Annotated in this window: 50 protein-coding genes and 5 tRNA genes (1 of these 55 only partly in view); 26 read left to right on the forward strand and 29 right to left on the reverse strand. The window is 72.3% G+C overall.

Going from position 1 to position 56438, the window contains the following annotated elements; translation table 11 throughout:
• The first annotated feature begins 177 nt into the window (after positions 1-177).
• A complete protein-coding gene (locus EDF33_RS14330) occupies positions 178-1539 on the forward strand; it encodes an MFS transporter (RefSeq protein ID WP_111084056.1) in 1362 nt (453 codons plus the stop codon).
• Between the two features lie 411 nt (positions 1540-1950).
• On the opposite strand, the gene EDF33_RS14335 is transcribed toward EDF33_RS14330, so the two are convergent.
• Both EDF33_RS14335 and EDF33_RS14340 read right to left on the reverse strand, forming a co-directional pair.
• On the reverse strand, positions 1951-4035 hold the full coding sequence (locus EDF33_RS14335) for a carboxypeptidase regulatory-like domain-containing protein (RefSeq protein WP_132100367.1): 2085 nt from the start codon (positions 4033-4035) through the stop codon (positions 1951-1953).
• 95 nt (positions 4036-4130) lie between these two features.
• Positions 4131-4598, reverse strand: coding sequence for an NUDIX domain-containing protein (locus EDF33_RS14340; RefSeq protein ID WP_347812767.1), 468 nt, complete (start codon positions 4596-4598; stop codon positions 4131-4133).
• A 191-nt stretch (positions 4599-4789) separates the two neighbouring features.
• On the opposite strand from EDF33_RS14340, the gene EDF33_RS14345 reads away from it, so the two are divergent.
• Entirely contained in the window at positions 4790-5686 is an 897-nt protein-coding gene (locus EDF33_RS14345; protein ID WP_132100368.1) for a universal stress protein, read from the forward strand.
• On the opposite strand, the gene EDF33_RS14350 is transcribed toward EDF33_RS14345, so the two are convergent.
• The 3 genes from EDF33_RS14350 to EDF33_RS14360 all read right to left on the reverse strand — a co-directional run bounded on the left by EDF33_RS14350 (position 5634) and on the right by EDF33_RS14360 (position 8112).
• Positions 5634-6560 (reverse strand): SGNH/GDSL hydrolase family protein, encoded by a 927-nt coding sequence (locus tag EDF33_RS14350; protein WP_165918824.1) that lies wholly within the window; start codon positions 6558-6560, stop codon positions 5634-5636. The two genes, EDF33_RS14345 and EDF33_RS14350, sit on opposite strands and share 53 nt — an antisense overlap.
• 152 nt (positions 6561-6712) lie before the next feature.
• A complete protein-coding gene (locus EDF33_RS14355; protein ID WP_111084060.1) occupies positions 6713-7069 on the reverse strand; it encodes a PRC-barrel domain-containing protein in 357 nt (118 codons plus the stop codon).
• 50 nt (positions 7070-7119) lie between these two features.
• Positions 7120-8112 carry a glycosyltransferase family 9 protein gene (locus EDF33_RS14360; RefSeq protein ID WP_132100370.1) on the reverse strand — a complete coding sequence of 331 codons (993 nt, stop codon included), beginning with the start codon at positions 8110-8112 and terminating at the stop codon, positions 7120-7122.
• A gap of 100 nt (positions 8113-8212) precedes the next feature.
• Between EDF33_RS14360 and EDF33_RS14365 the strand changes: the two genes are divergently transcribed.
• The 7 genes from EDF33_RS14365 to EDF33_RS14400 are packed head-to-tail and all read left to right on the forward strand — an operon-like array spanning position 8213 to position 15136.
• A complete protein-coding gene (locus EDF33_RS14365; RefSeq protein ID WP_132100371.1) occupies positions 8213-8779 on the forward strand; it encodes an HAD family hydrolase in 567 nt (188 codons plus the stop codon).
• A complete protein-coding gene (locus EDF33_RS14370) occupies positions 8776-9852 on the forward strand; it encodes a glycosyltransferase family 9 protein (protein ID WP_243692455.1) in 1077 nt (358 codons plus the stop codon). Before EDF33_RS14365 ends, EDF33_RS14370 begins: the two co-directional genes overlap by 4 nt.
• A gap of 53 nt (positions 9853-9905) precedes the next feature.
• On the forward strand, positions 9906-10967 hold the full coding sequence (locus EDF33_RS14375) for a glycosyltransferase (RefSeq protein WP_243692456.1): 1062 nt from the start codon (positions 9906-9908) through the stop codon (positions 10965-10967).
• Positions 10964-12322 carry a glycosyltransferase gene (locus EDF33_RS14385; protein WP_132100372.1) on the forward strand — a complete coding sequence of 453 codons (1359 nt, stop codon included), beginning with the start codon at positions 10964-10966 and terminating at the stop codon, positions 12320-12322. The genes EDF33_RS14375 and EDF33_RS14385 overlap by 4 nt, the downstream gene beginning before the upstream one ends.
• Positions 12319-12939 carry an SIS domain-containing protein gene (locus tag EDF33_RS14390; RefSeq protein WP_123339609.1) on the forward strand — a complete coding sequence of 207 codons (621 nt, stop codon included), beginning with the start codon at positions 12319-12321 and terminating at the stop codon, positions 12937-12939. Before EDF33_RS14385 ends, EDF33_RS14390 begins: the two co-directional genes overlap by 4 nt.
• A gap of 59 nt (positions 12940-12998) precedes the next feature.
• Positions 12999-14396, forward strand: a complete 1398-nt coding sequence (locus EDF33_RS14395; protein WP_132100447.1) for a PfkB family carbohydrate kinase — start codon at positions 12999-13001, stop codon at positions 14394-14396.
• Positions 14397-14431: 35 nt separating this feature from the next.
• Positions 14432-15136: an SDR family oxidoreductase gene (locus EDF33_RS14400; RefSeq protein ID WP_132100373.1), complete on the forward strand. Its 705-nt coding sequence runs from the start codon at positions 14432-14434 to the stop codon at positions 15134-15136.
• Between the two features lie 281 nt (positions 15137-15417).
• On the opposite strand, the gene EDF33_RS14405 is transcribed toward EDF33_RS14400, so the two are convergent.
• Positions 15418-16515 (reverse strand): glycosyltransferase family 9 protein, encoded by a 1098-nt coding sequence (locus tag EDF33_RS14405; protein WP_132100374.1) that lies wholly within the window; start codon positions 16513-16515, stop codon positions 15418-15420.
• Between the two features lie 145 nt (positions 16516-16660).
• Here EDF33_RS14405 and EDF33_RS14410 point away from each other — a divergent pair, with 145 nt between their 5' ends.
• The 5 genes from EDF33_RS14410 (at position 16661) to EDF33_RS14430 (ending at position 22381) form a co-directional block, all read left to right on the forward strand.
• Entirely contained in the window at positions 16661-18076 is a 1416-nt protein-coding gene (locus tag EDF33_RS14410; RefSeq protein ID WP_132100375.1) for an aldehyde dehydrogenase family protein, read from the forward strand.
• A complete protein-coding gene (rfaE2, locus tag EDF33_RS14415; protein WP_279388064.1) occupies positions 18073-19656 on the forward strand; it encodes a D-glycero-beta-D-manno-heptose 1-phosphate adenylyltransferase in 1584 nt (527 codons plus the stop codon). The genes EDF33_RS14410 and rfaE2 overlap by 4 nt, the downstream gene beginning before the upstream one ends.
• A gap of 93 nt (positions 19657-19749) precedes the next feature.
• A complete protein-coding gene (locus tag EDF33_RS14420; protein WP_132100376.1) occupies positions 19750-20508 on the forward strand; it encodes a VTT domain-containing protein in 759 nt (252 codons plus the stop codon).
• Positions 20505-21722 (forward strand): histidine kinase, encoded by a 1218-nt coding sequence (locus EDF33_RS14425; RefSeq protein ID WP_132100377.1) that lies wholly within the window; start codon positions 20505-20507, stop codon positions 21720-21722. The genes EDF33_RS14420 and EDF33_RS14425 overlap by 4 nt, the downstream gene beginning before the upstream one ends.
• Positions 21719-22381 carry a response regulator transcription factor gene (locus EDF33_RS14430; protein WP_123292794.1) on the forward strand — a complete coding sequence of 221 codons (663 nt, stop codon included), beginning with the start codon at positions 21719-21721 and terminating at the stop codon, positions 22379-22381. Before EDF33_RS14425 ends, EDF33_RS14430 begins: the two co-directional genes overlap by 4 nt.
• A gap of 409 nt (positions 22382-22790) precedes the next feature.
• On the opposite strand, the gene EDF33_RS14435 is transcribed toward EDF33_RS14430, so the two are convergent.
• The 8 genes from EDF33_RS14435 to EDF33_RS14470 form a co-directional block, all read right to left on the reverse strand.
• Positions 22791-23285 carry a DNA starvation/stationary phase protection protein gene (locus tag EDF33_RS14435; RefSeq protein ID WP_132100378.1) on the reverse strand — a complete coding sequence of 165 codons (495 nt, stop codon included), beginning with the start codon at positions 23283-23285 and terminating at the stop codon, positions 22791-22793.
• A gap of 156 nt (positions 23286-23441) precedes the next feature.
• Positions 23442-23855 carry an SIP domain-containing protein gene (locus EDF33_RS14440; protein WP_123292793.1) on the reverse strand — a complete coding sequence of 138 codons (414 nt, stop codon included), beginning with the start codon at positions 23853-23855 and terminating at the stop codon, positions 23442-23444.
• Between the two features lie 29 nt (positions 23856-23884).
• A complete protein-coding gene (locus tag EDF33_RS14445) occupies positions 23885-24604 on the reverse strand; it encodes a TetR/AcrR family transcriptional regulator (RefSeq protein ID WP_243692457.1) in 720 nt (239 codons plus the stop codon).
• On the reverse strand, positions 24601-26670 hold the full coding sequence (locus EDF33_RS14450) for a CocE/NonD family hydrolase (protein WP_123292792.1): 2070 nt from the start codon (positions 26668-26670) through the stop codon (positions 24601-24603). Before EDF33_RS14450 ends, EDF33_RS14445 begins: the two co-directional genes overlap by 4 nt.
• Complete coding sequence (locus EDF33_RS14455) at positions 26667-28448, reverse strand: ABC transporter ATP-binding protein (protein ID WP_132100379.1); 1782 nt, start codon at positions 28446-28448, stop codon at positions 26667-26669. Before EDF33_RS14455 ends, EDF33_RS14450 begins: the two co-directional genes overlap by 4 nt.
• Positions 28445-29329: an ABC transporter permease gene (locus EDF33_RS14460; protein WP_111084076.1), complete on the reverse strand. Its 885-nt coding sequence runs from the start codon at positions 29327-29329 to the stop codon at positions 28445-28447. Before EDF33_RS14460 ends, EDF33_RS14455 begins: the two co-directional genes overlap by 4 nt.
• Positions 29326-30354: an ABC transporter permease gene (locus tag EDF33_RS14465; RefSeq protein WP_132100380.1), complete on the reverse strand. Its 1029-nt coding sequence runs from the start codon at positions 30352-30354 to the stop codon at positions 29326-29328. Before EDF33_RS14465 ends, EDF33_RS14460 begins: the two co-directional genes overlap by 4 nt.
• A complete protein-coding gene (locus tag EDF33_RS14470; protein WP_132100381.1) occupies positions 30351-31952 on the reverse strand; it encodes an ABC transporter substrate-binding protein in 1602 nt (533 codons plus the stop codon). Before EDF33_RS14470 ends, EDF33_RS14465 begins: the two co-directional genes overlap by 4 nt.
• Positions 31953-32107: 155 nt before the next feature.
• Here EDF33_RS14470 and EDF33_RS14475 point away from each other — a divergent pair, with 155 nt between their 5' ends.
• The 3 genes from EDF33_RS14475 to EDF33_RS14485 are packed head-to-tail and all read left to right on the forward strand — an operon-like array spanning position 32108 to position 33806.
• Positions 32108-32701, forward strand: a complete 594-nt coding sequence (locus EDF33_RS14475; RefSeq protein WP_123938053.1) for a molybdopterin-dependent oxidoreductase — start codon at positions 32108-32110, stop codon at positions 32699-32701.
• Positions 32698-33537, forward strand: coding sequence for a ferredoxin reductase (locus EDF33_RS14480; RefSeq protein WP_243692458.1), 840 nt, complete (start codon positions 32698-32700; stop codon positions 33535-33537). The genes EDF33_RS14475 and EDF33_RS14480 overlap by 4 nt, the downstream gene beginning before the upstream one ends.
• Positions 33537-33806 carry a DUF6510 family protein gene (locus EDF33_RS14485; protein ID WP_132100382.1) on the forward strand — a complete coding sequence of 90 codons (270 nt, stop codon included), beginning with the start codon at positions 33537-33539 and terminating at the stop codon, positions 33804-33806. Before EDF33_RS14480 ends, EDF33_RS14485 begins: the two co-directional genes overlap by 1 nt.
• Positions 33807-34080: 274 nt before the next feature.
• Here EDF33_RS14485 and EDF33_RS14490 read toward each other — a convergent pair.
• A tRNA-Gly gene (locus EDF33_RS14490) sits at positions 34081-34152 on the reverse strand.
• 209 nt (positions 34153-34361) lie between these two features.
• Between EDF33_RS14490 and EDF33_RS14495 the strand changes: the two genes are divergently transcribed.
• The gene (locus EDF33_RS14495) at positions 34362-34568 is read left to right on the forward strand and encodes a hypothetical protein (RefSeq protein ID WP_132100383.1); all 207 of its coding nucleotides are present in this window, start codon (positions 34362-34364) and stop codon (positions 34566-34568) included.
• Positions 34569-34578: 10 nt separating this feature from the next.
• On the opposite strand, the gene EDF33_RS14500 is transcribed toward EDF33_RS14495, so the two are convergent.
• From EDF33_RS14500 to EDF33_RS14515, 4 genes are all read right to left on the reverse strand, one after another.
• Positions 34579-36309: an AAA family ATPase gene (locus EDF33_RS14500; RefSeq protein ID WP_132100384.1), complete on the reverse strand. Its 1731-nt coding sequence runs from the start codon at positions 36307-36309 to the stop codon at positions 34579-34581.
• A gap of 132 nt (positions 36310-36441) precedes the next feature.
• The gene (locus tag EDF33_RS14505) at positions 36442-37821 is read right to left on the reverse strand and encodes a hypothetical protein (protein ID WP_132100385.1); all 1380 of its coding nucleotides are present in this window, start codon (positions 37819-37821) and stop codon (positions 36442-36444) included.
• 36 nt (positions 37822-37857) lie between these two features.
• Entirely contained in the window at positions 37858-39942 is a 2085-nt protein-coding gene (locus tag EDF33_RS14510; RefSeq protein WP_132100386.1) for a GMC oxidoreductase, read from the reverse strand.
• Positions 39943-40017: 75 nt separating this feature from the next.
• On the reverse strand, positions 40018-40890 hold the full coding sequence (locus EDF33_RS14515; RefSeq protein WP_132100387.1) for an oxidoreductase: 873 nt from the start codon (positions 40888-40890) through the stop codon (positions 40018-40020).
• A gap of 264 nt (positions 40891-41154) precedes the next feature.
• Between EDF33_RS14515 and EDF33_RS14520 the strand changes: the two genes are divergently transcribed.
• Entirely contained in the window at positions 41155-42606 is a 1452-nt protein-coding gene (locus tag EDF33_RS14520; protein ID WP_279388065.1) for an MFS transporter, read from the forward strand.
• On the opposite strand, the gene EDF33_RS14525 is transcribed toward EDF33_RS14520, so the two are convergent.
• From EDF33_RS14525 to EDF33_RS14535, 3 genes are all read right to left on the reverse strand, one after another.
• On the reverse strand, positions 42591-43352 hold the full coding sequence (locus EDF33_RS14525; RefSeq protein WP_132100388.1) for a glucose 1-dehydrogenase: 762 nt from the start codon (positions 43350-43352) through the stop codon (positions 42591-42593). The genes EDF33_RS14520 and EDF33_RS14525 overlap by 16 nt on opposite strands.
• A 169-nt stretch (positions 43353-43521) precedes the next feature.
• Entirely contained in the window at positions 43522-44502 is a 981-nt protein-coding gene (locus EDF33_RS14530) for a hypothetical protein (protein WP_132100389.1), read from the reverse strand.
• Complete coding sequence (locus EDF33_RS14535) at positions 44499-45377, reverse strand: SDR family NAD(P)-dependent oxidoreductase (protein WP_132100390.1); 879 nt, start codon at positions 45375-45377, stop codon at positions 44499-44501. The genes EDF33_RS14530 and EDF33_RS14535 overlap by 4 nt, the downstream gene beginning before the upstream one ends.
• Positions 45378-45428: 51 nt before the next feature.
• Here EDF33_RS14535 and EDF33_RS14540 point away from each other — a divergent pair, with 51 nt between their 5' ends.
• Positions 45429-46055 (forward strand): TetR/AcrR family transcriptional regulator, encoded by a 627-nt coding sequence (locus EDF33_RS14540; protein ID WP_132100391.1) that lies wholly within the window; start codon positions 45429-45431, stop codon positions 46053-46055.
• A 63-nt stretch (positions 46056-46118) separates the two neighbouring features.
• Here the strand turns inward: EDF33_RS14540 and EDF33_RS14545 are convergent, their stop codons facing one another.
• From EDF33_RS14545 to EDF33_RS14555, 3 genes are read right to left on the reverse strand one after another with little or no spacing between them, the layout of a single operon-like run.
• On the reverse strand, positions 46119-46325 hold the full coding sequence (locus tag EDF33_RS14545; RefSeq protein ID WP_066656327.1) for a 4-oxalocrotonate tautomerase family protein: 207 nt from the start codon (positions 46323-46325) through the stop codon (positions 46119-46121).
• Positions 46326-46363: 38 nt separating this feature from the next.
• Positions 46364-47266 carry an SDR family oxidoreductase gene (locus EDF33_RS14550; RefSeq protein ID WP_132100392.1) on the reverse strand — a complete coding sequence of 301 codons (903 nt, stop codon included), beginning with the start codon at positions 47264-47266 and terminating at the stop codon, positions 46364-46366.
• Positions 47266-48006, reverse strand: coding sequence for an SDR family oxidoreductase (locus EDF33_RS14555; RefSeq protein WP_173168542.1), 741 nt, complete (start codon positions 48004-48006; stop codon positions 47266-47268). Before EDF33_RS14555 ends, EDF33_RS14550 begins: the two co-directional genes overlap by 1 nt.
• Before the next feature lie 97 nt (positions 48007-48103).
• Here EDF33_RS14555 and EDF33_RS14560 point away from each other — a divergent pair, with 97 nt between their 5' ends.
• Positions 48104-48829, forward strand: coding sequence for a TetR/AcrR family transcriptional regulator (locus tag EDF33_RS14560; protein ID WP_132100394.1), 726 nt, complete (start codon positions 48104-48106; stop codon positions 48827-48829).
• The gene (locus tag EDF33_RS14565; protein WP_132100395.1) at positions 48826-49326 is read left to right on the forward strand and encodes a VanZ family protein; all 501 of its coding nucleotides are present in this window, start codon (positions 48826-48828) and stop codon (positions 49324-49326) included. Before EDF33_RS14560 ends, EDF33_RS14565 begins: the two co-directional genes overlap by 4 nt.
• A gap of 77 nt (positions 49327-49403) precedes the next feature.
• On the opposite strand, the gene EDF33_RS14570 is transcribed toward EDF33_RS14565, so the two are convergent.
• The 4 genes from EDF33_RS14570 to EDF33_RS14585 all read right to left on the reverse strand — a co-directional run bounded on the left by EDF33_RS14570 (position 49404) and on the right by EDF33_RS14585 (position 50379).
• On the reverse strand, positions 49404-49931 hold the full coding sequence (locus EDF33_RS14570; RefSeq protein ID WP_165918826.1) for a hypothetical protein: 528 nt from the start codon (positions 49929-49931) through the stop codon (positions 49404-49406).
• Positions 49932-50028: 97 nt separating this feature from the next.
• Positions 50029-50103, reverse strand: a tRNA-Val gene (locus EDF33_RS14575).
• A 48-nt stretch (positions 50104-50151) separates the two neighbouring features.
• Positions 50152-50225: transfer RNA gene (locus EDF33_RS14580), tRNA-Cys, on the reverse strand.
• An 82-nt stretch (positions 50226-50307) separates the two neighbouring features.
• A tRNA-Gly gene (locus tag EDF33_RS14585) sits at positions 50308-50379 on the reverse strand.
• A gap of 215 nt (positions 50380-50594) precedes the next feature.
• Here EDF33_RS14585 and EDF33_RS14590 point away from each other — a divergent pair.
• The 4 genes from EDF33_RS14590 to EDF33_RS14605 all read left to right on the forward strand — a co-directional run.
• Positions 50595-50667, forward strand: a tRNA-Val gene (locus EDF33_RS14590).
• A 101-nt stretch (positions 50668-50768) separates the two neighbouring features.
• On the forward strand, positions 50769-52298 hold the full coding sequence (locus tag EDF33_RS14595) for a DUF3375 family protein (RefSeq protein WP_132100397.1): 1530 nt from the start codon (positions 50769-50771) through the stop codon (positions 52296-52298).
• Positions 52295-53083 (forward strand): DUF4194 domain-containing protein, encoded by a 789-nt coding sequence (locus EDF33_RS14600; RefSeq protein WP_132100398.1) that lies wholly within the window; start codon positions 52295-52297, stop codon positions 53081-53083. Before EDF33_RS14595 ends, EDF33_RS14600 begins: the two co-directional genes overlap by 4 nt.
• On the forward strand, positions 53080-56438 hold the 5' portion of the coding sequence (locus tag EDF33_RS14605; protein WP_132100399.1) for an SbcC/MukB-like Walker B domain-containing protein. Its footprint extends 7 nt past the window's final position; only the first 3359 of its 3366 coding nucleotides appear in the window; its start codon is at positions 53080-53082; the stop codon falls past the right edge of the window. The genes EDF33_RS14600 and EDF33_RS14605 overlap by 4 nt, the downstream gene beginning before the upstream one ends.

The following is a 56438-nucleotide window of genomic DNA, read 5'->3' on the forward strand; positions in this document are numbered from 1 at the left end:
CTGACCCCCTCGCGGGCTGCGGTCCATCGTGCAACACTGGATGAGCGCACTCGCCGTGGAGTCGTACCCACATCACCCACATCCACAGCGAGCGCGCCCCGCAGACCTCCCGGTCATCGTCGTTCCCCCGAACGGCACCGTCGCGCGTTCGCCCGTGCCCCGGAGGAGGTCAGCAGCGTGTCCACCAACACCACCACCTCGGCCGTGTCGACGAACACGCGGCCGATCACCGTCACCACCCAGTCCATCGTCGGCATCGCCGTCCTCGGGCTGGCGACGTTCTTCGCCATCACCACCGAGCTCATGCCCGTCGGGCTGCTCGGCACGATGAGCGCCGACCTCGGTGTGTCCGAGGCCACCATGGGCATCGTCGTCACCGTGTACGCGGGGGCCGTGGCACTCCTGGCGCTCCCGCTCACGGCCTTCACCGCGAAGCTCCCCCGCAAGGCCGTGCTCGTGTCGACGCTCGTCGGCTACACGGTGTCGAACCTCATGATCGCGTTCGCACCGTCGTTCGCCGTCGTCTGCGCCGGCCGGGTCGTCGGTGGCATCGCGCACGCGCTGTTCTTCTCGGTGGCCTCGGCGTACGCCACCCGGATCGTGCCGCCGCGCCTGGCCGGTCGCGCCATCGCGTTCGTGTACTCGGGCAGCTCGCTCGGGTTCGTGCTCGGCGTGCCCGTCGCCACCTGGGTCGCGCAGCACATCGGCTGGCGCCCCGCCGTGTTCTCGATCGGTGTCGCCGCCGCCGTGCTCGCCGCCGTGGCGCTGCTGTTCCTGCCCGCCGTCAGCGGCGCCTCGTCGCCGCACATCGGGTCCCCGAAGGCCTGGGCGCGCACCGGGCTGCTGTCCGTCGTGATCGCCGACCTGCTCCTGTTCGCGGGGCACTACGTCGTCTACACCTACGTCGGGCCCTACGCGATCGACGCCGGACTCGACGCCTCGATGGTGAGCGGTGCACTGCTCGTCCTGGGCGGCACCGGGGTGATCGGCCTGTGGCTCGCGGGCATGTTCGTCGACCGGGCACCCCGCCAGACCCTCATCGCCGCCGTCGCCGTGATGGCCGTCGCGTTCGCCGCGATGCCGTTCGTGCACGGCTCCCTGGTCGGCACGATGGTCGTCGCCGGCGTGTGGATGGCCGCGAACGGCACGACGGGCACGCTCTTCATGGCGGCCGCGATCCGCTCCGGAGGCGTCTCCCCCGACATCGCCGGTGCGCTCATCAACGGTGCGTCGAACATCGGCATCGCCGGCGGCGCTGCCATCGGTGGGCAGGCGCTCGGGATCGTGGGACTGCAGTACCTGCCGTTCGCCGGTGGTGCCGTGCTGCTCGGGTCGCTCGGGGTCGTCGTGCTGGCGCGCCGGGGCTTCCCGGTGCACACGGTCGGGCAGGAGCACCTGTCGACGTCGTCGATCGAGGCGATCACGTCCTCGCTCGCGGTGGTCACCACGTCGGTGCCCGTCGTCGGTCGGGCGATCCAGACCTTGACGGGCTCGGTCGCGACGGTCACGGGCTCGCACCGCACGCACCGCACGCAGTAGCGCGGCGCGGGGCGGGGCGTCGGCCTCGCGCTGCGCCGAGGTTCCGAAATCTCGGCATCTCGGCGGTCCTGGCGGCGATCCGTGGAACCTCGGCGGTGCAGCGGCGGCATGTCGTGGAACCTCGGCGTCGAGGCCTGGCCGTGGCGTCGTCGCGGCGGCGTGTGGCGGCGCGTGGCGGCGCGTGGCGGCGTGTGGCGAGGGGCCGCGGCGACATGCCATGCGCGCGGCGTCGAGGTTCCACGAACTGCCGTTCGCGTTGCGCTGAGGTTCCACGAACTGCCGTTCGGGACGCCGAGATGGGCAGATTTCGGAACCTCGGGGGTGGGGCGGCGGCGTGTCGCGGGCGGCGGCGCAGACCAACGACGAAGGGCGGGCCGGCATCGCGCCGGGCCCGCCCCTCGTCGTGACCGATCAGTCCTGCAGGTGGCTCCGGCGACGGTTGCGCACCGCGCGGAAGGTCAGCAGCGCCGCACCGAGCAGCACGAGCACCCCGGCAGCGATGAGCCCGGGCTTCAGGTCCGCACCGGTGTAGGCCAGCGGCCCACCGTTGCCCACGTCGCCCGAACCAGCGGCCGGCGCGTTGCCCGAGCCTCCGGCAGCCGGCACGGTCGGGACCGCGGTCGGCGAGTTGCTCGGCGTCGGTGCACTGGGCGACGGCGACGGAACCGGGGTCACCGCGGCCTCGACCACGAAGGCGAGCGGGGTCGCTGCACCGTCCTCGGGCGTGACGACGGTCACCGGAGTGGCGCCGTCGACGTCGACCGTGATCGTGTACTCGGTCGTCGGCTGCAGGTCGACCAGGTCGAACGCGCCGTCGGAGTCGGTGGCCACGGTCACCGGCGGGCCGGCTTCCGGGTCGGTCGGCGTCGCGACGACGTCCACGCCGGCGACCGGGTCGCCGTTCGTGTCGACCACGGTGCCGGGCTGGTCGGTCGTGACGACCTCGGGCGCAGCGGGGGTCTCGAACGGCAGGTCCGACGTCACGCTGGTGCCGGCGATCGCGGCGATGCCGGTGTTCGCGGTGTCACCGGTCGCTCCCGCGGCGGGGACCACCGTGCGGACCGTGTAGGTACCGGCGGACGTGGCGAACGTGTAGCGGCCGTCGGCGTCGGTGGTGGCCGAACCGACAACGGCACCGGACTCGTCGAGGAGCTCGACGACCACGCCGGCGGGCACGGGCGTCCCGTCGAGGGAGACGACGCCGGTGATCGTCGCGATCACGGCGGGCGGGGCGACGATCGGCTCCGGCTCGACCGGTGCTGCATCGGCGTCACCGGTCGTGATCGACACGGGCGGCTCGTCGGCGACGGAGATGTCCAGCTCGGTGCCGGCGGGCAGGTCGGAACCGGTGTAGACGCCGTCGCTGTTCGTCGTGGTGTCGACCAGCGTGTCGCCGGTGTCGGGGTCGGTGATGACGACCGGGATGTTCGACACGGGGTTGCCGTCGTCGTCGGTCACCGTCCCGATGACGGACGTCGTGTCGTCCGGCGACGTGAACGCGAAGTCGGCAGTCTTGTCGACGCCGCCTGGTGTGCCGGCGACGGCGAGCGAGACACCCGTCGCCACGGCCTCACCGTCAGCACCCGCGGGCGGGGTGATCTCGACGCGGTAGTTCGCGATCACCGGCAACTGCGGGAACACGTAGTTGCCGTCGGCGTCGGTGGTCGTCGTGTAGACGGTGCCGCGGGGTGCGGTCACGGTGACGGTGGCTCCCGGGATCGGCGTGCCGTCGAGGGTCGCGGTGCCGCTGATCGCCGCGGTGCGGTTGGCGAACCAGGTCTGGTACACCGGGAACCCGCTGCGCTGCTGGTACGTGATGGTCAGGCTCGTCAGCGACGCGGTCGGCGTGAACCAGGCCGAGGCGCCCGCGGTGTCCGACGCGGCGGCGTTGCCGGTCAGCGTAAGCGTGGCGGCGTCCCAGGTCGGCTGGTCCTTGCCGGTGGTGCCGTCGGGGTCGGGGGTGCACGACCAGCCGCCGGCCGTCGGAGCAGCCGAGCACGAGTTGTAGGAGCCCTGGTACCCGAGCTGCTCGGCGGTCGCGGCACCACCGCCGGCCACCGTGGCGGAGATCGTCGCCTGGTCGGCGTCGATGTCCCCGAGGACGAACGACCAGCTCTGCGCGCCGGGCGTCGCGCCGTCGAACGTGTAGGTGGTGGTCGAGGCCGAGTCCCCGTTGGGACGATCAGCCTGGGGCCGCTGGTTCATGTACGTCTGCGCACGACTCGTGCCGTAGACCCCACCGACCGGCGTCCCCGCGGACTGCCACGTCGACGCCCCGCTGATCACGGTCGACTGCCGCGAGTTCGAGGTGAACGTCGTGGCGGGGAACCCGGGCAACGTCATCGTGCCCGTGTACGCCTTCGACGCCCCGCTCAGGGTGAACGTGCCCCAGTTGCCCGCGGGCTCCGCCGAGGCGCTCGTCGCGCCGCCGATCGCGAGTCCTGCTCCGAGTGCGAGGGCGGTGAGCCCCGCCGTGACCGCGCGCCAGCGCCGCATGTGTACTCCCCTGGTGATGACGTCGGCGTGCCCCGACGTCCGTGCAGGCTATCCAGACGGCGCGGACCCGGTTCACACCGACACCACATCGTGACTCAGGCGGGTCCATCGAGCAGCACGAGCAGCGCGTCCACCGCGGCGACCTGGCCCGCGACGAGCAGCTCCCGCGCCTCGGCGACCGGCACCCACCGGGCGTCGTCGACCTCCGGCACGTCGACGAACCGTCCTGAACCGCGTGGCAGCTCGAGCCGGACGGTGTTGCTCCGCACGACGGCGACCTCGAACGCCGGGGCCGGGGCGGCGAACACCCGGACGCGCTTGCCCGAGGCCTGCCGGAACTCGCCCAGGTCCCTGACGTCGTCGGCGGCCACGGGTGCGGGGACCCCGATCTCCTCACCGAACTCACGCATGGCAGTCTCGAGCGGGTCCTCGCCGGCTTCGACGAGTCCCTTCGGGATCGACCAGGCACGTGGCCGGTTCCGCCAGAAGGGCCCGCCCATGTGCGCGACGAAGACCTCCGGCCCGGCCGGACCGGTCCGGTGCAGCAACAGTCCGGCGCTCACCACCACGCCTGCGAGACTACGCGGCGTCGGCCAGGAGGCCCGGCCCACGTCCGCCGCCCGCGGTCACCGCTGCGCACGGCCGGTTCCACCGCCGCGCACGGCCGGTTCCACGGCCCCCGACCGGAGTACCGTGTGGCGCACGGAGCGCCAGGTGACGCCCCCGAAGCCTGCGACGGAGGAGGCCGATCGGGATGGACGAGCGATGGACGACGGTGACGTTGGCCGCCGATGCGGCGATGCCCCACGACGAGGCCCTGCGGTGGATCGTGGCCCGCGCCGGTGCCGGTGTCGAGCGGCTGCGGATCATCGGCGCCGACCACGCGCTGGAGGGCCGGACGCCGGTCGCCGACCAGCTCGCCGAGGCCGCGCGGACCGCTCTGCCCGGTGTGGCGGTCGAGGTGCACCGGCACGCGGGCCCGTTCGCCGCAGCCCTGGTCGAGGAGTCGGACGGCGGCGACCTGCTCGTGATCGGGAGCTTCCGCCACCGGCGCGGATCGACGGCCGGCGGTGACCCGGCGCGGGTCGCCGAGCGTGCTGCCGTCCCGACCGTGGTCGTGCCGGAGGGTCCGCACCCGATCGACGGTGACGTGGTGCTCGCGGTGGAGGACCCGATCGACGAACGCGCGGTGTCGATCGCCGTCGACGAGGCCGTCCGGCGGAACCGACGGCTGACGCTGCTGCGCGCGTGGGAGATGCCCGTGCTCACGCGGACGGGGCTGACCGACTTCGCCGAGGACCCGCTCCGGTGGCGGACGCGCAACGCCGAACTCCTGCAGCAGGTGACGTCCGTCCTGACCGCGCGCTACCCGTCGCTCCGCATCCGTCCGCTGCTGGTCGAGGGCCACCCAGGTCACGCGATCGCCTCGCACACCCGCCGGGCGTCGTTGGTGGTGCTCGGTCGCGGCCACGTGCGCGCGCTCTCGGGCTCGCTGCTCCACGACGTCGTGCGCGAGACCGCCGCCCCGGTCTGCGTGGTCCCGCCGGCGGCGCACTCGGACAGCCGAGCGGCCACGGCGACCGAGACCGCCGGTGGGATCAGCCGGCGAGGGCGCGGATCGTGGCGGCCATCCGCGCGGTCAGGTACGTGACGCCGCGCTCGTTCGGGTGCAGGGCGCCGGCCTTCAGGTCGATCTTCCGCAGGTCGCCGGAACCAGTGAGCGTAACACCGGCCACGTAGCGCTTCGACGCGGCGCACGGCGAGTGGTCCTGCGTGCTCGCGAAGACGTCGACGAACCGCACCCCGGCGGCGGCAGCAGCGGACCGGGAGACCTCGTTGAGCTCGTCCTGGACACCGTGCAGGTACTCGACGTCGGTGTCCGTGAACGGGTAGGTGTCCGACGGGAACGAGCCCGCCAGGGTGCCGAGGTCGAGTGCGGACCGGAAGCAGCCCTTCGCGGGGGTGTCCTCGGCGTCCGGGAAGATCGCCGGGTACCCGAGGAACACGACGACGGCGTTCGGGGCGGCTCGCTGCACGGCGCCCAGGGTGTCGGCGATGCCGAGGGCCACGCGCGACTGGATCTTCACGGCGAGCTGGTCGACGCCGTCCTGCACCAGGGTGCTCTCGCACGACGGGGCGTCGCGACCCGAGAACACCGGGCCGTTCGCGGAGATCGCCAGGCACGAGGCCGCCGTGCCGAACAGGTCCGCGTCGTTGCCGCCGATCGTCAGGGTCACCAGTCGGGTGCGGTCGGACAACGACTCGATCTGCGGCGGGACGCCCTTGAACTGGTGGCCCGTGGTGACGTCGTCGCTCGTGGCGCCGGCGCACGTGACGTCGGTCAGGGCGAGCCCGAACTGCGCCGCGAGCCGGTGCGGGTAGTCGCGCGCCGACTGCACGCAGGCGTTCGTGGGCAGCCCGGTGCGGTCCCCCAGGCCGTACCCGGCCGAGTAGGAGTCGCCGAGCGCCACGTACTCACTGCCCGGCGGGACCGCGTCAAGGGTCTCGGTGGGCTCGGCGGTCACGGGGTACGGCTCGGGCACCGGCCACATCGGCGCCGCGGAGGCCGGCGGCGCGCCGACGGACCCGCCGAGGCCCGCCGCCACGAGACAGACGGCGCCGACCACCGCCAGGGCAGTGCGCAGTGGTCGGCGGGCGATCCGGAGCAGTTCCGGCCTCAGCGGCGTCCGAGGCGACGCTCGCCGCCGCTGCCCGTGCGGTACTCGAGGCCGTAGTGCTGGAACAGCTCGGGCTCGGTCGCGGCGTCGAGCTCACCGTCGGTCGCGATGGAGGGTGCGTCCTTCACGAGCTTCTTCGGGAAGGTCACGCGCAGGTGCTTCGGTGCGACGGTCGCCCCGACGAGGGGGACGAACACGAGCTTCTGGAAGCCGACCATCCCGGTCGTGAGCGCACCGAACGCCGGCTCGGACGTGGCGGTGTCGTAGTAGATGCTCTCGAGCGTCCCGACCTTGTCCTCGGCCTCGTCGACGACCGGCAGGCCGATCCAGTCACGGATGTTGGCGGCTTCGAACACGAAGGACTCCTTCCGAGTGCCCGGTGGGTCCGGGTGGCTCTCGGTCGACGCTACCGGTCGGTCGCCTGTGCGGTCACCCCGAGCACGTCGAGCCGGTCCACCGCGGCGAGCACGTCGGCCGCGCCGACCGCCAGGATCGCCGGGTCGGGGTCCTCGGCGAAGACGTCGCCGCGCCGGACCGAGGCATCGGTGAGGACGATGTGCGGACCCGATGCGGGCGGTCCCCAGGCCTCCGGCGGCGCCGGGCCGAAGAGCACCACCGACGGCACGCCGTACGCGGTCGCGAGGTGCGCCGCACCGGTGTCGACGGTGACGACGAGCCGCGCCGCGGCGATGACGCCCGCGAACTCCTGCAGCTCCAGGGAGCCGGCCAGGACCGCCCCTGGCGCCAGGCCGGCCGCGTCCGCGACGGCACGTGCACGGACGACGTCGTCCGCGCCTCCCGTCAGCACCACGTCGGCACCGCGCTCCCGCAGTCCGCGCACCACGTCGGCGAAGCGGCCCGTGGGCCAGTGCCGCGCCCCGTGGAAGGCACCGACGTGGACGACCGCGGCGTCGGCGACGACGGGCGGTGCCGCCGGGCGGTCGACGGCCACGTCGTCGGCGTCGGCGGGGACGCCGTGCCAGGTGAGCAGGTCCGCCCAGCGGTCGCGCTCGTGCACGTCGGACGGCCACTCCGGACCGTCGTACCCGTGGGTCGGGTCGGCGTGCCCGATGACCCGTCGGGGCTGCAGGGCGGCGATCAGGTCGGACGACTCGGGGCCGGCGCCGTGCAGGTTCACCGCGACGTCGACCGTGCCGGCGGGGACGTTGATCGGGTGGTCGAGGCCGTGCTGCGCCAGGTGGACGTCCACGGCGGGGACGAGCTCGACCACGGGTGCCAGCCACGCCGTCGTCGCGAGGGTGATGCGGTGGTCGGGGAAGGCCCGTCGCAGGGCGCGGAGCGCGGGGACGGCGACCAGGAGGTCGCCGAGCTTGATGGCGCGGAGGACGACGAGTTCCGGGCGTCCGTCGGCGGCGGGCAAGGTCTCGAGTGCGGTCACGGGCGCGACGGTAGGCGGTGTCCGCTGGTGGCGTCGGCAGCGGGCGCGTTCCCCGGCTGTCCTGAGCCGGCACGCGGCCGCCGACCGGTACTCCGGTGCCATGCCCCTCGCACCGGACCGCGCGATCCGCGGCCTGCTCTTCGACCGCGACGACACCCTCGTCGTGGACGTCCCGTACAACGCCGACCCGCGCCTGGTGGTGCCCGTCCCCGGTGCCCGTCGTGCCGTGGAGCGGGCTCGTGCAGCCGGGCTGCTGCTCGGCGTGGTCACGAACCAGTCCGTGGTCGCGAAGGGCCTCGCGACGCGCGAGCAGGTCGACGCGACGAACGCCCGCGTGGACGCGCTCGTCGGGCCGTTCGACGTCTGGTGCGTCTGCCCGCACGACGCCGGCGACGACTGCGCCTGCCGGAAGCCGCGGCCGGGCATGGTCCTCGACGCCGCCGAGCGACTCGGGGTCCCGCCGGAGGCGCTCGTCGTGGTCGGCGACATCGGCGCCGACGTGCAGGCGGCGCGGGCCGCGGGAGCGCAGGGCGTGCTCGTGCCGACGCCGCGCACGCGGCCCGAGGAGGTCGACGACGCCGAGACCGTCGCGGCGACCCTCGCCGAGGCCGTCGACCTGGTGATCGCCGCGGCCGGACCGTCGACCGTCAGGACGGACCGCACGTGAGCCGTCCCCGCGTCCTCGTGGCGCGCCTCGACTCGTTCGGTGACGTCCTGGTCGCCGGCCCCGCCGTGCGCGCCGTCGCCGCCGGTGCCTCGCACGTCACGATGCTGTGCGGACCGCAGGGCGCCCCGGCCGCCGACCTGCTGCCCGGTGTGGACCGCGTCCGGGTGTGGGCAGCGCCCTGGGTCACCGAGACCGCGAAGCCGATCGACGACGCCGTGCTCGCCGAGTTCCGCGCGCTCGTCGCCGAGGAACGACCCGACGAAGCGGTCGTCCTCACCTCGTTCCACCAGTCGCCGCTGCCCCTGGCGCTGCTCCTCCGCCTCGCCGGTGTCCCCCGCGTCTCCGGGGCCTCGGTCGACCACCCGGGGTCGCTCCTCGACGTCCGCCTGCGACCCGGCGAGGACCTGCCCGAGGACGTCCCCGAGCCCGAGCGCGCGCTGCGGATCGCCGACGCGGCCGGGTTCCGGCTGCCGCCGGGGGACGACGGGAGGCTCGTGGTGCGTCACGACGCCGTCGCACCCCCGTCCGTGGCCGGGCTGGGACGGTACGTGGTCGTGCACCCCGGCGCCAGCGTCCCCGCCCGGTCGTGGCCGGCGTCGCACCACCGGGAGCTCGTCGCCGCGTACGCCGAGCGTGGCGTGCCCGTCGTCGTCACCGGCTCCCCCGGGGAACGCGACCTCACCGCGGCCGTCGCCGGCTCCACCGGCATCGACCTCGGCGGACGGACCACGCCCGCCAAGCTCGCTGCGGTCCTGGCCGGTGCCGAGGTCGTCGTCGTCGGCAACACCGGGCCGGCGCACCTCGCCGCGGCGGTCGGCGTACCGATCGTCAGCCTCTTCTCGCCGGTCGTCCCCGCCGTCCGGTGGGCGCCGTACGCACCGCTGGTCGAACTGCTCGGGGACCAGGCCGCGCCGTGCCGGCTCAGCCGTGCCCGCGAATGCCCCGTCCCCGGCCACCCGTGCCTGTCCACGGTGCGCATCGAGGACGTGCTCGCAGCCCACGAACGGCTGCTCGACCGCGCTTCGCGGATGGAACCGAGAAGTCTGCGGAGCGCGCCAGAAGGTGCTGCGTAGCGTCCGCCACTGCTCCCCCTTCTCCTCGTGCCCGACCGACCGAAAGGCCCCGCATGCGCATCCTCGTCTGGCACGTGCACGGCGGCTGGATGGACGCGTTCGTCCGCGGCCCGCACGAGTACCTGATCCCCACCACGCCGGCGCGCGACGCCTGGGGCCTCGGTCGTGGCGGGCGCGCCTGGCCGGCGTCCGCGATCGAGATCGACCCCGCCGACGTCGCCCACGCCGAGGTCGACGTGGTCGTCCTGCAACGCACCGAGGAACTCGACGCGGCGAAGCGCCTGCTCGCCGGTCGCGACGTGCCGATCGTCTTCGTCGAGCACAACGCGCCCCGCGTCGACGTGCCGAACAGCCCGCACCCGTTCCGCGACCGCGACGACCTGACCATCGCGCACGTCACGCACTGGAACGCACTCATGTGGGACTGCGGCACCACGCGCACCACGGTCGTCGAACACGGCGTCGTCGACCCCGGCCCGCGCTACACCGGCTCGCTCGACCGCCTCGGCGTCGTCATCAACGAGCCCGTCCGCCGGGACCGCGTCGTCGGCACCGACCTGCTCCCCCGCTTCGCGGCCGTGGCACCCGTCGACGTCTGGGGCATGGGCACCGAACGGCTGCCGGAGCTCGGCTTCGGCGACGCCGTGGTCGCCCGCGGTGACGTGCCCTCCGACCCGATGCACACGGCCCTCGCCGAACGCCGCGCGTACGTCCACCCGAACCGGTGGACCTCGCTCGGCCTGTCGCTCCTCGAGGCGATGCACCTGGCGATGCCGGTCCTGGTGCTCGCGACGACGGACGCGGCCCGCACGGTGCCGGGCGAGGCCGGCGCGATCGCGACGGACGTCGAGGAGCTGGTGCGGGCCTCCCGGATCCTCATCGAGGACCCCGACGAGGCGCGCCGACGGGGGGCCGTGGCGCGGGAGGCCGTACTCGCACGGCACGCGCTCGGCCGCTTCACCGCCGACTGGGACGACCTGCTCGACGACGCCGTGACCCGCGGTGCCCGGCGCGACCGGGCGGCCTCGGCCCCGACTTCGGCCCCGGCCTCGGCCACGACCTCGGCCCCGACTTCGGCCGCGACTTCGGCCGCGTTCGAGGGGAGCCTCCGATGAAGATCGCGATGGTGTCGGAGCACGCGAGCCCGCTCGCCGTGCTCGGCGGCGTCGACGCCGGTGGACAGAACGTCCACGTGGCCGAACTGTCCGGGGCGCTCGCGGACCGCGGGCACCAGGTGACCGTCTACACCCGGCGTGACGACGCATCCGCGCCGGTCCGGGTGCCGCTGCGTCCGGGGGTCGACGTCGTGCACGTCGACGCCGGTCCGGCGCGGCACGTGCCGAAGGACGAGCTGTTCCCCTTCATGGGGACGTTCGCGTCGGTGCTCGCCGCGGAGTGGTTCGTGGACCGGCCCGACGTCGTGCACGCCCACTTCTGGATGTCCGGTCACGCGGCACTCGACGCCGTCGCGCAGGTGCAGGCCCGGACCGGCGGCACCCGCATCGCCGTCGCGCAGACCTTCCACGCGCTCGGCGTCGTGAAGCGTCGGCACCAGGGCTCGGCGGACACGAGTCCCGCCGAGCGCGAGTGGCTCGAACCGGCCGTCGGACGGAGCGCCGACCAGGTCGTCGCGACGTGCTCAGACGAGGCCTTCGAGCTGAAGGCCCTCGGCGTCCCCCTGCAGCGCATCTCCGTCGTGCCGTGCGGTGTCGACGTCGAGCTGTTCCGCCCCGACGGGCCCGTCGAGGAGCGCGGCCGTCCGCAGCGGGTGCTCACCGTGTCGCGGCTGGTCCGGCGCAAGGGCGTCGGCACGACCATCGCCGCACTCGCCGCCCTGGTCGCCGAGGGGCGCGACGTCGAACTCGTGGTCGTCGGCGGTGCCGGTGTCGCCGGGGCCGACCTGGTGGACGACCCCGAGTACCAGCGGCTCGACGCCCTCGCCCGGTCGCTCGGGGTCCGTGACCACGTGACCTTCCGCGGACAGCTGGGACAGCACGAGATGCCCGCCGTGTACCGGAGCGCCGACGTCGTGGTCTGCGCACCCTGGTACGAGCCGTTCGGCATCGTCCCGCTCGAGGCGATGGCCTGCGGTCGACCCGTCGTCGCGTCGAGTGTCGGTGGGCTCATCGACACCGTCGTCGAGGACGGCACGGGCCTGCACGTCCCGCCGCGCAACGAGGCCGAGGTCGCCGCTGCCGTCGGCGCCCTGCTCGACGACCCGGACCGCCGCGGATCCCTCGGGCGGGCCGGCCGTGCACGTGCGGAGTCGCGGTACACGTGGCAGAAGGTGGCCGCCGACAGCGAGCGCGTGTACGAGCGGCTGCTGGCCGGTGCCGTCGCCGTGGCCGCACCGACCACCACGGCGGGCGCACCGCAGCGCACCACCACGGCGGGCGCACCGCAGCGCACCGCCACCCACGCCGGACGGGTCCCGCGTGCCGCACAGCCGACCGAGAGGACCGCCCGATGACCATCGACCAGCAGCCCGGCATCGACGAGCACACCACCGCGAGTGCACGCATCGTGCTCGACCACGTCGCCGCCTCGGTCCCGGTGATCGCCTCGCTCGTCGACCACCACGACCACATCGCCGCCTGGGCCGACGACATCGCGGCCCGACTCGTCGCGGGTCGCCGCCTGCTCGCCGCGGGGAACGGCGGGTCGGCCGCCGAGGCGCAGCACCTGACCTCGGAGCTCACCGGACGGTTCGACGGCGACCGCCCCGCCTACTCCGCGATCTCGCTGCACGCGGAGACCTCGGCCGTCACGGCGATCGGCAACGACTACGGCTTCGACCAGGTCTTCGCCCGACAGGTGTCGGCGCACGCACGGGCGGGTGACGTCGTCGTGCTCCTGTCGACCAGCGGCAGGAGCCCGAACCTGCTCCGCGCCGCCGAGGCCGCCCGCGCCGTCGGTGCCCGGACGATCGCGATGACCGGGCCGCGGCCGAACCCCCTGGCCGAGGCGGTGGACGACGCGATCTGCATCGCGGGGCCGTCCGCCAACGTGCAGGAGGCGCAGCTCGTGCTCGTGCACGCCCTGTGCCGGGCGATGGAGCCCGCACTGCGCCGCGGGGTCCGGCGATGACGCCCCAGCAGCCGTCCGCGCAGCGACCGGCCGGGCCGCACCGCGCGGCGGGTCGTCGCCTGCGGATCGTCGTCGTCGGCGACACGTTGCTCGACGTCGACGTGGCCGGCACCAGCGATCGGCTCAGCCCGGACGCACCCGTGCCCGTCGTCGACGTCACGACCGACGACCGCCGCGCCGGGGGTGCCGGTCTCGTCGCCACGATGCTGGTGCGCGACGGACACGACGTCACCCTGGTCACCGTCCTGGGCGACGACGCCCGTGCGCAGGAACTCCGCGACCTGCTCCCCGACGTCACCGTGGTCGCCGGGCCCTCCGGTGCGCCGACGCCGGTGAAGACCCGCGTGCGCGTCGTCGACCATGCGCTCGTCCGCATCGACGAGGGTTGTGCGACCCCGCCCGTGCCCGAGGCCACCGACGCCATGACGGCCGCCCTCGACGACGCCGACGCGATCGTGGTTGCCGACTACGGCCGCGGGGTCGCCGCCGCTCCGGCGCTGCGGGAGGCCCTCGCACGCGTCGCCGAGCACACCCCCGTGGTCTGGGACCCGCACCCGAGGGGCGCCGCACCCGTTCCCGGCATCACCGTGGCCACCCCGAACGCCGCCGAGGCCCGCCGGTTCACCGACGTCGACGGCCACGGCGCGCCCCTCGCGACCGTGCCCCTCGCGACCGTGCCCTTCGCGACCGTGGCCGCGGCGGCCCTCGTCGAGCAGTGGGGTGTCGGCGCCGTCGCGGTGACGCTCGGCGACCGCGGAGCACTCCTCGCCGACGACCGTTCGGACAGTCGCTTCGTGCCGGCACCCTCCGTCACCGCCGGCGACCCGTGCGGCGCCGGCGACCGGTTGGCGGCCGGTGTCGCCGTGGCGCTGGCCGGTGGAGCGGACGTCCCTGGAGCCGTCGCCGCCGGCGTGGTCGCGGCCTCCGAGTACCTGGCCGCCGGCGGCGTCACCGCGCTCTTCGCCGACGACGGCCCCGCGCCGCTCCGGGTACCGGGCGCCGACCGCGACGCGCTGCGCACCGTGCACGAGGTCCGGAGCGCCGGCGGCACCGTCGTCGCGACCGGCGGCTGCTTCGACCTGCTGCACGCCGGGCACGCCCGCACCCTGTCGGCCGCGCGGGCACTCGGCGACTGCCTGGTCGTGTGCCTCAACTCGGACAGCTCGGTCCGCGCGCTCAAGGGTCCGGACCGGCCGATCATGACCCAGGACGACCGCGTCGAACTCCTGCTCGCCCTGGACTGCGTCGACGCCGTCGTGGTGTTCGACGAGCACACCCCCGACGAGGCACTCCGCCGGTTCCGCCCGGACGTCTGGGCGAAGGGCGGCGACTACACCGCGAGCGAGCTGCCCGAGGCCGCGACCCTCGCCGAGTGGGGCGGACGAGTCGTCACCGTCCCGTTCCACCCCGGCCGCTCGACGACCCGCCTGGCGGCGGCCCTCGAACACGTCGGCTGAGCCCGACGGATCCACGCCCCTACGGAAGGAAGTCCATGCCCGTCCCCACCACCCCCATCGGTCGCGTCCTCGTCACCGGCGGCGCCTCCGGACTCGGCGCGGCGGTCGTCGCCGCGGTCGTCGAGGCCGGCGGCACCCCGATCGTCCTCGACCTGCGCGTCGACGCGGTGTCCGAGGGCATCGACGCCGTGGCCGTCGACGTGTCGGACACCGACGCGGTCGAGCAGGCGGTCCGCCAGGCGGCCGAGCGTCACGACGGACTCGACGCGGTCGTGACCGCCGCGGGGATCGACACCCCGGCACCGATCGACGCGATCTCCTCCGGCAACTGGGAGAAGATCGTCGCGGTCAACCTCATCGGCACCGCCTCGGTCGTCCGCGCCGCACTGCCCGCCCTCGAGGCGGCGCACGGACGTGTGGTCACGATCTCGTCCTCGCTCGCCCTGCGCGGCGTCGGCGACGGCACCGCCTACTCGGCCTCGAAGTTCGGCGTCCGCGGCTTCTCGCAGGCCCTGGCCGCCGAGACCGCCGGCCGCATCGGTGTCACCAACGTGATCCCGGCCGGCATGCGCACGAACTTCTTCGCCGACCGCACCGAGCAGTACAAGCCGGGTCCGGACGCGCAGCTCATCGAGCCGGAGTACGTCGCGAACGCGATCCTCTTCGCGCTGGCGCAGCCGGCTGGCTGCGAGATCCGGGAGCTGTCGATCATGCCCGCGACGGAGCCGAGCTGGCCGTAGGCGCTCGCTGCCTGGTGCGAGGTTGATCACTCCGTGCTGGGACGGAAACCCGCACGGAGTGGTCAACCTCGCACCGCGCGTTGGTCGTCGCCACGTGGCGGACGGGAGGCACGTGCCGGCTTGGCACCGTGCCTCCCGTCCGGCGGTGGACCGGACCACCCCGCCGAAGCGACAGATCTCCGCGGCGCCGGTCCGTCCCTGCCGCGAACGCGACAGTTCCGCGCGGAACGTTCGCGGGAGACTGTCTCTTTCCGGAACCGGGCGGGACCAGAGCGCCGCGGTCAGGTGGTGCGGAGCAGGTCGGCGACGTCGTCGAGGACCTGCTGCGGGTCGACCTCGTCGACGTAGGACGGGTCGTGCACGCAGCGCTCGGCCGTCCACCCCACCTGCGTGACGTCGACCCCGCAGACCGGGCAGCGCGTGACGTAGGACAGGTGCACGCGGTGCCGCCCGCGGTCGAACGGCCCGGCGTTGACGACGTTGCCGAACCAGAACACGCCGACCGTGGGGGTCCCGACGGCGACCGCCAGGTGCCGCGGGCCGGAGTCGTCGCCGACCATGACGTCGGCGGCGGCGAGCACGGCGGGGAGCTCGCGGAGCGGGACGGCGCCGGTCAGGTCGTGCACCCGTCCGCCGAGGTCGGCGGGCAGCGCGTCGACGATGGCGGTGGACGCCGGCACGTCGGACGCGTCGCCGACGAGCACCACGTCGTCCCCGGCGGCGAGCCGGACACGGGCGACCTCGGCGAAGCGCGAGGGGCTCCATCGGCGACGCGGATCCGTCGCTCCGGGGTGGATCGCCAGGAGCCGGGTGCCGTCCCCGGCGACGCCGAGCCGCTCGCGGATCGCCGCACGCTCGTCGTCGGACACGCGCACCCGCGGGTCGAGCGTGACGGGGGCGGCCCCCGCGAGCGACACGACCTCGAGGGCACGCAGGACCTCGTGCTGGTAGTAGACGTAGCGCACCCATCGCTCGAGGACCTCGGCGTCCTCGGTCGCGGAGCCGACGGTGTGCCGGGCGCCGAGGCGGAGCAGGAACGGGTTCGAGTTGCGACCCCCACCGTGCAGCTGCACCGCGAGGTCGAACCGGCCGGACAGCCGCGCGAAGAAGTCCTCGGCATCAGGAGCGTCGTCGCCGGCGTCGCGGACACCCGGTGCGAGCGGGAGTTCCTCGAAGGCGTGCACGGCGTCGGTCCGGCCGCCCAGGACCGCTGCCGCGGCGGGCGTGCCGAGGAGCGTGATGCGCGCGTCCGGGTAGGCCGCGGCGAGGGCTTCGAGGGCGGGTACGGCGAACATCAGGTCGCCGAGCCCCCCGCCGCGGAGCACCGCGATCTCGGTCACGCCGTCGAACCGTTCTCCGCCCACACCGATCTGCTGCACGTCTCTCGTCTACCGGTCGGGTGCCGGAGGGACGTCCAGCACCGGGCGGCGGACGGCCACCGATGGACACGAAGCGCGGAGTCGAGTCGGCACACAGCGGTGTCCGAGCACCGTCTGACCCCCGCCCGCCCTCCGGAAGGACACCATGACGATCGCACCCGCTGCTGCCGACGCCGCCACGGACCTGGTGGTGACCGACCCCGTCGACGGGACGGTCGCGTCGACCGTGCCCCGTGCCTCCGAAGCCGAGGTCCGTGATGCCGTCGCCCGTGCCCGGGCAGCTGCCGCCGCCTGGGCGCGCACCGCCCCGGCCGAGCGCGGCGCACTGTTGCACGCAGCGGCCGAGCACGTGCGCGCACACGCCCAGGAGCTCGCCGACCTGAACACCCGCGAGACTGGCAAGGTACCGGGTGACGCACTCGGCGGGGTCGAGGCCGGCGTCGGGACCCTCGTGCAGTACGCCGAGCTCGGACCGGTGCACCGCGGCGAGGCGCTGCGCGGGCAGTTCGGGGCCGCCGACTGGGCCGTCCCGCACCCCCGCGGCGTCGTCCTCGCGCTGACGCCGTGGAACGACCCGGTCGCCGTGGCCTGTGGGATCCTCGGTGCCGCGATCGTCACCGGCAACACCGTGGTGCACAAGGGCAGCGAGCGGTCCCCCGCCACCACCGCGCGCCTGAACGCCCTGCTCGCCGAGGTGCTGCCCGACGGCGTGCTCGTCGGCGTCGACGGGGACGGGTCGACCGGCGAACTGTTGCTCGCCCAGGACGGCATCGACGTGTACGCCCACGTCGGGTCCACCGCGACCGGTGACCGGCTGTCCGAGGTCGCCGTCGCGACCCGAGCCCACGTGGTCCGTGAGAACGGCGGGAACGACGCGGTCGTCGTCGACGCCGACGTCGACCCGGAGTGGGCCGCCGCCCAGGTGGCGCTCGGTGCGTTCGCGAACACCGGGCAGATCTGCACCAGCGTCGAACGCGTCTACGTGCACCGCGACGTCGCCGCGCCCTTCGTCGCCGCCCTCGTGGCCGAGGCGGAGCGCCGCACCGCCGCACCCGCGACGACCTACGGTCCGCTGGTCGACGACCGGCTGCGCAGCACCGTGCAGGCGCACGTCGACGACGCCCTGCAGCGCGGTGCCTCGGCACGGACCGGTGGGGTCACCCCGGACGGCGCCGGGTCGTTCTACCCGGCGACCGTGCTCACCGGGTGCACCGACGACATGCTCGTGATGACCGAGGAGACCTTCGGGCCGATCGCGCCGGTCCGGGTCGTGGCCGACTTCGACGAGGGGCTCCGGCTCGCGGCCGCCGACCGGTACGGCCTGGCCGCCACCGTCCTGACGAACGACACCGGTCACGCCCTGCGCGCCGCCGCGGAACTGCCGGTCGGCACCGTCAAGGTCAACGCGGTGTTCGGTGGTGCGCCGGGCGGCAGCGCCCAGCCGCGCGGTGCCTCGGGAGCGGGTTTCGGGTACGGCCCGCACCTGCTCGACGAGATGACCACCACCACGGTCGTGCACCTCGAGCCCGCCCCCGCACGCTCCGTCGGCGGCACACGATGAGCGTCGACGTCCGGCTCGTCCGCGACCTGGTCGCCACGATCGACGACCGCGAACCGCTCGTCGTCGTGATCGGCGACTGCATCCTCGACCGGTGGACCGTGGGCGAGGCCGAGCGGGTCTCGCGCGAGGCACCGGCACCCGTCGTCCGGGTCACCGAGACCATCGCGGTGCCCGGCGGGGCGGCGAACACCGCGGTGAACGCCCGCGCGCTCGGCGCCCGGGTCCGGCTCGTCGGACTCATCGGCGACGACGAGGCCGGTGACGTCCTGCGCGAACGGCTCGAGACCGCGGGCGTCGACACGACGTTCCTGGTCGAGATCACCGGTGCACGCACCACAACGAAGTCCCGCGTGGTCGGTGGCGACCGGGTCGTGGTGCGGGTCGACGACCTGGCCGGAACCCCGACCGCCGACCACAACGAACGGCTGGCACGTGCCGTCGCCCGAGCCGTCCGCTGCGCCGACGCCGCGGTCGTCTGCGACTACGGACTCGGCGTCCGTGCCGAGGACGTCGTCCCGGTGCTCGACCGCGACCGCCCCGGGTCCATCGTCGTCGACGCGCACGACCTGCCCCGCTGGGCGTCGTTGCGACCCGACCTCGTCACACCCAACGCCGGCGAGGCCGCAGCACTGCTCGGACGCGACCTCGGGACCGGCGCCGACCGGGTGGCCGCCGTCCTGGGTGCGCGCGCCGACGTCCTCGCCCGGACCGGTGCCCGCGCGGCCGTCGTCACGCTCGACCGCGACGGCACCGTGCTGCTCGAGCCCGACACGGACGAGGGGTTCCGCACCCGAGCGGTGCCGGCCTCCGAGCAGCAGGCGTCCGGCGCCGGGGACACGTTCTGCGCCGCCGCGACGGTGGCGCTCGCGGTCGACGCATCCGTCCGCGACGCCGTGTCCGTTGCGCAGGCCGCCGCCGACGTCGTCGTCCGCGAGGCCGGTACGTCGGTGTGCAGCGCCGCCGCCCTGCTCGACTCGGTGTCGGCACCGGCAGCCACCGTCGTCGACCACGACGACCTCGCGGCCGCCGTCGAACGGGCCCGTCAGGCCGGTCGGCGCGTGGTGTTCACGAACGGCTGCTTCGACGTCGTGCACCGCGGGCACACGACGTACCTGCGCCAGGCTCGGGACCTCGGCGACCTGCTCGTCGTCGCGTTGAACGACGACGACTCGGTGCGACGACTGAAGGGCCCGGAGCGCCCGATCAACCCGGCCGAGGACCGCGCCGGGGTGATCGCCGCCCTGGCCTGCGTCGACCTGGTGACGGTGTTCGCGACGGACACCCCGATCCCGCTCATCGAACGGCTGCGCCCCGAGGTCTACGTCAAGGGCGGCGACTACTCGCCCGAGATGCTCCGCGAGACGGCGGTCGTGCGCGGGTACGGCGGTGAGGTGGTCATGGTCGACTACGTCCCCGAGCACTCCACGACGGCCGTGGTCCGGCGCATCCGCGAAGCCGCGGCGGCGTCGGCCGGGTCCGCGGTGCCAGTCGCCGCGTCGGCCGGGTCCGTGGTGCCGGCCGCCGCGTCGGCCGCGCCCGACCCCGAGGGGACCACCGACGGAAAGGTCATACCGCAGTAGGGGGTCGTCGAGACCCCGGCGGGATGGCAGCGCTCCCGGCGCTCCGTAGCGTCGAACCCGTCGACGAGGTCCGTCGGCGGAGGGAGCGTCGCCGTGTTCGACCAGATCACCCCGTTCGTCGTCGAGTTGGCCGCGAGTCCGCTCGTCTACGTCGTGCTCGTCGCCCTGTGCTTCGTCGACGGCTTCTTCCCGCCGGTCCCGAGCGAGTCGGCCCTGGTCGCCATCGCCGCCATCGCCGCGACGTCCGGCCAGCCCGTCCTGGCCGGGGTCCTGGTGGCCGCCGCGGTGGGTGCGATCGCGGGTGACTCGGTGGCGTACTGGATCGGTCGCCGGATCGGACTCGCCCGCCTGGCGCAGTCCCGACGGCCGCGGATCGCTGCGGCCTTCGCGTTCGCCGAACGGCAGATGCAGCGCCGGTCCGCGAGCCTGATCTTGGTCGGCCGCTACATCCCCGTCGGCCGGGTCGCGGTGAACATGACCGCCGGCGCGACCCGGCTGCCCTACCGTCGCTTCCTCGCCATCAGCGCGATCGCCGGGACGGCGTGGTCCGCGACCTCGGTCGGGATCGCCCTGGCCGCGTCGCAGGTGCTGCACGAGCCGCTCGTCGCCGCCCTGGTGTCGATGGTGGTCGCGGGCGGCCTCGGCATCGCGGTCGACCGGGTGATCGGTAGCATCAGCCGCAGGCGCGACACCCGTGCCGCCCGAGCGGCCGCCGCGATCGTCCCCACGACCGGCGTGCCCACGACCGACGTGTCCGCGACCGACGTGCCGACCGCGAGCACAGCACCCGTCACGCACGCCCCGTCCGCCACACCCCGCATCGTCCCCACCGGAGAGATCGTCCGACCGTGACCACCGCCCTGCTCCGCCCGCGACCGACCTGGCTGCCGCTGGCGACCCGGATCGCTCTCGTGGTCGCGGTGGTGTCCCTGTTCAGCGTCGCCGCCCCGGTGACCTCGGTCTACTACGCCGTCGCGGTCCCGCTCTCCCTGCTCGTGTCGGCGGTGCTCGCGGTCAGCATCGGCATCGCCCCGTTCGTCCCCCGAACCGCAGCCGCCGCCCACCTCGTCGGACTCGTCGCGCTCGGCCTGCTCACCGCGCCGGTCGAGACGAGCCCGTGGCCGATCCCGGTCACCGGCATCATCGGCCTGAGCGTCCTGCTCGTCGTGCTCGGGGTCCGCTCGACCTGGCGGCTGACCGCGATCGTGTGGGCCGTCGCCGCCGTGCTCCCCCTGCTGCTCGTCGCGGTGACGCCGGGCCGCTGGGACCAGCCCGCCGTGTGGGCGACGAGCTTCGTCGTGTCCGCCGGCGACACGCTCCTGGTCGCCGCGGCCGCCGTCGTCATCGGGCAGCGCCGCAGCATCCGCCAGGAGCTCGTCGCCGCCCGCCGCGACGCCGAGCTCGAGCAGGCCAGGCGCCGCACGGTCGAGGAGCGCTCCCGGATCGCCCGCGAGCTGCACGACGTCGTCGCGCACAGCATGTCCGTCGTGCACATGCAGGCGGAGTCGGCCCCGTACCGGGTGGCCGACCTGCCGCAGGAGGCCCGCGCCGAGTTCGCCGCGATCGCCGAGACCTCCCGCACCGCGCTGCGCGAGATGCGCCAGCTGCTCGGTACCCTGCGCGGGGACACCGCCGCCGAGCGCGCGCCGCAGCCGGACCTCGCCGACCTGCCCGCGCTCGTGCAGGCCACGCGCGCCGCCGGCATCCCCGTCGACCTCGACGTCGACGTCGTCGACGTCGTCGACCGGCTCGCGCAGCTCACCGTCTACCGGGTCGTGCAGGAGGCGCTCGGCAACGTCGCCCGGCACGCGCCCGGCGCGTCCACCGTCGTGACGGTCAGGAGGCACGGCTCGCGTCTCCGGGTGGAGGTCGCCAACACCGCTCCACCCGCTGGCACCGTGCCGGCCGCACCACCCGACGACGGTGGCTTCGGCCTGGCCGGGATGCGCGAGCGGGTGACGGCGCTCGAGGGCACGATCGACCACGGCCCCGTGGCGGACGGCGGCTTCACTGTCGTGGTGACCCTGCCCGTCCGCGTACCGGCGGCCGACGGGGGAAGCCGATGACGCGGGTGATGGTGGTGGACGACCAGCAGATGTTCCGCATGGGACTGCGGGCGATCCTCCAGGCCCAGGACGACGTCGAGGTCGTGGGCGAGGCCGCGAACGGTGCCGAGGCGGTGGTCGCGGCGATCCGGCTGCAGCCGGACGTGATCCTGATGGACGTCCGGATGCCGGAACTCGACGGGATCGAGGCGACCCGACGGATCACGGCGGCGCCGACGGACAGACCCGTCCGCGTGGTCATGCTGACGACGTTCGACATCGACGACTACGTGTTCGACGCCCTGCGGGCCGGGGCGAGCGGCTTCCTGCTCAAGGACGCGAGCGCCGACGAGCTCGTCGCGGCGGTGCGCACGGTGGCCGCGGGCGAGGCACTGCTCGCGCCGCGCGTGACCCGGCACCTGGTCGAGGCGTTCGTCGCCGGACCGGTCACCGCCGCTCCGCGTACCGAGGTGCTCGACGTCCTGACCGACCGGGAGCGCGACGTGTTCCTGCTCATGGCGCGCGGGCGGTCGAACGGCGAGATCGCGGGCGATCTGTTCATCGCGGAGCAGACCGTCAAGACCCACGTGGGGCGGGTGCTGGCGAAGTTGCAGTTGCGCGACCGGGTGCACGCCGTGGTGCTGGCGTACGAGGCCGGTCTGGTCCGCCCGTCCGCCTGACGCGCCGCCGCCGTCCGCCGGGCCCCCGTCCGCCGCGCCGCTCACGTCCCCCGAGGTTCCGAAATCTGCACATCTCGCGCGCCGAAACGTCGGTCCGTGGAACCTCGGCGGCGCGTCAGCGGCGTGTCGCGCGATCTCGTCGGTGTCGCAGGGCCGGCACGGGTACAGGTAACGCGCGGGTACTTGCGCGCGCAACCAGCGACGTCGCCGATGTCGTACGACATCGAGTGCGTCGCAACTGCGCGCCCGCAACGGTTGCACACGCGGAGCGGCGACAGGGTCGTTGTCGAACGACATCGAGAGTGTCGCACCGGGTCGACGCAGGTCGCGGTGGGCAGACCCGACGACAGACGGACGGGAGGCCCGATGCCAGCTGGCACCGGGCCTCCCGTCAGGGGTTGGTCGCGACTCAGGCGGCGAGGTGCGCCTGCAGGAACCAGCGGTCCTTCGTCAGACCGCGCTCGATCTCGATGACGACGTCCTGGCTGTTGAGGTCGACCTCGTCGAGACCCTCGACGGCGCGACGGACCTGCAGCAGGGCCGCGTCGATCTGGGCGATGACCTCGGTGATGGTGACGTCGGAGTTCTGGAAGCCCTGCGACAGCGGCGGCAGCGTCGTGTTGGCGGCGACGGTCGCGATGCGCGAGTCGACCGGCAGGCCGAGGGCGACGATGCGCTCCGCGGCGGTGTCGGCGTAGGCCTGGGCGTGCTCGACGATGTCGTCGAGGAGCTCGTGCACACCGACGAAGTTGCGGCCGCGGACGTGCCAGTGCGCCTGCTTGCCGTTGACGACGAGTGCCTCGAGGTCGATCACGACGGGGGCGAGGAACTGTGCCACTCCGGCGGCGAGCTCCGGCGTCGTCGAGAACGGGGACGTGGTGGTCGTGGTGGTGGTCGTGGTCATGTCTGAACCTCCTGCGTCGTGGTTACACCGGATCGCTGGGCCTGTCCTGACCAGTTCGGTGCTGCCGATGGACACAACCATGCCCGCTTCTCTTGTATGCCGCAAGGAAGCGGAGGCTGCCCTTACCGGCGGGCAGCAGCCGCCAGCCGGCAGCGGTCAGCCGACGAGCGTGTCGAAGCCGGCGTCGCTCAGCTCGATCTGGACGGCGGAACGTGCGCGCTCGACCCAGGGGCTGTCAGTGCACCCGATCCAGACGCTCGTACGCGGCTCGCAGTCGGCGACGCACCACTCGGCTGCCCAGCCGGTCAGGGCGTGCGCGAGGGCCTCGCCGTGGTCGGCGAAGACGAGCGGCGACACCGCCGAGGTGCGGGCACTGCGGACCAGCCACGTCACGGTCACACGGGGCGGCGCGGGCAGGATGCGGATCTGCTCGTCGAGGGCGACCTCGACGAAGACCTGTCCGTACGCGTTCTCCGGCAGGTCTTCGAGCTGACGGCGGATCTCCGGCAGGTCCTCGACGCCGCCGGCGATGAGGATGCGTTCGCTGGGCTGTCGCCGGGTCCGTGCCATGCTGCAACGGTAAGGCAAGCCTTACCTCATCACAAGGGCTGCTGGCCGGTTCCGGCGATCTCCACAGCCGGCACACCGAGTTCGTGCGCCAGGAACGTCCACATCCACGATAGCGCGACGGTGTTCGTGAGCCCGGGGACGCACTGGGCGATCTGCGTCGCGACACCGTCGCTGTAGGCCGCGAGCTTGAGGGCCACGGTGTCCGGCTCGATCGGTCCGGCGCCGCCCGGGAACGTGCCGGCGTCGGCACCGCGGCGGATCACCCGGACCAGACAGGCCTCCCAGACGCGGATCCGTTCGGCGTACTCGGCGGCCACCTCGGGCCGGCGGGCGACCGCGGTCCAGTAGTCGGACCAGATCCGCCAGTGCTGCCGGACCTGTTCGGTGTCGTCGAACAGGGGCGCGACGAGCATCCGCAACGCCTCGACAGGGTCGGACTCGGCGTCGACGGCGATGACGATCGCCCCGTAGAAGCGCTCAGTCTCGAGCACGACGACCTCGTTGAGGATCTCCGCCACGCTGCCGAAGTGGTACGTCACGGTGCCGACGGACACCCCGGCCTCGGCGGCGATGTCCCGCAGGCCAGTCGCCCCGACGCCGTTGCGGACGATGACGGCACGGGCGGCCGCGACGATCATCGCGCGCCGGACCGCGGGACGCTGCCGGACGCGCGGTGCCGCACCCCCGGCGTCCGCTGCCGCGCCCGGTGCAGCCGCCGCCCCCGGTGCAGCCCCCGCTGCCCCGGTCACGCCGAGGTCCTCGGGACGTCGTCGGCGAAGGTCTGCTCGGTGACCAGCACCTCGGGGGCGTCGGGGCCGCCGTCACGGGCCCAGGCCCGCACGGTGTTCACGACGTGGAAGGCCTCGGCGTCGGCGGTGACCTCGGAGGACGTCTCGAGCCGTGCCGACCAGTCCGGCTTCTCCAGGCCGATCGCCCAGCGCGACGATGCCACGGCCGAGTTCGGGTCGTCCGACCGGATGCGGTACGTCTCGCGGGCGTCCTCGCTGAAGACGAGCCCGTCGGGGTAGACCCGTCCACCGCCGTACCCGGGGTCGACGTCGAGGGTCCACTCCCCCGTCTCGACGTCGTGCGTGACGGTGCGCTGGGGCAGCTGCTCGGTCGGTGCAACGCGCTCGATCGCGAGCGGCGTCGACCGCTCGGGCTCGTCGAAGCGCACGTCGTCGTCGGTGTCGCGCGTCCAGACGGGCAGGCACACCTCGGACGCCGTCGGGTCGATCGTGACGGTGGCCTCGGTGCCGTGCGGCCAGACCCAGGGCCAGTAGGACGACGACACCGCGATCCGCAGGCGGTGCCCGGCGGCGAACCGGTGACCGGTCGCGACGAGCTGCACCGGCAGCGACGCCGGCTCACCGGGGACCAGCGGGTCGTTCCGGTCCATGCCGTCCCGCTTCGCCGCGTTGAGCACCCCGCGCGTCACGAGGGTCGACGAGCCGTCCGGCGCGACGTCGCACAACCGCACCGTCAGGGTGGCGCGGGGCTGGTCGCTCGTGACCGACAGGGTGACGAGCGCGTTGCCGAGCAGGTCGAACGCCCGGCCGACGGGCAGGTCGAAGCAGACGGAGCGGCCGTCCTCGGCACGCTGGTCGGGTGGCAGGTCGGTCGCGTTGCCGAACGGGAAGAACCGTCCGGCGTCGGCGCCGGTGTGCTGCGGCGACCGGACGACGACCGGCCCGTCCTCGCCGCCGCGGAGCGTCGCGAGCGGCAGCGCACGCCGGTGCGTCGCCGCCGAGGGCCACGCCTCGGCGCCGACCCACCGGCCCCGTCGCGAGGCGTAGTACGTCGCCGGGGCTTCGCCCTCGTTGATCCAGGCGCGGAGTGCGGGGTCCTCCTCCACGCCGGTGTCGATCCCGCGGAGCCAGCGGTCCCACCAACGCAGCGTCTCCTGCAGGAACCCGATCGACGGTCCGGGTGCGAGACCGCGGTCCGGGTACTGGTGCGACCACGGCCCGACGATGCCCTTGACCGGGGACTGCACGTTCGACACCAGTCGGAGCACGGCGTCGCGGTACGGGTCCGCCCAGCCGCCGACGGCGAGGACCGCTGCACCGATGTTGCCGTAGTCCTCGGCGGCGCTGCCGTGCCGCCAGTAGTCGTCGCGTTCCTGGTGCGCGAGCCACACCGGCGTCATCGGGCGGTTCGACTCCAGCCGCTCGCGCCACCGGTCGACCCAGTCCGTGCCGACGACCTCGGGCCGGGGCGGCCGCGAGTTGAACGCGAACATCGTCGCGCCCCACGCCGCCATGTCGATGCCGAGCACCGCTCCGCCGACGTAGTGCACGTCGTTGTCGTACCGGTCGTCGGTCGAACACACCGTGACGATGGCCTTGAGGGCAGCGGGCGCACGCGCCGCCAGCTGCAGGGCGTTGAACCCGCCCCACGAGATGCCGAACATGCCGACGGCACCCGTCGACCACTCCTGCTCGGCGAGCCAGGCGATCACGGCCTCACCGTCGCGGAGCTCCTGCTCGCTGTACTCGTCGTCGAAGAACCCGTCCGACGAGCCGCTGCCCCGGATGTCGACCCGGACCGAGGCGTACCCGTGCTGGGCGTACCAGGGGTGCCGTTCGGAGTCGCGCGGCGCGGTCCAGTCGTCGAGTCGGTACGGCAGGTACTCGAGCAGCACCGGCACCGGACCGTCGGGCGACGCCGGCGACCAGATCCGGGTGTGCAGTCGGACGCCGTCGGGCATCGGGATCCACTCGTCGCGGACGGTCACGCCGTCCGGCAGCGAGTCCGGCGCGCCGATGGCGGTGAGGGTCGAAGCGTCGGCGTACACCGAGCGATCGCGGCTCATGCGTCCTCCCAGTTCCGGGTCAGGTGGCCGTCGCCGTGGTCCGTCCAGCCCTCGGTGTGCCGCCAGCGCGGTACCCCGTCGCCGACGTCGGGCAGCTCGGTGCTGCCCGGCTCGAGCGTCGCGGCCAGCAGCGTCGACGTGTACGGGTGGTTCGGGCCGGTGAAGACCCGCTCGGTCGGTCCGATCTCGACGATCCGGCCGCCGGTCATCACGGCGACCCGGTCGGCCACGCCCCGGACGACGGCCAGGTCGTGGCTGATGAACAGGCAACTGAGCCCGCGCGAGCGCTGCAGGTCGGCGAGGAGCGCGAGGATCCCGGCCTGCACCTGCACGTCGAGCGCGGTGGTGATCTCGTCGGCGATGACCAGGCGCGGCTCGGCGGCGAGGGCCCGGGCGATGCCGACGCGCTGCCGCTGCCCACCGGAGAGCTGCGCCGGGAGCCGCTCGGCGAACTCCGGGCCGAGGCCGACCTGGGTGAGCAGCTCGCCGACGCGCTGCCGCGAGGACGTGCCCGTGAACAGCTTGAGCGGTCGCCCGATCGCCGCGCCCACGGTGCGCCGCGGGTTGAGCGACGTGTCGGCGTTCTGGAACACGAGCTGCACCGCACGACGAAGGTCCGGGGACCGTCCGGCGATCGGCTCGCGCAGGTCGCCGCTCACCGTCCCGTCGTCGAACGAGAACGTGCCCGACTCGGCCGGAACCAGGCCGGCGAGGGCGGTCGCGAGCGTCGACTTGCCACTTCCGGACTCCCCCACGACCGCGAGCGTCTCGCGCGGCGCGATCGTGAAGGACACGCCGTCGACGGCGGCCGGCAGGCCGCGTCCGTAGCGGATCACCAGGTCCTCGGCGGTCACCACGGGACGGACGAGCGGTTCGGGAGGAACGGTTCGGCCGGCCGTGGAGGCGACCGTCGACGAGACGGTCGCCGTCTCGGGCACGCGATCCGTCCCTCCCGGCCGTCGCCCGTCCGGCACCGCGGCCAGCAGGGCACGCGTGTACTCGTGCTGCGGGGCGGCGAAGAGCGCCGCCGTGGCGGCGTGCTCGACGATCTCGCCGTCGCGCATGACGGCGATCTCGTCCGCCATCGCCGAGACGACCCCGAGGTCGTGGCTGACGAGCAGGACGGCCATGCCGAGCTGCCGGCCGAGGTCCGCGATCAGGTCGAGGACGGCGGCCTGGGTGACGACGTCGAGCGCCGTCGTGGGCTCGTCGAGCACGAGCACCCGCGGGCGTGCGGCGACGGCCATCGCGATCGCGATGCGCTGCTGCTGCCCGCCGGAGAGCTGGTGCGGGTACCGGCGGACGATCGCGTCGGGGTCTGGCAGCCGGACCAACCGGACCAGCTCGGCGACGCGCTCGGGGCCGTCGGGTTCGCGGTGGGCGCGCAGGGCCTCGCGGATCTGCTCGCCGACGCGCATCGACGGGGTGAGCGCCTGGCCGGCGTTCTGCGCGACGACGGAGGCGACGCCGCCGCGGAGCTCGCGGCGGCCGGACGGTGACAACGCGAAGACGTCGTCGCCGCCGACGCGGACCGAGCCGCCGACGATCGTCGAGCCCGCCCGGAGGTGCGCGAGCAGGGTCCGGGCGACGGTGGACTTGCCGCTGCCGGACTCCCCGACGAGGCCGAGGGTGCGCCCGGCGGGGATCGCGAAGGAGACGCCGCGCACCACGGGGACCAGGCGCTTGCCGGCCGCGTAGGAGATCGCGAGGTCGTCGACACGGACGATGGGGTCCGTCGCGGTCGCCGGTGCGGCCGGTGCGGTGTCGGTGTGCGTCATGCGCTCACTCCCTTCGTGGCGCGGTCGACGCCGAGCGACTTGCTCAGGCCGTCGGCGGCGAGGTTGAGCCCGATCACCAGGGTCGCCAGGGCGACGATCGGTGCGAGCGTGCCGAGCGGCACCACGGTCAGCGCGGTGCGGTTCTCCTGCACCATCAGCCCCCAGTCCGGCGTCGGCGGGTTGGCGCCGAAGCCGAGGAAGGACAGCGACGCGACGAGCAGCACGATCCACGAGGCCCGCATGGCGTACTCGACGAGCACCACGTCGAGGACGTTCGGCAGGATCTCGCGGAACACGATCGACAGCGCGCGTTCACCACGGGCCCGGGCGGCCGTCACGTAGTCCTGCGTGATGACGGTGCGGGCGGCACCGCGCACGACGCGGGTCACGGCGGGCGCGTAGACGACGGTGACGGCGAGGACGATCACCCAGAGCCCGGCGTCGAAGACGGTGACCACGACCAGCAGGGCGAGGATCGACGGCACGCTGAGCAGGGCGTCGACGACGCGCATGACGGCCTCGTCGAACCAGTTGTCCGCGTATGCCGTGATGCAACCGAGCACCGTGCCGACCGCGACGGCGATCGTCGTGGCCAGGAAGGTCACGAGCAGGGCGTACCGGCCGCCGTTGAGCGTCCGCGACAGCACGTCACGGCCGTACTGGTCGGTACCGAGCCAGTGCGTCCAGGTCGGGCCGGCGAGGACGTCGCCGGCGTTCGTGGCCACCGGGTCGTACCCGGCGATGACCGGTGCGAGCAGGGCGAGCACGACGTGCAGGGCGATGAGGCCGAGGCCGATGCTCAGCGCCGTCGAGCCGCGCAGGGGCGCGAGGGCCCCGGCGAGGACGACGCGTCCGGGGCGGCGGGTGGCGGTGGCGGTCATGCGGCGGCCTTCCTGGTGCTGCGCGTCGTGCGGGTGCGCGTGCGCGGTCGCCGCTGGCGGGTCCGCAGCTTCGGGTCGAGGGCGAGCGCCACGAGGTCGGCGGCGAGGTTGCAGACGACGTAGATGACGGCGCTCAGGAGCGCGATCGCCTCGATCGTCGGCAGATCGCGGTTGAAGACCGACTCGAGCATGAGCTTGCCCATGCCCGGGTAGTTGAAGACGTTCTCGACGACGACGACCCCGCCGAGCAGCCAGGCGACGTTGAGCGCGACGACGTTGAGCGTCGGCAGCAGCGCGCTCGGCACCGCGTGCTTCCAGACCACGCGACGCATCGTCAGGCCCTTGAGCTCCGCCGTGGTGACGAACTCGGACGCCATCACGTCGATGGTCGAGGAGCGGGCGGTGCGCACGATGTAGGCGGCCATCGCCAGGGTGAGCACGATGATCGGCAGCCAGATCGTCGGCAGGAGTTCGCCGACCGTGGCGTCGCTCCCCCGCAGCACGACGGCGGGGAAGACCGGCAGGCCGATCGCGAAGAGCAGCACGAGCACGGTCGCGACCATGAACTCGGGCACGCTCATCACGACGAGACTGACGATCGAGATCACCTTGTCGGACGGGCGACCCCGACGGACCCCGGCGAGGACGCCGAGCGTCAGGGAGACCGTGACGCCGACGAGCATGGCGGGCACGGCGATGAGCATGCTGTTCCGGAAGGCGGTGAACAGCGTCGGCGCGACGGCCTCGCCGCTGACGAGCGAGGTGCCGAAGTCGCCGTGCACCGCGCCACCGAGCCACTGCAGGTAGCGGAGCCACACGTTCTGGTCGAGGCCGAGGGTCTCGCGCAGCTGCTTGACGGCGTCCGGGGTGGCGTTCTGGCCGAGGAGCTGCTGCGCGACGTCGCCGGGCAGTGCCTGCACGGCCAGGAACACGAAGAGCGAGGCGAGCACGACCGTGAGCACGGCGATGCCGACCCGGCGGAGGACGGGGACGAAGACGTCCGACGGGGTGTTCTTGGTCGTCATCGGCGCAGTCCGATCCGGAGGTAGTCGAACTCGAAGCCGTACTCCGAGTAGTTCACGACGTCGCGGGACAGCCCCACGAGCCGATCGCCGAACATCGGGGTCATGTCGGCCCCGTCCTCGACCACGAGCCGCTGGGCGTCCTGGTAGAGCGTCAGCCGCTTCGCGTCGTCCATCTCGGCGCGGGCGTCGTCGAGCAGCCCGTCGAAGGTCTCGTTCGACCACGCGCTCTCGTTGTAGGACGAGCCCGTGCGGAAGATCTGGTTGAGGAGCTGGTCGATCGGCCGGCCGGTGAACCAGTAGCTCACCATGAGCGGCTTCTGCATCCAGATCTGCGTGTAGTACGAGTCCGAGCTCGCGTTGCGGACCGTCAGGCGGATGCCCGCGTCGGCGACGGCGTCGCGGTAGGCGACGGCCATCGGCGTGAAGACCGACTCGTAGCTCGACGTGTAGATCGAGGTCCGGAACCCCTCGTGACCAGCCTGCTTGAGCAGTGCCTTCGCCTTGTCCGGGTCGTACTCGCGGTGGTCGTCGACGAACGCGGCGAGCTGCGGCGGGACGGGGTTGTCCCACCCGGGCGAGCCGGTGCCCTGCAGGGCGGTGTCGACGATCTGCTGCGGGTCGTAGGCGAGTTTCATCGCCTGGCGGACCCGCGGGTCGCTGAACTCGTCGCTCGTGGCGAGCATCGGGATCGTGTACCACTGGGCGTTCTTCGACCGGGCGACGGTGGCGCGGTCGGACGCGGACACCACCCGAGCGGTCGCGAAGTCCAGGTTCGTCTGCGAGATCAGGTCGATCTGGCCGGCGAGGAGCGCGTTCACCCGGGCGGTGGTGTCCTGGATCGAGTAGAAGTCGATGCCGTCCAGCGCGGGACGCCCGGCGAAGTGGTCGTCGAACGCCTCGACACTGCCGGCACCGGCTGGGTTGAACGCGGAGAGCCGGAACGGACCCGTCCCGATCCCGGTGCGGCCGATGTCGGCGATCGCGGCCGCCGGCACGATGTAGCACTGGTACGCGGTGAGCAGCGACGGGAACTCGGCGTTCGGCTTGGTCAGCGAGAACCGCAGCGTGTACGGGTCGGTCGCACGCATGGAGTCGGCGTCCATCACCTCGCCGAGGACCCCGGCCTGCGGGCTGCCGGTCTTCTCGTCGAGGATGTGCCGGATGCTCGCGATGGCGTCGTCCGCGGTGAAGCGGCTGCCGTCGTGGAAGGTGACGCCACGGCGGAGCGAGAACGTCCACTCGGTGCCGTCGGCGTTCGCGGACCACTCCTCGGCGAGGTCGGGCACGGTGGTGCCCTGCTCGTCGAGCTTGACGAGCCGGTTGTAGAGCGCGCCGAGGTACTCGTACGCCGACAGGGAGCTGGCGGAGTCGAGGGTCTCGGCGGCCGAGGCGGCCGGGCGCGCGATGCGCAGGCGACCGCCGCGTCGGGCGACGCCGGTGGCCGCCGCTTCGGGGATGGTGGGCGTGCCGGCGTTCGCGCCGGAGCTGCACCCCGTCAGGGTGAGCAGGCCGAGGCCGGCCAGGCCGGCGGCGCCGGTGAGGAGCGCTCGGCGGCTCGGGCCGCGGGCGTTCCGGGGTTCGGGGACGATGGGCTGCATTCGGGGTGGCCCCTCCTGTAATCGTTCCGGTGAACGATAGAGGGAACCTGGCGATCCCCCAACTCCTGCTCCTCGTCCGTCCGAGTGTTTACGAACTCGTTACACGGGCGCCGCCGGCACGGAGCATGATCGGACCATTCCGTCCGAGGAGGATCATGGCGACGTTCACCAGGGGGTTCGGTGGCCGTCGAGCCGACCGCGACGACACCCGCATCCCGCCCGGCCAGACCCTGGTGCGCGACTGGCCGGTCCTGTCGGCCGGTGCCACGCCCGACGTCGATCCGGCGTCGTGGGTCTTCTCGATCCGCACCGAGAACGGTCTGCACACCTGGACGTGGGACGAGGTGCACGCGCTCGGCGTCGAGGACGTCACCGTCGACATCCACTGCGTCACCCACTGGACCAAGCTCGACATGCCGTGGCGCGGCGTCCCCCTCGACCGCCTGTTCGAGGACGTCGAGACGTCGCTCGACTACTGCATGGTGCACAGCACCGGCGGGTACACGACGAACGTGCCGCTCGACGAGCTGCTGGACGGCAAGGCGTGGATCGCGTTCGAGGCCGACGGCGAACCGCTCGAGCCCGAACACGGCGGTCCGGCGCGCCTGCTGGTGCCGCACCTGTACTTCTGGAAGAGCGCGAAGTGGGTGAGCGGGATCGTCATGCAGGCGGACGACGAACCGGGCTTCTGGGAGAACGCGGGCTACAACCTGCACGGCGACCCGTGGAAGGAAGAGCGGTACTGGTGACGGTTCCCGACACCGACGTGTCCGCCGACGTGTCCACGGACCTGTCCACCGACCCGTCCACCGACCTGGAGGCCCGGATCGCGCCCGCCGGTCGGCCCCCGCCCCGCAGGCGGCCGGCCTGGCACCCCGCGACGGTCGCCTCGGTGGAGCGCGAGACCCCGAACGCCCGTCGGGTCGTCCTGGACGTCCCGACGTGGCCGGGGAGCGACCCGGGCCAGCACCTGGACCTGCGACTCACGGCCGAGGACGGCTACCAGGCATCCCGCTCCTACTCGATCGCGTCGGCGGGCGACCGGACCGACGTCGTGCTCGCCGTCGACCGCGTCGAGGGTGGCGAGGTGTCCCCGTTCCTGGTCGACGCGGTCGAGGTCGGCGACGCGCTCGAGGTGCACGGGCCGCTCGGCGGCTGGTTCGTGTGGCGTCCCGCCCCGTCCGCCCGTCCGGTGCAGCTGATCGCCGGCGGCTCGGGGATCGTGCCGCTCGTCGCGATGGTCACCGCGCACGCCGAGGCCGGGGACCCCGCACCGTTCCGGTTGCTCGTCGCCGTCCGGACCCCCGACGACGTCTTCTTCCGCGCCGAACTCGACCGGGCCGTCGCTTCCGACGCTCCGCTCGAGGTGACCACCGTGTACAGCCGGACCGCTCCACGCGGGTCCGCCGTCCCCGCGGGACGGCTGACCCGCGATGCGCTCGCCGCCGCGGTCTTCCCACCCGACGCCAGGGCGCTCGTCTACGTGTGCGGCTCGACGCCCTTCGTCGAACAGGTGCTCCGCTGGCTCGCCGACCTCGGACACGACACCACCGACGTCCGTGCCGAACGGTTCGGGGGCAGCTGATGACGGTCGTCGACGGCAACGCGCTCGCGGGGGTCCTGTCCGAAGTGCTCGGACCGGAGCCGACCGTGACGGTGCTCTGCTGCGCGGGGTGCGGGTCCCGCGGATCGGTCGCGCGCACCGCCGTGTACTGCTCGGCGATGGGCACCGACGCCCGGTGCCGGACGTGTGACACCGTGCTCGTCACGGTGGTCGAGGCCGGATCCGCGCGCTGGATCAGCCTCCCCGGCACGCGCGCCACGCTGATCCCATTACCCGAGGATCGCGGCTAGCGCAATCGCCGACCGCATGTCGTGCGGAGTTCTTGCGGCTTTCCGCATGCCCCGAACTGGGGTCCAATCCGACCGAGACGATGCTCCGGATGACTCTTCGGGACATCGCTGGGCCACCCACCCGGCGTCTCCACTCGGGGCAGTGCGGCCTCTGCGTCCGGTGGGCGCGGGTACCCGAAGCCTGCGCCCCCGGATGCGCCCGCTCACGGCGCCCGGGAACGACAGAACCCCCGGTGCTGCTCTGTGAGCAACCCCGGGGGTCCTGTTCCGTCCGAGCGGATGACGAGATTCGAACTCGCGACCCTCACCTTGGCAAGGTGATGCGCTACCACTGCGCCACATCCGCATTCGCACGCCGTGTGGGCCGTGCGGAGTCGACTGTACCCGATCCCGGGCCCACGGACGTGTTCTGCGGCAGATCCGGGCGTGTCCGGTGTCGCGAGGCGCGGTCCGGCGCGGCCCGGCGCGGCCCGGCGCGGCCCGGCGCGGCCCGGCGCGGTCATCAGGCGCGGTCATCAGGCGCGGTCATCAGGCACCGAGGAGTTCGATCGGAGCATGAGCTACGTGCACGACAACCCGGGCGGGACCGAGGCCCACGGCGTCGACCTGATCGACGGTGACACCCCCGCCATCCGCATCCTGGTGCACGGCGACCTGCCGACCACGATCGAGCACGAGGGGCGGACCTGGCTCGCCACCGGGGGCGCGCACGACGACGGGGACGACCAGGCTCCGCCCATCGCGATCTACCGGCCGGTCTGAGCCGACGGCGTCAGGATTCTGTTGAGGACGTCGCAGACGCAGATCTAGCTTGCTCTAGATAATTCTTGAGGTCATCGAGTAGAGCGGACCAGCGACCGAAGTCCTCGGCCTTCGCGTTTGCCGCGAGCCATACCGGGAATTGTTCCTTGCCATGGGGAGTGAAGTCGTAGCGGTATTCACCGCCGAGTTTCGTTTTCGACTTGAGCACAAGGTCTTCGCCAAGCTCGTCGACAAACCGTTGCATCATCGCCGCCGGGAACAGCCACTCGCTCTCGGCATCTTGAAGATTGTTCGCGTACTTCGAATATTCAAGAACTTTCTTCTTATCGAACTTGAACCGGTGGCGCATCAGGTCCCGTGCCGCGCGGCCCTCCTGATCCGAATCGAAGAGCGCAATCAGTTCCTGGCGCGCTTCAGCTTTCAGTAAGACTGCTTGAGCGACGGCCGAATGCGCTCCAGTGCAGGCGACAATTTCCACTCCATTGATGTCGACCTCCCTATCAAGCGCACGAGCTGCGAGCTCAATAAATTGCTTGTCAGTTTCGCCCTCCACAACCAGCAATATCTCGGCAGCCGTCGGCACCGAGTGGTAACGGTCCAACATTTCAGGCAACACTGCGTCGACGAAGAGCCCGGAAAGAACAGCTGCATGGTTGTCGTTACCGAGAGCGGAGCCAGTAAGCCGCGAAATGCCATCGTCCAGAGACTTGTTCAACCCTACGACCTGCGCGCTTCCAGACCGCGAAATTATATAGGGTGAGTGGGTCGTCACGAGCAGGGTCACATCCTCCCTCTCAGCTAACCCTTCGAGGTCATCGCGGAGGGCTTGCTGTGCCGCTGGATGCAAAAATGCCTCGGGTTCTTCGAGTGCGAACACGATAGATTGCTTGGTTGCATCACTGAGGTATCGAAGCAGTGCAATTAGGACGCCGCCGGCGACCCCAGTGCCCTTCGCTGCCAAGTCGGTTTCAACAGAATCAAACAGACGAATGCGGATATCGGAGAGGCTTTCCTCGAGTGAGTTTACTGACGGCACCAAAGAGACGTCATTCATCTCCGGGAAGAGTCGCTTACTAAGAGCGAGAATTTTTTCCCGCATCGGCGCGAGAAGGCCGTTTTGGAGGTAGTCTTTATAGCTGGCCCGAGCTTGCTCTGACTCACCGTACGCCTGACCTAATTCTTCCCTAAGGACTGAGTGCAGGATCTGCTGAAATTGACCGACGAGGAGGGTTTCGATGCTCTGGCCACTCTCCACAGAGACAAACCGAACGAGTTTCCTAAATTGTCTCAGGGCCTTCTCGTTCAACTCGGCATCTCCGCGACGGTCACCTGCACCGCGCGCCGCAAAGTATTCTTGCCGGGCTAGCCCAGTGTTGCGGTTGCCTCGATACGTCACCACCAGGCGTAGTTCACCCATATCAGAGTAAGTCGACTTACCGTCGCCTAGCACGCTTTCTTCGTATTCTTTCAGGTACCGAAGCAGGGTTTTTTCAGGCCCTGTCTTCCCTGCGACTTTGAATGTTAAAGTCGTGCGAGGGTAAGCGAAAAGCCGTTGTCCAGGCACATCGCGATCAGCGTCAAATTCCCAGTTTTCGTCGAGCGCCATCTTGAGTGCTCGAATGAGGTTGGACTTACCGCAATTGTTAGGTCCGACAAAGGCATTCATGCCCGACACAAGAGGAGTTTCGATGCCTTCGACAAAAGAGCGGAACGATTTAACGTCCAAACGCACGAGCTTCATGGACTACCTTAGATCGAGTAGGTAAGAGACTCTCAACTATCGCACATCTGCGACGTGTCCCGCGGGACACGTAGCGTGTCGTGCGTCAGTTGCTCACGGGGAGCTTCGTCGTATACACCGAGTGAGTTGTTGTTAGTGCCCGCGCACGTCGCCCGTCAGGATCGCGTGCTCGGCGCCGGCCGACAGCTCGTCGTGCAGCGCGTCCGCGAAGAACTCCCCCGCACCGAGGCTGACCAGGTGCGTGAGCGCACCGCCCACGTCGACCAGCCCGGGGTTCCACTCGTCGTGGAGGGACGCGCGGACGTGCCCGGACTCGTGCACGACGACGACCCCGATGTGGTCGTGGGCATCGCCGACCTCGAGCACGGCGTCGTACACGACGGGTTCGGTGTCCTCGCCGAGGGGCTCGAGGTGCACCTCGCCGATCCCGGGCCACTCGGTGCGGAACACGGGCAGGTCCGGTGCGTGCAGGTGCGGGGCGCGTTCGTCGGTGACGGACTCGATCTCCCCCGACGTCAGGTACTCGTCGACGACCTCGTGGATCCGGTCGTGCAGTCCGGGTTCGTACTGCCACCAGCGCTGGTGCACCGCCCGGAGCCAGTCCTGCGTCGCGGCGTCGGCCGAGGCCGAGGTCCCGACCAGCTGCGGTGCCGTGCCGGGCGATCCGACGACCTCGAGCTGCTCGTCGTGCGTCTCGACGGTGATGGATCCGGTGGCCTCGTCGGGGTGCACACCGTGGACGTCCTCGGGGGCCGCGGCCCAGATGCTCGCCGGGAGCTTCGGCGGCAGGGCGAACGCGACTGCGATCGCCGGACGTGCCAATGCTTCGTCGAGCGCGTCGCCGAGGTGCACCTCGTCCGAGCGGGACCCCATGACGATGCCGCCGGTCGGGGGCACGGCGGCCAACCGCTCGAGGTCCTCGTGGTCGGCGTTCATCGACGCGAACACGGGGGTGTCCGCCCACTGGACGAACTCGCCGGCCGCACGGTCCTGGTCCTCGAACGGCACGTTCCAGACCGAGGGGTCCGCGAGCACCCACGACGCCGATCGACCGGCGGGGCCACGGCGCACGGCGTCGACCACGGCGGGGACGAGTCCGGGCAGCCCGCGGTACGCCGGTCGCACGGTGAGGCGGTCGAGCGCCAGCAGGTCCGGCTTGCCGAGCATCTCGGCGGCGTGCGTCTGCAGCGACAGGAAGGTCTCGCCGGTCGCGTCCGGCACGACGATCGCCGCGGCGAAGTCACCGTCGACGTCGGACACCTGGTACCCGAGCACCAGTGCCTCGACCGACTCGGGCGATCGGCTCGTGTACGCGGCGACCTCGGCGACCGACACCGCTTCGGCCTCGTCGTCGGTGATGGGCACCCGGACGTCGATCACCCACCGGTCGACGTCCTGGCCGGGGTAGGCGTCGCCGTCCTCGTCCGAGATCGTGATGTGCACGAGCCGCAGGGAACCGTCCCACGCGTCGTGGACGTGCTGGGCGATGGCGGCTTCAGGGTCGTCGGTCACGGACGCCACCGTATCGGTGGCGGACCGGTGACGTGGTCAACCGTGCTGCGCGACCATCGCGTCGACGCTCCGCATCGCGGTCGCCAGGATGGTGAGCACCGGGTTCACCCCGCCGTTCGTGACGTGCACCGAGCCGTCGGTCACGCGCAGGTTGTCGTGTCCCCACACCCGGCCGAACGGGTCGACGACCGACGACGCCGGGTCTGTCCCCATCCGGAGCGTGCCGGCCTGGTGCTGGCCACCGCTCGTGCCCCGGACCAGACCGTGCAGCTCCGCCACGCGCGTGGCGCCGGCCGCGCGCAACCAGTCGCCGCTCCGGGCGCTGGTGTGGTCGCGAGCACGGACGTCCTCCGGGTGGACCCCACCGCTGAACGACGCCACCGGGATGCCGTACCGGTCCGTCACAGCGGGGTCGACCCGGACGCGTGCGTCGGCCGTGGTGACCTCCTGGATCGGCCCCATGATCCGCATGCTGCGCCGCGCCAGGTCCCGCATCGCGTGCTTGCCGTCGAGCCCGGAACGCGGCGCGAGCCCCGTGCCGACGAGGTACTGGTACGTGTTCGACGGCGTCGCGATGAACTCGTTCGCCAGGATCCCGCCACCGATCTGCCCGGGCACGCCGTGCCGGTAGTCGGTGGTGGCGATCGACGGCCCCGGTCCGAGACCGTCGTCCACCGCGTCGTCGAAGACCCCCATCGCGCCGCCGTAGACGTGGCCCTGCAGGTGCCGGCCGACCTGGTCCGCACCGTTGCCGAGGCCGTCGGGCTCGCGGTCGCTCCGGCTGTTCAGCAGGAGCCGTGCCGACTCCACCGCCCCGGCCGCCACGACGACCTCGGCGGCGTCGACCTCGGCCCGCCAGTCGCGGCCGTCCGCGGTGCCGACGATCGTGACGCCGACCACGCGGCCGGCGCCGTCCGTGCGCAGTCGGGTGACCCGCGACTCGAGCACGATCGACGCGTTCCCGGTGGCGAACGCGCGGGTCAGCATGGTGTTCTGGCTGCCGTTCTTGGCGTCGACCGGGCACGCGAAGCCGACGCACATGCCGCACTGCTCGCACGCGCGGCGGCCCAGGTACGGCGTCGAGTTGATCAGGAGCGGGACGTGCACCGTCGAGATGCCCAGCGCGTCCGCGGCGCCGGCGAGCCGGTCCCGCGCTGCCCCCGACGGCAGCGGTGGCATCGGTCGCGCGCGCGAACGTTCCCCGGACCACGGACCGTCGACATCGCCCCCGCTGACCCCGATCTCCCACTCGGCGCGCTCGTACCAGGGCTCGAGCTCGTCGTACCCGAACGGCCAGTCGGCCAGGGCGCTGCCTTCTGGCACGCCGTACGTCGACGCCATCGCGAAGTCCCGCGGCCCGAACCGCCAGGCCTGTGCGCCGTAGACCCGCGTGCCGCCGCCGGCCGTGACGGCGTTGTTGTGCCACCCCGGTGACGAGGGCCGGAGCACCAGGAGCTCGCGACCGTCCGCCACCGTCCGCGGGTTGCCGACGTCGGACGGCCCCGACCGCGGTGCCACGCCCCAGCTCGACCGCGGGTTCCGGATGTGGTCACGGCTGAGTTCCGCGGTGCCGGGCCACCCACCGGCCTCGACCACGAGGACGCGCCGACCCGACTCGGCGAGCCCGCACGCCGCGACTCCCCCGCCGGCGCCCGACCCGACGACGACCGCGTCGTACCGGTCGGCCAGCTGCGACGGGTGCAGGACCGAGGGCGCTGCGGTCGGCACCGGTACCGGCACGCTCCAGCCGTCCGGCGGACCGGGCTGCCACCCCACCATCTCCCAGGACCGCTCCCCCGCGTTCCCGCCGTTCCCCGCGTCGGCGTAGTAGCCCGCGGCCACGAGCTCGGCGAACCAGGTCCAGTCGGGATCGTCCTCGTCCCGGGGCTCGTCGACGCGCTCGTCGACGCCCTCGTGGTCGTCCGCGTGCTCGACGACGGCTCGGAGCCGGTCCAGCCAGTCGGGCCGGTCGACCAGCACCCCGGCCAGGAAGTCGAGCGCGCCGGCCTCGGACGCCGACGGGTACTCGTCCGCCGGCACCACCCGGTCGACCAGGGAACGGAGCCGTTCGTCGTGCGTGCGGAGGAACTCCTGCGCCGCGGTGGCCGCGTGGTCCGTCATCGGTCCTGCCTCTCGAGCAGCGCCGGTGCCGCCCCACGAGCACCGTAACGGACACGGGAGCGTCCGGGGCCGGGCTCAGCCGCCGATGCCCTCCAGGTCGAGCAGGTCGTCGTCGCTCAGCACGACGGCGGCTCCCTCGACGTTCTCGCGCAGGTGTGCCCGCGACGACGTGCCCGGGATCAGCAGGATGTTCGGGGAACGGCGCAGCAGCCACGCCAGGGCGACGGACATCGGCGTCGACCCGAGCCGTGTCGCCACGGTCGAGAGCACCTCGGACTGCAGCGGAGAGAAGCCACCGAGCGGGAAGAACGGCACGTAGGCGACTTCCTCGGCCGCGAGCCGGTCGATGAGCGGGTCGTCCTGCCGATTGGCCAGGTTGTACATGTTCTGCACCGACACGATCGGTGCGATCCCCTGCGCTTCCGCCACTTGGTCCGTCGTGGCGTTGCTCACGCCGAGGTGCCGGATGACCCCCTGTCGCTGCAGGTCGACCAGCGTCTCGAACGCCGGGGCGATCGGCCCCGCGACCGGACCGTTCGCGTCGCCCAGCCGCAGGTTGACGAGGTCCAGCACGTCGACGCCGAGCGTCTCGAGGTTGTCGTCGACCTGCCCACGCAGTTGGTCGGGTTCCCGAGCTGTCGGCCACCCGCCTCGGGCGTCCCGCCGCGCACCGACCTTCGTCGCGATGACGAGGTCGTCGGCGTACGGGTGCAGCGCCTCGTGCACCAGCTCGTTGACGATGCGGGGGCCGTACGTCTCGGCGGTGTCGATGTGCGTGATGCCGCCCGCGACGGCGTCCCGGAGCACGGAGACGGCCTCGTTGTGGTCCTTCGGTGGCCCGACGACCCGGGGACCGGTGAGCTGCATCGCGCCGTAGCCGAAGCGTGCGACCGGCCGGTCGCCGAGGGTCCAGGTGCCGCCCGGCAGTCGAGGGGTGGTGGTGCTCATCGGATCTCCTTCGAGGGCGTGCCGACGCCGAGGGCGCAGCGCACTCCTGACAGCCTGCTCGCGTGGGCAGCGGCTCGCACGACACCGACGCGCGTTCCGGCCCACTTGCAGCGGACGGCCCACTCGCAGCGGACGGCCCGCTTGCAGCAGACGCCCCACTGGACGTACGCTCCTGCCAGAGGGCAAAACGCCTCGTCGCTCCGTCGGCCAGGCACCCACACGCGGTCTCGGACGAGTCGCCACTTCTTCATCGAAGGAGTGCACGTGTCCACCCGTTCCCCCGCCCGGCTCCGTGACGCCGGGATCGCCCTCGCCGGCCTGTCCGCCGTCTTCCTGTTCGAGATGCTCGACAACTCGGTGCTGAACGTCGCCCTGCCCACCATCGGCCGTGAGCTCCACGCGTCGACGACCGGACTGCAGTGGGTCACCGGCGCCTACTCGGTCGTCTTCGGCGCCCTCATGCTCCTGTTCGGCGCGGTCGCCGACCGGTTCGGCCGACGCCGGGTGATGCTCGTCGGCCTGGTCCTGCTCGCGCTCTCCGCGCTGGCGACCACCCTCGTCACCACGACCGGCGAACTCATCGCGGTCCGCGCGCTCATGGGGCTCGCGGCGGCCATGACGACGCCCGGGTCGATGGCCCTGGCCTTCCGGCTCTTCGACACCGACGCCCTGCGGGTCCGGGCGCTGACGGTCATCTCCACCGCGGGCCTGGTCGGGCTCGCGGTCGGTCCGACGGCGGGCGGCTTCGCCCTCGCGGTGGCGCCGTGGCAGGCCCTGCTCCTGGTGAACGTGCCGATCGCGGCGCTCGCGTTCGTCGGCATCCGAGTCGGCGTGCCCGCTGACCGACCGGAGGACCTGCACCCCGAGCGGATCGACGTGACCGGCGCGCTGCTCGGGACCACGGCCCTGGTCGGTGCACTCGGGACGCCCACCCTCTTCGCGGAGGCGGGCAGCGCCTCCTGGCCGGGGTGGACCGGGGTCGTCGTGACGGTCGCTGCGGTGGCGGCCTTCGTGCGGCGGGAGCGCACCGCGGCGCAGCCGCTGCTCGACCTGCGCCTGCTCGCCCGTCCGCTCGTCGCGAGCGGTCTGGCGTACAAGGCGGCCTCCGGCCTGGCCGTCTCCGGCCTGTCGTACCTGGTGACGCTGCAGCTGCAGTTCGCCTGGGGCTGGTCACCGGCACTCGCCGCGATCGGGACGCTGCCGCAGGTGGTGGTGCTCCTGGCATCCGGACGCTTCGTCGGCCCGTTCGTGCAGCGGGTGGGCCTCGGCCGCGCGGCCTGGCTGAGCGCCGGCGCCGTCGTCGCGGGACTCGCGCTCTTCACGGTCGGCGGGCGTGCCGGGTACGGCTGGGTCGCCGCGGCACTCGTCCTCGTCGCCGCGGGGATGCGGGTCGTCGGGGTCGTCGCCGGCAACAACGTGCTCCGGGGCCTGCCGTCGAACCGGACGTCGATCGGTGCGGCGCTCGTCGACACCTCGAGCGAGGTCGCGACCGCGGTGGGCATCTCGGCGACCGGGACGGTGCTGGCGGTGCTCGTGCCCGGCAGCATCGCGACGACGTCCTGGACGGCTGAACGCTTGGCCGCGTTCGAGGGCGGGATCACCGTCGCGGGTGCCGTCCTGACGGTCGTCGCCGCCCTGCTCGTCGGCTTCGGCATGGCCCGCGCGAAGGCCCGCGCGGGCACGTCGGTGGCCGAACCGGCTCAAACCGCGCTGTAGCCGCCGTCTGCCACCAGCACGGATCCGGTGATGAACGACGCCGCGTCGCTCGCCAGGAACACGACGCTCGGGGCGATCTCCTCGGGCAGGGCGAACCGTTGCTGCGGCGCGTCCTCGATCCAGTACCGCCGGAACTCCGGAGAGTCCACCGGAGCCATCTCGGTCTTCACGTACCCGGGTGCGACGGCGTTCACGCGGATGCCGTACTTCGCCCACTCGACGGCGAGCGACTTCGTCAGGTGGTGCACGGCGGCCTTCGACGCGTTGTACGCCGGCTGCCACTGCGGCCGGTTCACGATGAGGCCCGACATGCTGCCGATGTTCACGATCGAGCCCGAGCCGGCATCGCGCATGTGAGTGCCGACCGCGGTCGACGTCTTCCACAGTGCGCGGACGTTGAGGTCGAACACGTCGTCCCACTCCCTGTCGGGGACGTCGAAGGCGTCCCGGTGGTGGCACGTGCCGGCGTTGTTGACGAGCACGTCGATGCGGCCGAGGGCCGTCATCGCCTCCTCGGTCATGCGCGCCACCTGCTCGCCGTCGGTGATGTCCGCCGTGATGGTGACGAAGTCGAGGCCGGCGTCCGCGGCCTCGGCGGCGACCCGGGCGTTGCGCTCCGCGGAGCGCCCGACGATGGCGACGCGGGCGCCGGCCTCGGCGAGGCCGAACGCGAACGCCCGACCGAGTCCCTGGTTGCCGCCGGTGACGAGGGCGGTCCTGCCGGTGAGGTCGAAGGGTGAGGTCATGGAGCGGGCGCCTTCCTGAGCGGGGTCGGCGCGGTGCACCGCGTCGACGAGGTACCGCCCTGCGTACACGCACCCGGCCGGGAGGCGCGGCGTGCGTCCGCCGCGCGCCGCGCCCACGGCTGTGGTCACGACCACCGCCGCCCGCTCTCCCGGTCACGGCCCTCCGCGTTCATCCGCCGCCTTCTCGATTCCCTCTGCGATCCACGAACGCTCGAACGGCTCGCCCCGGTGGGGCAACGAGCACGACGCTGGTCACGACGAGCACGGCGACGATTCCCACCGCTCCGATCGTCAGCAGGTCCGGGCGGAGGACCGACTGGCCCCGCAGGGCCTGCCACAGCGCGATCGAGGTGACCGCGGCGTACGCCGCCCCTGCGACGACCACGACGCGCACGCGCGACCGCTCCCGCATCGTCGCCGGCAGGACGAGCGCGAGGAGGGGCAGCACCTGCAGGGCGTGCATCCCGATGAAGTGGGACACGCGGAGGTCGCCGTGGAGGCTGTTCCAGCCGAGCAGGGGGATCCCGCCGGAAGGGTCGTCGCCCCCGACGGAGTGCGAGCCGTACGTCCCCGAGCCCGGATCGGCCAGCTGCGCCGCAGTGGGGATGACCATGAGGAACCCCACGGAGAGGCCAGCCAGGGCGACGACGAGCCCGATCCGGAGCGCCCAGGCCGACGCCCGGTCGTCCAGGTTCGAGAAGACCGCGACTGCGGCGCCGACGAGCAGCGTGGCGCAGTACATCAGGGTGACCCCACCGGCCATGAGCTGGTAGAACAACTGGTTCGTCGGGGTCGACACGTTGAAGTGGCTCCCCACGCCTCGCACCACCTGGATCGAGATCACGACGATCTCGAGCAGCGATGCGGCGGCGCCGACGGTTCCGGCCCACCAGCCGATCCGTCGCAGGACGGGCCGCTGCACCAGGGAGAGCATCCACGCCAGCGTCACGGCGTAGAGCGCGAGCGACACGGAGAACTTGAGCGGCTTCGCCCAGATCGGGTCGGCTGCGAGCGTGCGCGGATCGACCAACAACCCGACGACGCACACCACCGCCCAGACGCCCATCAGCGCGGCGAACGCCACGAGCGGCCGGTGCCATCCCCGGGTACTGAGCAGGAGGGCACGGGTCGCGTCGAGGACGACGCTCACGAGCGGGCGTCCACCGCAGTCAGCTCCTCGGAGATCGACCAGAGCCGAGCAGCGGTCTCCGGGTCCTGTGCCTGCTTCGACCGGCCGATGACCTCGGCTCCACCGCGCATGTGCATCATGCGCCGCGGTCCGACGAAGGTCCCACCGGGCAGGTCGGCGCTCGCGGCCATCAGGGACGGCAGCGCACCGTCCTCTGGCTCCTGCCCGAGGACCGGGACGAGACGGTCCCACAGGTTGGGGCGCTGTCCGGCCGGTCGCTCGTAGATCGCCGTCTTCACCAGGCCCGGGTGGGCTGCCAGCGCGCGCACCCGGGACCCCGACGCCAGCAGGCGCCGGTCGAGTTCGGACGTGAACAGCAGGTTGGCGAGCTTGGAGTCGGCGTACGCACGGCCGGCGTTGTAGGTGCGCCGGTACCAGTCGAGGTCGGTGAGGTCGAGTCGGGCCATGCGTTCCGCCTGGGAGGCGACGGTGACGACGCGGTCGGTGACGTGCGGCAGGAGCAGCGTCGTCAGCAGGAAGTGTCCGAGGTGGTTCGTCCCGAACTGGAGTTCGTGCCCGTCCGCCGTCCGTTCCAGGTCCTTCGACTCGACGCCGGCGTTGTTCACCAGGATCGCGATCGGCTCGTCGATGCCGTCGGCGAACGCCTCGACCGTGTCGAGCCGGGCGAGGTCGAGACGGCGCACACGGTGGGTCCCCGGAGCGCCGGGGAGGGCGGAGACGACCGCCCGGCCCTTCTCCTCGTTGCGGACCGCGAGGATGATCCGCGCTCCCGATCCCGCCAGTGCGACGGCCGTCGCTCGGCCGATACCGCTCGTGCCGCCGGTGATGATCACGGTCTCGTCGGTCGGAGCTCGACCGGTCCTGATGTCGTCCATGCCGCCAATGTAGACACTGACTACTTTGTTGTCAACGTCTACACTGGGGTCATGAGTGCGCAAGCTCGTCCGTACCACCACGGCTCACTGCGGCAGGAGCTCGTGCGGGAGGGCCGTGCGCTCCTGGTCGAGGAGGGGCAGCAGGCGGTGACCGTGCGGGAGCTCGCGCGCCGCGTCGGCGTCAGTCACGGCGCGCCCCTGCGACACTTCCGCGACCGGGAGGCCGTCCTCGACGCGATCGCCGCGGACGGCTTCGACGAACTCCGTGGCCACCTGGAGGCCGCGCGCGGCCCCGGCGACCTCGGGCCCCGTCTCACCGAGTACGTCCGAGCGCACGTCCGCTTCGCCCAGGAGAACGGCCCTCTCGTCCAACTGATGTTCACGTCGACCGACGACGGCCCGCGACCCGACGGCGACCACGGGTCGTGGTCCTCGGCGGAGCGGTTCTTCGCCCTGGGTGCGGAACTGCTCGGTGAGCGCGACCCGGCATCGATGGGCCCGGTCCCGTTCCTGCTCGCAGCGACGACCGAGGGCATCAGCGCACTGGCGGCGGCCGGGCGGATCCCGCCGGAGCGTGTGGACGAGGTCGTCGTCGCGGCGGTGCGGATGCTCCTCCCACAGATCGAGCAGCAGCTCGGCCGGCCCTCCGACGTCTCGCTGAGCCAGTCCGGCCCGTGATCGACGCGTGGCGGCCGAAGGCGGCGGGGAACCGTGTTGCCGGCCCCCGCCGCGCGCGGACGGTCAGACGCGGCCGAGCATCGCTTCGTTGAGGATGGTGCCGCCGAGCATCCAGCCACCGTCGGCGACCTCGTCGAGGATGACGAGCGTCGTCGGTCGGGCTCGCTCGCCGTAGACGTCGACGATGGCATCGGTGACGGCGTCCTGGAGCTTCTTCTTGGACTCGGGGGTCAGGGTGTCAGCAGGGACCTTGATGTTGGCGAAGGGCATGGTGTTCCTCTCAGTGGGGGGTCCGGACGTTCCGGGGGTCAGGGTGCGGCGTTCGGGGACAGGAGGTCCTCGATGCCGACGCGGCGGTAGAACTCGGCTCGGATGCGGTCCGCGACGGCCGAGACGACCTCGCTGCCGTCGTGCGAGGGATCGATGTGGACGCGGTACGGACGACCACCGCCGGGCAGGTCCACGACCCGTACGATCTCGTCGGCGACGTCCTGCACGTCGGCGTCCGCCGGCACGGTCTCGGCGAGGCGGCCGGTCAGGTCCCGCCGGAGCGCTCCGTACTCCTCGTCGTGTGCAGCGACGCGGTCGGCGTCCGCCGGCAGCGCGGCGTTCGTGAAGTGGTTCGTGCCCGAGGTGAAGGCACCCGGGACCACGATGGTGGTGTCGATGCCGAAGCGGACGAGTTCTGCGGCGTAGCTCTCGGCCAGGGCGTCCAACCCGGCCTTCGCCGCGAAGTACGGCGCCAGGAACGGCGGGTGCCCGCCGCGGGTCGACGAACTGCCCACCCAGACGACCAGTCCGGACCGGCGGTCACGCATGTGGGGCAGGACGGCACGGGCGACGCGTTGGGCGCCGACCACGTTGACGTCGTACAGCGCCGCGAACTGCTCCGGCGTGAACGCCTCGGCCGGGCCGTAGGCCATGTGTCCGGCGTTCTGCACGAGGACGTCGATGCGCCCGTGGGCACGGACGACGGTGTCGACCGCGTCCTCGACGGCCTGCAGCGACTGGACGTCGAGCTCGACGGCGCCGAGCCGCAGCGCCTCACGGTCGGCGAGGTCCTCGAGCGCCCTGCGAGCGGTCGCGTTCCGACCGTCGACGGCGCGCATTCCCGCGATGACGACGTTGCCTGCCCGTGCGAGCGACTCCGCCGTCAGGCGACCGAAGCCGCTCGAGGCTCCGGTGACGAGGACGACCCGCGGCGTGGGCATCAGACCATCCCCCCGTTGGCGCGGATGGTCTGCCCGTTCACCCAGTGTCCGTCCGGTCCGACCAGGAACGCCACGACGCCGGCGATGTCCTCCGGAGTGCCGAGGCGCTCGAGGGGCGGTGCCTTCGCCAGCGTGTCGATCTGCTCTTCCGTCTTCCCGTCGAGGAACAGCTCGGTCGCCGTCGGCCCCGGAGCGACCACGTTCGCCGTGACGTCACGGCCACGGAGCTCCTTCGCCAGGATCAGCGTCATGCCCTCTGCCGCGCTCTTGCTCGCGACGTAGGCGCCGTAGGTGGGGAACTGCGTCCCGACCACCGAGGTCGACATGCCGACGAACGCGCCGCCGGCGCGGAGGCGACGAGCCGCTTGCTGTGCGACGACGAAGGTGCCGCGGATGTTCGTCCGGTGCAGCGCGTCGAGGACCTCCAGGTCCTGGTCGGCGATCGTCGACAGTGCGAGGCGTCCGGCGGAGTGCACGACGACGTCGACGCCACCGTGGTCGGCCTCGACCTGGTCGAACATGGCGGCCACGGCGTGCTCGTCGGCGACGTCTGCCTGCACGGCGACCGCGTGTCCGCCGGCTGCTGTGATCTCCTCGACGGTGGCCGCGGCAGCTGCCGACCCGCTCGCGTGGTTCACGACCACGGTGAAGCCGTCCGCTGCCAGACGGGACGAGACCGCGCGGCCGATGCCGCGCGAGCCGCCCGTGACGATGGCAACGCGTGCAGAAGTGTGAGCCATGGGGTGTCCTTTCATCGATATGCGCCCATCATTTCGGCGCTACGACAGAACGTAACATGATTACGATCGGTGCTACAAGCTGCGCTACGATCGCCGCATGGCTCGTTCTGACGAAACACTTCGCAACGCGCTGCTCAGCGCGGCGGAGGAGCAGCTGGTCGCGTCTTCGGACGGGGACATCGCCACCAGAGCGGTCTGCGAAGCGGTCGGTGTGACACAGCCCGTCCTCTACCGGATCTTCGGCGACAAGCGTGGTCTCCTGGACGCCCTCGCCGAGACGGGTCTGCAGCGGTACACGCAGCGGAAGGCCGAACTCGAGGCGTCGGATGACCCGTCGGTGGACCTGCGCCGCGGCTGGGACGACCACCTCGCCTTCGCCCGCGAACACGCCGCGCTCTACCGGCTGATGTTCGCTCCGCGACCGTGGGCGAACAGCGCTGCCCGCGATGGACTGACCGTCCTGCTCGAGAGGACACTGACGCGCTGTGCCGCCGCCGGCCTGCTCCGCGTCGACGTACCCGTCGCGGCGACGATGTTGCTCGCTGCCAACGTCGGACTCGCCCTCGACCGGATGAGCACACCCGCGCGGCACGAATCCGGCATCGCTGCCGACGCCCTCCGCGACGCAGTCCTGAGCGCGGTCCTGGTGGTGCCGCCCGGCCCGGGGCACGACGACCTCGACGCAGCACCCCTCCGGCAGCTCCGCGCGCAGCTCGACGCCGGCGGGTCGAGCGCGCTGCTGCCCGAGGAAGCCGCACTCATGCGAGTGTGGCTCGACCGACTCGATCCGCGGAACGATCGCGGCAACGGAGGATCCCGATGATCTCCACCTTCCTCGTCGAGCACGCGCCTCTCGTGCGCGTCGCCTTCTGGGTCGGCGTCGTCGTCGCCGCGGGCCTGGCCTGGGCGCTCCACCGCCTGCGGCTCCGTGGTGTGCTGCTCGGCCTGTCCGGGCTGTCGTTCATCGCGGTGCTCCTGCTCACCCTGCTGCCCGACGGCGCTCGGCCTGACGGCGTCACGTGCACCGTGCAGTTCTCCGTGCCGTTCCAGGGCCTCGACACGCTCGCCAACGTCGCGATGCTGCTGCCGATCGCACTCTTCCTCAGCACGGCGACGAACCGACCGCTCTCCGTCCTCGCCGGTGCGGTCGCCCTCTCCGCTGTCATCGAGGTCGTCCAGGCGCTCGCCCCGGTGCTCGGCCGGCGCTGCGACACGAACGACTGGTTCATGAACAGCGTCGGAGCGGTGCTGGGGGCGGCGATGGCGCTCGCCATCTGCGCGATCGACCGACGGCGACGGGCTGCCTCCGTCTCTGCTTGAGTCGTCGCCGGCGTCGGCCGCCTCGGCGTCGACGCGGGCGTCGGCTTCGACGAGGTACCGCCCGGCGGTCCACCGCGTCAGGTCGCTCGGTGCGGTTCGGTTGCCTCACGACGGTCGAGCTCGGCGAGCATCGCGGCGGTGTTCCGCAGCACCTTCGGTGTCTGCACGAGGGTGACGACCAGGAACACGAGGAACATCGCCGCCGCGAACCAGAAGACCGGCCGCCCGGTGACGGCGAGGGACACCTCGAGGACCATCGCCAGCACGAACACGACGGGTCCGAACCACCGCTGTCGGCGGTACTGCTGCTGGTAGTGCTCGAGCGCCTGGCGCCACTGCGCCGGGTCGGCATCAGCGGGCAGTTCGCCGCGTCGCACCGCCCGACCGAGTGCACGATCACGCGCTGCCGGGCCGACGCTCCGGCGCTGCCGACCGATCCAGAGCCCGAAGACCACGCCGAACGCGGCGCCGGTCACGGCACTCGCTGTGCCTCGGATCCAGACGGGAACGTCGGCGGGCATGGTGACGAACGTCGACAGGTACCAGAACCCGCCGAACGCGACCGCGAGGACGATCATCACGGCCCACAGCGGCCACCTACGCATCGAATCCATCTCGCCATCGTGCCAGCCGAGCGCGGCGGTCGCCCGCAACGACGAAAGCCCCCGGCCGGACCTGATGGTCCTGCCGGGGGCTTCTCGGTGGTGGGCGATACTGGGATCGAACCAGTGACCTCTTCCGTGTCAGGGAAGCGCGCTACCGCTGCGCCAATCGCCCAGATTCCCTGTTTGAACCGGGGTTCGTACAGGATCTGGAGGGTGTTGCTGGAGGTGGGGACGGGATTCGAACCCGCGTGGACGGCTTTGCAGGCCGCTGCCTAGCCTCTCGGCCACCCCACCATCGAGGTTCACGTCTCCGTGAGTACCCGAACGGTGGGATACCCTCTGGTGAGTCGCAGGGCTTCGAAAAGCCCCACACTCGAGCGGATGACGAGATTCGAACTCGCGACCCTCACCTTGGCAAGGTGATGCGCTACCACTGCGCCACATCCGCATTTGTCTTTCCGCTGTCGCGGCGACGACGTAAACTCTATACGAACCCAGGGGCATCCACCAAAATCCTTCCCGTTCACCGGGCGTGTCCCCCGAGTTCATGCGGATCCGGCCGGTTCAGTACCCCTCGCAGAACGCGCGCCACACCCGGGGCGCGCGCCGTGTTCGATGCACCGCCGGACTTCGGCTACTATCGACTCGCACGAACAGTGCAGGGGGCGATTGGCGCAGTTGGTAGCGCGCTTCGTTCACACCGAAGAGGTCATCAGTTCGAGTCTGGTATCGCCCACCCACCCTGCAAGAGCCCGGCGCACAAGCGTCGGGCTCTTCGCATCTGTTGAGACAGTCAGCAGCCAGAACAGCCACCAGCACGATCGGACGAAGGGGCGCATGACCGACGTCGACCTCGAGTTCGCCCGGGTCCGAGCGGTCCTCGACCGTCCGACCCTGCGCCTCATGTCCCGCCCGACGAGCGCGACGGTCCTCGCCGTGTTCCGCACGGTGTTCGACCGCGACGTCCAGTACGTCCCCGCCGACCGCATGCACCTGCAGGTCGAGGAGCACGTCGCCCGCCTGCAGGCATCGGGTGCACGCGTGCCCGCGAGCGAACAGCACGAGCAGAGCGAGCAGGACCCCCGACCGAACGGCCGCGCCCTCTGCCGTGAATGGGTGGCGGCACAGTGGCTGGTCCGCTCCAACTCCCCCGACGGCGACGAGCAGTACTCCCTGACGAGTCACGCGCTCGAGGCCCTGAGCCTCGTCGACGCCCTGTCGGCCGACCGCGCATTGATCAGCGAGAGCCGCCTCGCGATGATCGTCGACGCCGTGCACCGCTGGGCCGCCCGTGCCGAGCCGGACCCCGACGTGCAGATCCGCCGCATCGACGCCCAGATCGCCGAACTGCGGGCCGAGCGTGAGCGCCTCGAGCACGGCGACGACGTCGTCACCGTCGAGGACGACCGGATGCGCGACGGGTACACGAACATCTCCGACCTGATCCGGCAGCTCCCGAGCGACTTCAAGCGCGTGGAAGAGGCCGTCGCGACGATGCACCGCTCGATCGTCGAGGACTTCCGACAAGAGGTCCGCCCGATCGGCGAGATCCTCGACGACTACCTCGCACGCACCGACAACCTGATGCAGGCGACGCCCGAGGGCCGCGCGTTCGAGGGCGCCTTCGAGCTCCTGCGCGACGACGCCCTGCTGCTCCGCCTGCGCGACGACATCGCGACGATCCTGTCCCACTCCTTCGCCGACGGCCTCGGAGCCGGTGAGCGTCGCGCGTTCCGCAACACCGTGACGATCCTGCGCCATGGCATCGAGGACGTCCTCGCCCAGCGGCGTCAGCTCACCGCGACACTGCGCGACCAGATCGTCGCCCACGACGTGGTCCGCGACCGTGAGCTCGACGCCGTGATCCGCTCGATCAACCGCGGCCTGGCGACACTCATGGACCAGGGCGGTGCGCGCGACCGCATCCCGCTCCCGCTGCTGCCGGCGGCGGCCGAGGTCGGCACCCTGCGCGAGCGCTTCTACGACCCGGACGCCGAGTCGGTGCCGCCACCCATCGAGGAACCCGACGACGACGTCTTCGAGGACCTCGACGTCGAGATGCTCCGCAAGCACGGCGGACCGCTCCTGACCGAGCTGCGCGCCGCGCTCCGGTTCACCGAGGCCGACTCGAGCGTCGACGCCTTCCACGGGCTGCCGCCAGAGCAACGTCGACCGGTCGAGCTGTTCGGCCTCGCCCACCTGCTCACCGGACGCGACGACTTCGAGTCCGCCGCGCACGTCGCCGAGCACCGCACGGTGCGCCCGGACGGCAGCCCGGTCACCTTCCACATGCCCACCGCTGCGCTCGCTGCCGAGCACGCGCCGGTCGGCGATCCCCACGACGACAACGCACAGGAGGCACGGTGAGCGACACGACGCCGGCACCGGTCGACGAGACCGTCCCGTACGACGACCCCACAACGGTCCTGCAGGACGACGAACGCGACGAGTCCAGCTTCGCCCTCTTCGAGGGCGACGAGGGCCGGCTCGACGAGCACCAGCGACGCGCGCTCGTGGCGCTGCTCCGGCACTCGTACGTCAGCTCCCGGACGCACCCCGACGAGTGGCGTGCGGTGCTCGACGCCGAGTACCAGTTGCGGTCGCGTCTGAACGACCTGTTCCTCGAGCTGCACGTCGACCGTGACCGCGAGGTCGCGTGGAAGCGCCAGGCCCGTTCGGAGAGCCAGCGCCGCACGTTCCCGACGTTGCTGCGCGACCTGCCGTACACCCGCGAGGAGACGATCGTCCTCGTCTACCTGCGGATGCGCCTGCGCGCCGATGCCCGACCGGGTCCGGACCAGGTGGTCGTCGACCGCGCGGAGATCCTCGGGCACGTCGCCGGCTTCCGACCGGCGACCGCGACCGACCGCACGCGCGACGAGGGCCGGGTGGCGAAGGCCGTCGAGCGCCTCGTCACGGCGCGCATCCTCATCCGCACCTCGGACCCGGACCGCTTCCGGGTGGCGAGCGTCGTCGAGGTGCTGCTCCCCCTGGAGCGCCTGCTGGAACTGGACACGTGGCTGCGGACCACCACCGCGCAGGAGGACCCGGCCGACCAGGGCGGCGAGCCGACCGACGGAGCTGCCACGGGCCTCCCGGCAGACGGCGAAGCCGAGACCGACACCGACGACGACGGCGAGACGGAAGCATGACCGACACCTTCCAGATCCCCGCGCTGTTCGACACGGTCGCGCAGTGGCGCGCCGAGTCGATGCAGGTCGTCAACTGGGGCGGGTTCCACGGCCACCGACAGGTCGAGCTGTCCGGCACCGCGACGCTCATCTCCGGCGCGTCCGGCACCGGCAAGTCCACGCTGATGGACGCGTACCTGGCCGTGATGATGCCGTCCGACGTGCCGTTCAACGGCGCCTCGAACGACGCCACGACGGGTCGCGCGCGGAGCGCCGACCAGCGCAACCTGCTCACGTACCTGCGGGGCAAGGTCGACACCCGCCGCGATCCCGAGTCGGGTGCCCTGCGCGACGTGAACCTGCGCGGCGACGACCAGACCACCTGGGGCGCGGCCGCGGTCACGTTCCGGAACGACGACGAGCGGCGCTTCACGGTGCTGCGGGCGTACATTGTGCCGAAGCGCGCGCGTGGCGTCGGCGACATCCAGATGACCATGGCGACGGTCGACGACACCTTCGACCTGCGTCGGCTCGAGGAGTTCGTGCCGACCCGCTTCCACCACCTCGAGCTGACCGGGCGCGTACCGGGGCTGGTGATCCGCGACACCTACCAGGAGCTCGCGTACACGCTGCAGACCCGGCTCGGCATCGGCGACTCCGGCGGCGGGAACCGGGCGATGCGCCTGCTCGCGCGCATCCAGGCCGGGCAGCACCTGCCGACGGTCGACGCGCTGTACAAGTCGCTCGTGCTCGAGACCCCGGGCACCTACGAGGCGGCCGACCGCGCCCTCGCGCACTTCTCCGCGCTCGACGAGGCCTACGAGGCGATGGACACCGAGGAGCGCAAGGTCCGCATCCTCTCCCCCATCACCGACCTGCACGACGAGATCGAACGGTCGAAGGCCGCGGCCGAGGCCCTGGACAGCATCGCCACCGGCGCCGAGGTCTCCCCGTTCGCGCACTGGACGGCCTCGCGGAAGCGGGACCTGCTCGACGCCGAGGTGGACCGCAACGGCCGGGAGCGCACCGCCTCCCGCGCCGAGGTCGCCGCCGCCGAGGCCCGGCACGCCGCAGTGGAGATCGAGCTGCGTGACGCCGAGGCGCGGCTCCGCGACCAGGGCGGCAACGCGCTCGCCCAGCTCGAGGACCGCATCGAGCGACTCACCCGTGAGCGCGACGCGGTGGTCCGGACCCGGGCGACCTTCGACGAACGCACAGCGGTGCTCGGCACGTCCGTCGCGACCGAGGCCGACTTCACTGCCGCGCAGCGCAGCTCGCACGAGTTCCTCGGTTCCTACGCTGCTTCGCGCTCGTCGTTGGACGACCGCCGCGACGCCCTGACGCGCGAGGAGTACCCGCTGCTCGACCGGGAGCGCTCGCTGCGGCAGGAGCGGCAGTCGCTCGAGCACCGTCAGGGCGCGATGCCCCTGCCGATGCACGAGGCCCGGCTCGCGATGGCCCGGGCCGCCGGCATCGACCCCGCCGACCTGCCGTTCGTCGCCGAACTGCTCGACGTGCAGCCCGGCGAGGAGCGCTGGCGCACGGCGATCGAGTCCGTGCTGGCCCCCGTCGCCCGCACCCTGCTGGTCGACCAGGACCGCCTCGGTGCGTTCAGTGAGGCGATCGACGCACTCCGCCTGCCTGTCCGCGTGCAGTTCGAGGGCGTGCCGACCGGACCGCACCTGGACCTCGACGGCGATCCCGCGATGGTCTCCGGCAAGCTCGCGATCAAGCACTCGCCGTTCAGCACCTGGGTGCGGGAGCGGATCGAGTCGGAACGCACCGACGCCCGCTGCGTCACCGACGCCTCGGAGCTCGGTGGTGGTGGCCGACGCGTGACCGAGTCCGGGCAGCTCCGCGACGGCCGACGTGGTGCGCACGGTGACCGCCGCCAGGCGAACGTCATCGGCTTCACGAACGAGGCCCGCGTCGCCGCCGTCGAGCAGGAGCTCGCGTCGATCGCGCAGGACCTCGCCACGCTCGAGGCCCGTCGCACCGACGTCGCGCAGGACCTCACCGCGCTCGACGTCCTCCGCGCCGCGCACCAGCACGTGGTCGACGTGACGTGGGACGCCATCGACGTCCAGGGCGTCGAGACCTCGCTCGCCCGCCTCGACGAGGAACGCCAGGCGCTCCTCGCCGCCGACGACGGCCTCCGGACCCTGCGCGCCTCGGTCGCCCGCCTGCGGAAGTCGCTCGACGAGACCGCCGACCGCCGCTCCGCCGCACGGCTCTCCGTGCAGCGCCTCGAGGAGCGGCACGCCGTGCTCGTGGACGGCCAGGACGCCGCCGCCGAGATCCTGTCGCGTTTCGACGACACCCCCGAGTCGTTGCCCGACGACGAGCAGTCGCGACTCCTCGCCGAGACGTTCGCCGAGGTCGGGGCACCGGACGGTGTGGACGGTTTCGACGACGCGACCCGACGGCTCCGGCGACGCCTCGAGGAGCGGCTGTCGCAGGCACTCGACGGTGCCGCAGCGGCCTCGACGTCGTTGACGCTCACGTTCCAGCGCTACCAGGACGCCTGGCCGGACCCGAACCTCGGCACCGGCGTCGCGTCGTACCCGGACTACCACGCCATCCTCGACCAGATCGTCGCGACCGGCCTGCACGCCCGCCGCACCGAGTGGCGTCGGCGGCTGTCGCAGTGGAGCGGCGAGGACATCGTGCCGCTCGCCGGGGCCTTCGACCGGGCCGTCGTCGAGATCGAGGAGCGCCTCGAACCGGTCAACGAGATCCTGCGGGACCTGCCGTTCGGCGCCAACCGCGACCGTCTGAAGATCCAGATCCGGCGGGTCACCCGCGAGGACGTCACCGCGTTCCGCCGCGAGCTCCGCGCCCTGTCCGCCTCGGTCGACGCCGAGCTGACCGACGACGTGCTCGAGACCCGGTTCCGTCGGCTCCGGCGCTTCATGGCCGTCATCCGCCCCGACCCGGACGCCGCCCGTGGCCGCACCACGCAGCGCGACGCCGTGCTCGACGTCCGGCGGCACATGGAGATCACGGCGGTCCGCTACGACACGTCGGGCAACGACCTCGGTGTGTACTCGTCGCTCGGTGACAAGTCCGGTGGTGAGACGCAGGAGCTCGTGGCGTTCATCGTCGGTGCGGCGCTCCGCTACCAGCTCGGCGACGAGACCCGTCCACGCCCCCGGTTCGCCCCGGTGTTCCTCGACGAGGCGTTCATCAAGGCGGACTCGGAGTTCGCCGGTCGTGCGGTCACCGCGTGGCTGCGGCTCGGGTTCCAGCTGGTGGTGAGTGCGCCGCTCGACAAGGTCACGGCGCTCGAGCCCTCGATGGAGCGGCTGCTCTCGATGCGCAAGCACCCCGAGACCGGTCACTCGTCCATCACCGAGATCGCCCGGGTCCCCGCCGA

Origin of the sequence: Curtobacterium sp. PhB146 (genome assembly GCF_004342995.1) — a bacterium.
Classification (GTDB): domain Bacteria; phylum Actinomycetota; class Actinomycetes; order Actinomycetales; family Microbacteriaceae; genus Curtobacterium.

Coding starts and splice junctions, on each gene's coding strand:
- EDF33_RS14335 (WP_132100367.1), bottom strand. CDS start 4,035: ATGCGGCGCTGGCGCGCGGTCACGGCGGGGCTCACCGCCCTCGCACTC.
- EDF33_RS14345 (WP_132100368.1), top strand. CDS start 4,790: ATGGACGAGCGATGGACGACGGTGACGTTGGCCGCCGATGCGGCGATG.
- EDF33_RS14365 (WP_132100371.1), top strand. CDS start 8,213: ATGCCCCTCGCACCGGACCGCGCGATCCGCGGCCTGCTCTTCGACCGC.
- EDF33_RS14375 (WP_243692456.1), top strand. CDS start 9,906: ATGCGCATCCTCGTCTGGCACGTGCACGGCGGCTGGATGGACGCGTTC.
- EDF33_RS14385 (WP_132100372.1), top strand. CDS start 10,964: ATGAAGATCGCGATGGTGTCGGAGCACGCGAGCCCGCTCGCCGTGCTC.
- EDF33_RS14390 (WP_123339609.1), top strand. CDS start 12,319: ATGACCATCGACCAGCAGCCCGGCATCGACGAGCACACCACCGCGAGT.
- EDF33_RS14400 (WP_132100373.1), top strand. CDS start 14,432: ATGCCCGTCCCCACCACCCCCATCGGTCGCGTCCTCGTCACCGGCGGC.
- EDF33_RS14410 (WP_132100375.1), top strand. CDS start 16,661: ATGACGATCGCACCCGCTGCTGCCGACGCCGCCACGGACCTGGTGGTG.
- rfaE2 (WP_279388064.1), top strand. CDS start 18,073: ATGAGCGTCGACGTCCGGCTCGTCCGCGACCTGGTCGCCACGATCGAC.
- EDF33_RS14430 (WP_123292794.1), top strand. CDS start 21,719: ATGACGCGGGTGATGGTGGTGGACGACCAGCAGATGTTCCGCATGGGA.
- EDF33_RS14435 (WP_132100378.1), bottom strand. CDS start 23,285: ATGACCACGACCACCACCACGACCACCACGTCCCCGTTCTCGACGACG.
- EDF33_RS14440 (WP_123292793.1), bottom strand. CDS start 23,855: ATGGCACGGACCCGGCGACAGCCCAGCGAACGCATCCTCATCGCCGGC.
- EDF33_RS14450 (WP_123292792.1), bottom strand. CDS start 26,670: ATGAGCCGCGATCGCTCGGTGTACGCCGACGCTTCGACCCTCACCGCC.
- EDF33_RS14455 (WP_132100379.1), bottom strand. CDS start 28,448: ATGACGCACACCGACACCGCACCGGCCGCACCGGCGACCGCGACGGAC.
- EDF33_RS14460 (WP_111084076.1), bottom strand. CDS start 29,329: ATGACCGCCACCGCCACCCGCCGCCCCGGACGCGTCGTCCTCGCCGGG.
- EDF33_RS14465 (WP_132100380.1), bottom strand. CDS start 30,354: ATGACGACCAAGAACACCCCGTCGGACGTCTTCGTCCCCGTCCTCCGC.
- EDF33_RS14470 (WP_132100381.1), bottom strand. CDS start 31,952: ATGCAGCCCATCGTCCCCGAACCCCGGAACGCCCGCGGCCCGAGCCGC.
- EDF33_RS14475 (WP_123938053.1), top strand. CDS start 32,108: ATGGCGACGTTCACCAGGGGGTTCGGTGGCCGTCGAGCCGACCGCGAC.
- EDF33_RS14485 (WP_132100382.1), top strand. CDS start 33,537: ATGACGGTCGTCGACGGCAACGCGCTCGCGGGGGTCCTGTCCGAAGTG.
- EDF33_RS14495 (WP_132100383.1), top strand. CDS start 34,362: ATGAGCTACGTGCACGACAACCCGGGCGGGACCGAGGCCCACGGCGTC.
- EDF33_RS14500 (WP_132100384.1), bottom strand. CDS start 36,309: ATGAAGCTCGTGCGTTTGGACGTTAAATCGTTCCGCTCTTTTGTCGAA.
- EDF33_RS14510 (WP_132100386.1), bottom strand. CDS start 39,942: ATGACGGACCACGCGGCCACCGCGGCGCAGGAGTTCCTCCGCACGCAC.
- EDF33_RS14515 (WP_132100387.1), bottom strand. CDS start 40,890: ATGAGCACCACCACCCCTCGACTGCCGGGCGGCACCTGGACCCTCGGC.
- EDF33_RS14525 (WP_132100388.1), bottom strand. CDS start 43,352: ATGACCTCACCCTTCGACCTCACCGGCAGGACCGCCCTCGTCACCGGC.
- EDF33_RS14535 (WP_132100390.1), bottom strand. CDS start 45,377: ATGGACGACATCAGGACCGGTCGAGCTCCGACCGACGAGACCGTGATC.
- EDF33_RS14540 (WP_132100391.1), top strand. CDS start 45,429: ATGAGTGCGCAAGCTCGTCCGTACCACCACGGCTCACTGCGGCAGGAG.
- EDF33_RS14545 (WP_066656327.1), bottom strand. CDS start 46,325: ATGCCCTTCGCCAACATCAAGGTCCCTGCTGACACCCTGACCCCCGAG.
- EDF33_RS14550 (WP_132100392.1), bottom strand. CDS start 47,266: ATGCCCACGCCGCGGGTCGTCCTCGTCACCGGAGCCTCGAGCGGCTTC.
- EDF33_RS14555 (WP_173168542.1), bottom strand. CDS start 48,006: ATGGCTCACACTTCTGCACGCGTTGCCATCGTCACGGGCGGCTCGCGC.
- EDF33_RS14560 (WP_132100394.1), top strand. CDS start 48,104: ATGGCTCGTTCTGACGAAACACTTCGCAACGCGCTGCTCAGCGCGGCG.
- EDF33_RS14565 (WP_132100395.1), top strand. CDS start 48,826: ATGATCTCCACCTTCCTCGTCGAGCACGCGCCTCTCGTGCGCGTCGCC.
- EDF33_RS14570 (WP_165918826.1), bottom strand. CDS start 49,931: ATGCGTAGGTGGCCGCTGTGGGCCGTGATGATCGTCCTCGCGGTCGCG.
- EDF33_RS14595 (WP_132100397.1), top strand. CDS start 50,769: ATGACCGACGTCGACCTCGAGTTCGCCCGGGTCCGAGCGGTCCTCGAC.